The sequence below is a fragment of the Oceanobacillus alkalisoli genome, assembly GCF_022213125.1.
GTDB lineage: Bacteria > Bacillota > Bacilli > Bacillales > Amphibacillaceae > Oceanobacillus > Oceanobacillus alkalisoli.
Genome location: NZ_JAKNRA010000002.1, coordinates 1 through 57,671 on the forward strand (window position 1 = coordinate 1; position 57,671 = coordinate 57,671).

Annotated in this window: 64 protein-coding genes, 1 other RNA gene and 1 pseudogene (1 of these 66 running past the window's edge); 14 read left to right on the plus strand and 52 right to left on the minus strand. The window is 39.1% G+C overall.

The genetic code is table 11. The features are described from left to right. Positions 1–128: 128 nt before the first annotated feature. The 6 genes and pseudogenes from L3V42_RS04545 to L3V42_RS04570 all read left to right on the plus strand — a co-directional run. Positions 129–761, plus strand: a pseudogene (locus L3V42_RS04545) (ABC transporter permease); the annotation flags it as partial. A 27-nt stretch (positions 762–788) separates the two neighbouring features. Further along, entirely contained in the window at positions 789–1,505 is a 717-nt protein-coding gene (locus L3V42_RS04550) for an ABC transporter ATP-binding protein (protein WP_238471453.1), read from the plus strand. Then, positions 1,480–3,078, plus strand: a complete 1,599-nt coding sequence (locus tag L3V42_RS04555) for a hypothetical protein (protein ID WP_238471454.1) — start codon at positions 1,480–1,482, stop codon at positions 3,076–3,078. The genes L3V42_RS04550 and L3V42_RS04555 overlap by 26 nt, the downstream gene beginning before the upstream one ends. A gap of 52 nt (positions 3,079–3,130) precedes the next feature. Further along, entirely contained in the window at positions 3,131–3,406 is a 276-nt protein-coding gene (locus L3V42_RS04560) for a transposase (protein ID WP_235761438.1), read from the plus strand. Positions 3,407–4,113: 707 nt separating this feature from the next. After that, positions 4,114–4,752 (plus strand): 4'-phosphopantetheinyl transferase superfamily protein, encoded by a 639-nt coding sequence (locus L3V42_RS04565; RefSeq protein ID WP_238471455.1) that lies wholly within the window; start codon positions 4,114–4,116, stop codon positions 4,750–4,752. Continuing rightward, entirely contained in the window at positions 4,745–5,212 is a 468-nt protein-coding gene (locus tag L3V42_RS04570; protein ID WP_238471456.1) for a thioesterase II family protein, read from the plus strand. The genes L3V42_RS04565 and L3V42_RS04570 overlap by 8 nt, the downstream gene beginning before the upstream one ends. Positions 5,213–5,475: 263 nt before the next feature. On the opposite strand, the gene L3V42_RS04575 is transcribed toward L3V42_RS04570, so the two are convergent. The 4 genes from L3V42_RS04575 to vrrA all read right to left on the minus strand — a co-directional run bounded on the left by L3V42_RS04575 (position 5,476) and on the right by vrrA (position 7,590). Next, positions 5,476–5,715: a ferredoxin family protein gene (locus L3V42_RS04575; RefSeq protein WP_235760687.1), complete on the minus strand. Its 240-nt coding sequence runs from the start codon at positions 5,713–5,715 to the stop codon at positions 5,476–5,478. Between the two features lie 112 nt (positions 5,716–5,827). After that, positions 5,828–6,031, minus strand: coding sequence for a DUF6501 family protein (locus L3V42_RS04580; protein WP_235760688.1), 204 nt, complete (start codon positions 6,029–6,031; stop codon positions 5,828–5,830). 52 nt (positions 6,032–6,083) lie between these two features. After that, positions 6,084–7,046 carry a peptide-methionine (R)-S-oxide reductase MsrB gene (msrB, locus tag L3V42_RS04585; protein ID WP_235760689.1) on the minus strand — a complete coding sequence of 321 codons (963 nt, stop codon included), beginning with the start codon at positions 7,044–7,046 and terminating at the stop codon, positions 6,084–6,086. Between the two features lie 82 nt (positions 7,047–7,128). Further along, positions 7,129–7,590 (minus strand): VrrA/YqfQ family protein, encoded by a 462-nt coding sequence (gene vrrA, locus L3V42_RS04590; RefSeq protein ID WP_235760690.1) that lies wholly within the window; start codon positions 7,588–7,590, stop codon positions 7,129–7,131. A 276-nt stretch (positions 7,591–7,866) separates the two neighbouring features. On the opposite strand from vrrA, the gene L3V42_RS04595 reads away from it, so the two are divergent. After that, entirely contained in the window at positions 7,867–8,199 is a 333-nt protein-coding gene (locus L3V42_RS04595) for a YolD-like family protein (protein WP_238471457.1), read from the plus strand. Between the two features lie 22 nt (positions 8,200–8,221). On the opposite strand, the gene L3V42_RS04600 is transcribed toward L3V42_RS04595, so the two are convergent. The 7 genes from L3V42_RS04600 to L3V42_RS04630 form a co-directional block, all read right to left on the minus strand. After that, positions 8,222–8,434, minus strand: a complete 213-nt coding sequence (locus tag L3V42_RS04600; protein ID WP_235760692.1) for a YozE family protein — start codon at positions 8,432–8,434, stop codon at positions 8,222–8,224. 26 nt (positions 8,435–8,460) lie between these two features. Continuing rightward, a complete protein-coding gene (tatC, locus tag L3V42_RS04605; protein ID WP_235760693.1) occupies positions 8,461–9,225 on the minus strand; it encodes a twin-arginine translocase subunit TatC in 765 nt (254 codons plus the stop codon). A 101-nt stretch (positions 9,226–9,326) separates the two neighbouring features. Further along, on the minus strand, positions 9,327–9,497 hold the full coding sequence (locus tag L3V42_RS04610; RefSeq protein WP_235760694.1) for a twin-arginine translocase TatA/TatE family subunit: 171 nt from the start codon (positions 9,495–9,497) through the stop codon (positions 9,327–9,329). A 15-nt stretch (positions 9,498–9,512) separates the two neighbouring features. Further along, the gene (locus L3V42_RS04615) at positions 9,513–9,716 is read right to left on the minus strand and encodes a twin-arginine translocase TatA/TatE family subunit (RefSeq protein WP_235760695.1); all 204 of its coding nucleotides are present in this window, start codon (positions 9,714–9,716) and stop codon (positions 9,513–9,515) included. A 75-nt stretch (positions 9,717–9,791) separates the two neighbouring features. Then, entirely contained in the window at positions 9,792–10,292 is a 501-nt protein-coding gene (locus tag L3V42_RS04620) for a dihydrofolate reductase (protein WP_235760696.1), read from the minus strand. A gap of 17 nt (positions 10,293–10,309) precedes the next feature. Beyond that, positions 10,310–11,266 carry a thymidylate synthase gene (locus L3V42_RS04625; RefSeq protein ID WP_238471458.1) on the minus strand — a complete coding sequence of 319 codons (957 nt, stop codon included), beginning with the start codon at positions 11,264–11,266 and terminating at the stop codon, positions 10,310–10,312. A gap of 32 nt (positions 11,267–11,298) precedes the next feature. Then, complete coding sequence (locus L3V42_RS04630; protein WP_235760698.1) at positions 11,299–11,916, minus strand: HD domain-containing protein; 618 nt, start codon at positions 11,914–11,916, stop codon at positions 11,299–11,301. A 313-nt stretch (positions 11,917–12,229) separates the two neighbouring features. Here L3V42_RS04630 and L3V42_RS04635 point away from each other — a divergent pair, with 313 nt between their 5' ends. The 4 genes from L3V42_RS04635 (at position 12,230) to L3V42_RS04650 (ending at position 15,145) form a co-directional block, all read left to right on the plus strand. After that, on the plus strand, positions 12,230–12,430 hold the full coding sequence (locus L3V42_RS04635; RefSeq protein WP_156855848.1) for a cold-shock protein: 201 nt from the start codon (positions 12,230–12,232) through the stop codon (positions 12,428–12,430). Positions 12,431–12,770: 340 nt separating this feature from the next. Further along, a complete protein-coding gene (locus L3V42_RS04640) occupies positions 12,771–12,914 on the plus strand; it encodes a cytochrome c oxidase subunit 2A (protein WP_235760699.1) in 144 nt (47 codons plus the stop codon). Positions 12,915–12,935: 21 nt separating this feature from the next. Beyond that, positions 12,936–13,439 (plus strand): cupredoxin domain-containing protein, encoded by a 504-nt coding sequence (locus tag L3V42_RS04645; RefSeq protein ID WP_235760700.1) that lies wholly within the window; start codon positions 12,936–12,938, stop codon positions 13,437–13,439. A 95-nt stretch (positions 13,440–13,534) separates the two neighbouring features. Next, positions 13,535–15,145, plus strand: a complete 1,611-nt coding sequence (locus tag L3V42_RS04650) for a b(o/a)3-type cytochrome-c oxidase subunit 1 (protein ID WP_235761078.1) — start codon at positions 13,535–13,537, stop codon at positions 15,143–15,145. Between the two features lie 77 nt (positions 15,146–15,222). On the opposite strand, the gene L3V42_RS04655 is transcribed toward L3V42_RS04650, so the two are convergent. From L3V42_RS04655 to L3V42_RS04690, 8 genes are all read right to left on the minus strand, one after another. After that, positions 15,223–16,719 carry a carboxypeptidase M32 gene (locus L3V42_RS04655; protein WP_238471459.1) on the minus strand — a complete coding sequence of 499 codons (1,497 nt, stop codon included), beginning with the start codon at positions 16,717–16,719 and terminating at the stop codon, positions 15,223–15,225. 3 nt (positions 16,720–16,722) lie between these two features. Beyond that, positions 16,723–17,859, minus strand: a complete 1,137-nt coding sequence (locus L3V42_RS04660) for a THUMP domain-containing class I SAM-dependent RNA methyltransferase (RefSeq protein ID WP_235760702.1) — start codon at positions 17,857–17,859, stop codon at positions 16,723–16,725. A gap of 431 nt (positions 17,860–18,290) precedes the next feature. Continuing rightward, positions 18,291–18,672: RNase P RNA component class B (rnpB, locus tag L3V42_RS04665), an RNA gene on the minus strand. Between the two features lie 67 nt (positions 18,673–18,739). Continuing rightward, complete coding sequence (gene gpsB / locus L3V42_RS04670) at positions 18,740–19,054, minus strand: cell division regulator GpsB (RefSeq protein WP_235760703.1); 315 nt, start codon at positions 19,052–19,054, stop codon at positions 18,740–18,742. 595 nt (positions 19,055–19,649) lie between these two features. Beyond that, on the minus strand, positions 19,650–20,708 hold the full coding sequence (locus tag L3V42_RS04675; protein ID WP_238471460.1) for an N-acetylmuramoyl-L-alanine amidase: 1,059 nt from the start codon (positions 20,706–20,708) through the stop codon (positions 19,650–19,652). 225 nt (positions 20,709–20,933) lie between these two features. Further along, positions 20,934–21,335, minus strand: a complete 402-nt coding sequence (locus L3V42_RS04680) for a cytidine deaminase (protein WP_235760754.1) — start codon at positions 21,333–21,335, stop codon at positions 20,934–20,936. Between the two features lie 13 nt (positions 21,336–21,348). Beyond that, entirely contained in the window at positions 21,349–21,714 is a 366-nt protein-coding gene (locus tag L3V42_RS04685; RefSeq protein WP_235760755.1) for a YppE family protein, read from the minus strand. Positions 21,715–21,758: 44 nt separating this feature from the next. Then, the gene (locus L3V42_RS04690; protein WP_235760756.1) at positions 21,759–21,968 is read right to left on the minus strand and encodes a hypothetical protein; all 210 of its coding nucleotides are present in this window, start codon (positions 21,966–21,968) and stop codon (positions 21,759–21,761) included. Between the two features lie 305 nt (positions 21,969–22,273). On the opposite strand from L3V42_RS04690, the gene recU reads away from it, so the two are divergent. Together recU and L3V42_RS04700 are read left to right on the plus strand one after the other, a co-directional pair. Further along, positions 22,274–22,870, plus strand: coding sequence for a Holliday junction resolvase RecU (recU, locus tag L3V42_RS04695; RefSeq protein WP_235760757.1), 597 nt, complete (start codon positions 22,274–22,276; stop codon positions 22,868–22,870). Positions 22,871–22,896: 26 nt separating this feature from the next. Continuing rightward, a complete protein-coding gene (locus L3V42_RS04700) occupies positions 22,897–25,656 on the plus strand; it encodes a PBP1A family penicillin-binding protein (protein WP_238471461.1) in 2,760 nt (919 codons plus the stop codon). Between the two features lie 74 nt (positions 25,657–25,730). Here the strand turns inward: L3V42_RS04700 and nth are convergent, their stop codons facing one another. The 12 genes from nth to L3V42_RS04760 all read right to left on the minus strand — a co-directional run bounded on the left by nth (position 25,731) and on the right by L3V42_RS04760 (position 39,195). After that, positions 25,731–26,393, minus strand: coding sequence for an endonuclease III (nth, locus tag L3V42_RS04705; protein WP_235760759.1), 663 nt, complete (start codon positions 26,391–26,393; stop codon positions 25,731–25,733). A 4-nt stretch (positions 26,394–26,397) separates the two neighbouring features. Then, the gene (locus L3V42_RS04710) at positions 26,398–27,087 is read right to left on the minus strand and encodes a DnaD domain-containing protein (RefSeq protein WP_235760760.1); all 690 of its coding nucleotides are present in this window, start codon (positions 27,085–27,087) and stop codon (positions 26,398–26,400) included. Positions 27,088–27,879: 792 nt separating this feature from the next. Beyond that, complete coding sequence (asnS, locus tag L3V42_RS04715; protein WP_235760761.1) at positions 27,880–29,172, minus strand: asparagine--tRNA ligase; 1,293 nt, start codon at positions 29,170–29,172, stop codon at positions 27,880–27,882. A 24-nt stretch (positions 29,173–29,196) separates the two neighbouring features. Beyond that, on the minus strand, positions 29,197–30,375 hold the full coding sequence (locus L3V42_RS04720; protein ID WP_238471462.1) for a pyridoxal phosphate-dependent aminotransferase: 1,179 nt from the start codon (positions 30,373–30,375) through the stop codon (positions 29,197–29,199). 13 nt (positions 30,376–30,388) lie between these two features. Beyond that, entirely contained in the window at positions 30,389–30,904 is a 516-nt protein-coding gene (locus L3V42_RS04725) for a cell wall elongation regulator TseB-like domain-containing protein (protein WP_235760763.1), read from the minus strand. A 234-nt stretch (positions 30,905–31,138) separates the two neighbouring features. Then, positions 31,139–33,946, minus strand: a complete 2,808-nt coding sequence (gene dinG, locus L3V42_RS04730; protein ID WP_238471463.1) for an ATP-dependent DNA helicase DinG — start codon at positions 33,944–33,946, stop codon at positions 31,139–31,141. Positions 33,947–34,322: 376 nt separating this feature from the next. Next, positions 34,323–35,312 carry a biotin--[acetyl-CoA-carboxylase] ligase gene (locus L3V42_RS04735; RefSeq protein WP_255783408.1) on the minus strand — a complete coding sequence of 330 codons (990 nt, stop codon included), beginning with the start codon at positions 35,310–35,312 and terminating at the stop codon, positions 34,323–34,325. Then, positions 35,279–36,478 (minus strand): CCA tRNA nucleotidyltransferase, encoded by a 1,200-nt coding sequence (locus L3V42_RS04740; RefSeq protein WP_238471465.1) that lies wholly within the window; start codon positions 36,476–36,478, stop codon positions 35,279–35,281. Before L3V42_RS04740 ends, L3V42_RS04735 begins: the two co-directional genes overlap by 34 nt. Before the next feature lie 18 nt (positions 36,479–36,496). After that, complete coding sequence (gene bshA, locus L3V42_RS04745; RefSeq protein ID WP_235760767.1) at positions 36,497–37,615, minus strand: N-acetyl-alpha-D-glucosaminyl L-malate synthase BshA; 1,119 nt, start codon at positions 37,613–37,615, stop codon at positions 36,497–36,499. A 3-nt stretch (positions 37,616–37,618) separates the two neighbouring features. Beyond that, positions 37,619–38,029, minus strand: a complete 411-nt coding sequence (locus tag L3V42_RS04750; RefSeq protein ID WP_235761082.1) for a methylglyoxal synthase — start codon at positions 38,027–38,029, stop codon at positions 37,619–37,621. Between the two features lie 21 nt (positions 38,030–38,050). Then, positions 38,051–38,845: a 4-hydroxy-tetrahydrodipicolinate reductase gene (gene dapB / locus L3V42_RS04755; RefSeq protein ID WP_235760768.1), complete on the minus strand. Its 795-nt coding sequence runs from the start codon at positions 38,843–38,845 to the stop codon at positions 38,051–38,053. A gap of 23 nt (positions 38,846–38,868) precedes the next feature. Continuing rightward, entirely contained in the window at positions 38,869–39,195 is a 327-nt protein-coding gene (locus L3V42_RS04760) for a nucleotide pyrophosphohydrolase (RefSeq protein WP_238471466.1), read from the minus strand. Positions 39,196–39,357: 162 nt separating this feature from the next. Between L3V42_RS04760 and L3V42_RS04765 the strand changes: the two genes are divergently transcribed. Further along, positions 39,358–40,224 carry a YitT family protein gene (locus tag L3V42_RS04765; protein ID WP_235761083.1) on the plus strand — a complete coding sequence of 289 codons (867 nt, stop codon included), beginning with the start codon at positions 39,358–39,360 and terminating at the stop codon, positions 40,222–40,224. Between the two features lie 35 nt (positions 40,225–40,259). Here the strand turns inward: L3V42_RS04765 and L3V42_RS04770 are convergent, their stop codons facing one another. The 21 genes from L3V42_RS04770 to L3V42_RS04870 all read right to left on the minus strand — a co-directional run. Continuing rightward, positions 40,260–40,934, minus strand: coding sequence for a zinc metallopeptidase (locus L3V42_RS04770; RefSeq protein WP_238471467.1), 675 nt, complete (start codon positions 40,932–40,934; stop codon positions 40,260–40,262). 52 nt (positions 40,935–40,986) lie between these two features. Next, on the minus strand, positions 40,987–41,241 hold the full coding sequence (locus tag L3V42_RS18640; RefSeq protein WP_438822734.1) for a sporulation protein YpjB: 255 nt from the start codon (positions 41,239–41,241) through the stop codon (positions 40,987–40,989). A 53-nt stretch (positions 41,242–41,294) separates the two neighbouring features. Further along, positions 41,295–41,873 (minus strand): lipoprotein heptaprenylglyceryl N-acetyltransferase LhaT, encoded by a 579-nt coding sequence (gene lhaT, locus L3V42_RS04780; protein ID WP_238471468.1) that lies wholly within the window; start codon positions 41,871–41,873, stop codon positions 41,295–41,297. Positions 41,874–42,425: 552 nt separating this feature from the next. Further along, positions 42,426–43,217 (minus strand): menaquinol-cytochrome c reductase cytochrome b/c subunit, encoded by a 792-nt coding sequence (locus L3V42_RS04785; RefSeq protein WP_235760772.1) that lies wholly within the window; start codon positions 43,215–43,217, stop codon positions 42,426–42,428. Positions 43,218–43,235: 18 nt separating this feature from the next. Then, entirely contained in the window at positions 43,236–43,910 is a 675-nt protein-coding gene (qcrB, locus tag L3V42_RS04790) for a menaquinol-cytochrome c reductase cytochrome b subunit (protein WP_235760773.1), read from the minus strand. 6 nt (positions 43,911–43,916) lie between these two features. Then, positions 43,917–44,432, minus strand: a complete 516-nt coding sequence (locus L3V42_RS04795; RefSeq protein WP_235760774.1) for a QcrA and Rieske domain-containing protein — start codon at positions 44,430–44,432, stop codon at positions 43,917–43,919. Between the two features lie 198 nt (positions 44,433–44,630). Then, on the minus strand, positions 44,631–45,089 hold the full coding sequence (locus L3V42_RS04800) for a YpiF family protein (protein ID WP_235760775.1): 459 nt from the start codon (positions 45,087–45,089) through the stop codon (positions 44,631–44,633). A 234-nt stretch (positions 45,090–45,323) separates the two neighbouring features. Then, positions 45,324–45,557 carry a hypothetical protein gene (locus tag L3V42_RS04805; protein ID WP_235760776.1) on the minus strand — a complete coding sequence of 78 codons (234 nt, stop codon included), beginning with the start codon at positions 45,555–45,557 and terminating at the stop codon, positions 45,324–45,326. A gap of 149 nt (positions 45,558–45,706) precedes the next feature. Then, a complete protein-coding gene (locus L3V42_RS04810) occupies positions 45,707–46,276 on the minus strand; it encodes a ReoY family proteolytic degradation factor (protein ID WP_235760777.1) in 570 nt (189 codons plus the stop codon). A 14-nt stretch (positions 46,277–46,290) separates the two neighbouring features. Next, on the minus strand, positions 46,291–47,547 hold the full coding sequence (locus L3V42_RS04815) for a tetratricopeptide repeat protein (RefSeq protein ID WP_238471469.1): 1,257 nt from the start codon (positions 47,545–47,547) through the stop codon (positions 46,291–46,293). A gap of 113 nt (positions 47,548–47,660) precedes the next feature. After that, complete coding sequence (aroA, locus tag L3V42_RS04820; protein WP_235760779.1) at positions 47,661–48,953, minus strand: 3-phosphoshikimate 1-carboxyvinyltransferase; 1,293 nt, start codon at positions 48,951–48,953, stop codon at positions 47,661–47,663. 18 nt (positions 48,954–48,971) lie between these two features. Further along, positions 48,972–50,075, minus strand: coding sequence for a prephenate dehydrogenase (locus L3V42_RS04825; protein ID WP_238471470.1), 1,104 nt, complete (start codon positions 50,073–50,075; stop codon positions 48,972–48,974). A gap of 4 nt (positions 50,076–50,079) precedes the next feature. Beyond that, the gene (gene hisC / locus L3V42_RS04830) at positions 50,080–51,174 is read right to left on the minus strand and encodes a histidinol-phosphate transaminase (RefSeq protein WP_238471471.1); all 1,095 of its coding nucleotides are present in this window, start codon (positions 51,172–51,174) and stop codon (positions 50,080–50,082) included. A 3-nt stretch (positions 51,175–51,177) separates the two neighbouring features. Beyond that, complete coding sequence (aroH, locus tag L3V42_RS04835) at positions 51,178–51,555, minus strand: chorismate mutase (protein ID WP_235760782.1); 378 nt, start codon at positions 51,553–51,555, stop codon at positions 51,178–51,180. A gap of 2 nt (positions 51,556–51,557) precedes the next feature. Then, on the minus strand, positions 51,558–52,625 hold the full coding sequence (gene aroB, locus L3V42_RS04840; protein ID WP_238471472.1) for a 3-dehydroquinate synthase: 1,068 nt from the start codon (positions 52,623–52,625) through the stop codon (positions 51,558–51,560). Beyond that, positions 52,625–53,794 carry a chorismate synthase gene (aroC, locus tag L3V42_RS04845; protein WP_238471473.1) on the minus strand — a complete coding sequence of 390 codons (1,170 nt, stop codon included), beginning with the start codon at positions 53,792–53,794 and terminating at the stop codon, positions 52,625–52,627. Before aroC ends, aroB begins: the two co-directional genes overlap by 1 nt. A gap of 119 nt (positions 53,795–53,913) precedes the next feature. Continuing rightward, positions 53,914–54,693 (minus strand): CheR family methyltransferase, encoded by a 780-nt coding sequence (locus tag L3V42_RS04850; protein WP_235760785.1) that lies wholly within the window; start codon positions 54,691–54,693, stop codon positions 53,914–53,916. 696 nt (positions 54,694–55,389) lie between these two features. Then, a complete protein-coding gene (ndk, locus tag L3V42_RS04855; RefSeq protein WP_238471474.1) occupies positions 55,390–55,836 on the minus strand; it encodes a nucleoside-diphosphate kinase in 447 nt (148 codons plus the stop codon). Between the two features lie 77 nt (positions 55,837–55,913). Beyond that, positions 55,914–56,885 (minus strand): heptaprenyl diphosphate synthase component II, encoded by a 972-nt coding sequence (gene hepT / locus L3V42_RS04860; protein ID WP_235760787.1) that lies wholly within the window; start codon positions 56,883–56,885, stop codon positions 55,914–55,916. A 42-nt stretch (positions 56,886–56,927) separates the two neighbouring features. Further along, the gene (locus L3V42_RS04865; RefSeq protein WP_238471475.1) at positions 56,928–57,641 is read right to left on the minus strand and encodes a demethylmenaquinone methyltransferase; all 714 of its coding nucleotides are present in this window, start codon (positions 57,639–57,641) and stop codon (positions 56,928–56,930) included. Positions 57,642–57,643: 2 nt separating this feature from the next. After that, a protein-coding gene (locus L3V42_RS04870) for a heptaprenyl diphosphate synthase component 1 (RefSeq protein ID WP_235760789.1) crosses the window boundary here: on the minus strand, positions 57,644–57,671 show its final stretch. The gene runs 764 nt beyond the window's last position; only the last 28 of its 792 coding nucleotides appear in the window; the start codon falls outside the window, past its right edge; its stop codon occupies positions 57,644–57,646.

Sequence of the window (57,671 nt, forward strand, 5' to 3'; positions counted from 1 at the left end):
GAACCAAGACAGCATCAGAATGAAGTACAGACGTGCTTTGTTTCAAGAAACAGGTGTTGAATCTTAATTGGGGAAACCTGTTGAGTGTTAATTGTGAAAAACTGCTTAATTCTACTTGACGGTTACAACAGGGGATTTCTATAGATCCTAGTATGATGGCACAAAGCGGAGGTGAAGTTCTTGCTAGTACATTAGGGTCTCAATTTGATCAGTTAGGGGTTATGATTATCGTAATTTCGTTGATGGGAATTGTACAATCAGATAAAGCGAGTGGGATGTTAGCTTTTATTCTTACAAGGCCTGTCAAGGTTGGCTCATATCTTAGTGGGAAGGTCTTCTCACACTATGTATTTATCGCTTTTAGTGTAGCAGTAGGATATATTGTTTCATATATTTATACTCAATTTTTGTTTACGAGAATCCCCTTGGAAGATTTAAGTATAGCATTACTATTATACTTGCTATGGGTTTTGTTTATTGTTTCATTTACAACAATGATTAGTACTATTTTCAATAGTCAGGGAGTTATTGCTTTACTATCTATCGCCTTTCTATTGGGTTGTCGAGTGATCGTTGGTTTAAATCCATTTCTGGATACTATAAATCCAGCGAGCATGAGCACATACGGAATGGAACTATTAGTCGGAGGAGTATTGAATTCGAATGTTTTTTGGAGTGTTTTAATCACTTTGATTTTGTCAGCGTTAGCCATAAACATTTCAAATACTTGGATCTCTAGAAAAAAGTATCGAATTGATTAATTTAGTGAAAATGAAGAGGTGATGATTGTGTTAAGTATTTCAGAGCTCGAAAAAAGCTACCCAAACAAAAAGGTATTGAATGGCGTGAATTTACACATTCAGAAGGGAGAAATTTTAGGTTTCGTAGGGGGAAACGGAGCCGGAAAAACAACAACACTAAATATCATAACGGGTATTTTAGATTGTGATAAAGGAGCGGTTAGTATCAATGGCTTGACTAAAAAGTCGGGTCTAGAATACAAAAAGCAGTTCTTTTACATTCCAGATACAATCCATGTGTTTAACAATGTTCCGGGTTACGATTGGATACTTTTTTTGATGAGTTTATTTAATATCGAGGATAACGAAAAGTTGGATGAATATATAAAGGTATTTGATATGGAGGATTCGATTAAAAAGTCAATCGGAACTTATTCATATGGGATGTTGCACAAAATGTCTTTGATTGCGGCTTTTACAATCAATCCTCCAATTATAATTATGGATGAACCCATAAATGGGTTAGATCCAAGTGCCGTTGTCAGTTTTAAGGAAGAGATTAAAAAGTATGTTGAACGGGGTGGGACGATATTCTTTTCAACTCATCTATTAGATGTCGCAGAAAAAATTTGTGATACTATAGCTATTTTAAAAGACGGTAAAATTACTTTACATGATAAAGTGAAAAATATAATTGGTGATAGTTCATTAGAGTCTATCTTCATGGAGGCGCAAATTTATGAAAGAGACACTCAACCTTACTAAATTTTTTATTTCATCTTTTTATAAAAAACCAAAACAACAGATGTTGCAGGTTGTTTTATTAATAGCCCTATTCTATATGTTTTTCCAGCTTGCTGTCGTTGATATATCCATTTATCTCATTGCAGATACTCATCTGTTTATGTTTTATAATTTAGCCATTTCAAGTATTCTCATCTATGCCCTAACTTGTTACCTGTCGACCATACAATTCTTTTCTTTCAAAGAATTTCCAGCATTAGCGTCTCATCCCATATCGTACAAAAAAATTTCAACAGCTAAATTGATTAGCAGTATATTGGTACCTCTAATCCTGTCATTAATCATCCAGGTACCAGCGCTCATACTGTTAATCATTGATCTGAAGATGATAGAAATCGCTAAGTTGATTATTCTTATGCCAATCATTAATGGATTCATCATCTTATCGTTGTTATTTGTGTTATCATTTGTAAGTACGTTTTACTATAAATATAAAAATAAAACATCTTATTTAATGACAAATTTTATATTGATGTCGTTATTTCCCATTGCATCTATAGCACTATATGCATCATTTTCAAAAAATAAAAACATAGTTGAATTATTTGAAATCACGGGTTTGGAATCAATGGCTGGCTTGATCAATTTGATTCATTCGATACTCCATTATCTCTTTGAAAATGTTATGGAAATTCCATTACTCAGGGAAATCATTGAACAATTTACATCGAATGACATCTCGATTCCATTTATATTGATTACTATTTTCTTAATTCTAATAAGTACTCTATTTTACTTTGTCACTATTTATAATACATCCATTAACTACTACAAAAATGGTATACATGAGAGTGCTGTTCAAACGAACTTGAAAGGATCGAGTGTTCATATTACTGAAAATCAGTGGACTAACTATTTGCAAAGAGAGGTATGGGTTATAAAGTCAGAGGCTTACTTTAAAATGCAGGTTATTTTAGGAATATTACTGCCACCGGTTATTTCATTGATTTTCTTAATCCTGATTCAATATGATGTTTTTCCAGCAACTCTAAATATAACAGAAGAAGGGGTTCTTGATAAATACTTTTCGTATCTGGTTTTATTTCTTTGTTGCATTAACAATATTAGTGGGACGCCTTACTCTAGGGAGGGGAAATACCATGACTTATTAAAATATAACCCGTTTAATTCAAGCTACGTGTACCTTTCTAAAGTGATCATCGCGTCAACAATGAGTTTAATAGCCGTTCTCTTAAGCTTTATTTTATTTGCGGTATTTGGCTATTGGAGACTTGAAACTGTTGTTATGCTAATGATTATAGCCGGTTTAGTGTTCTGCTACAACTTGTTAACACCGCTTTTTGATAGTAAAAAACCATTAACTGATTGGGTCAATCCGTCTGAAGCGGCTAAATCGAATCCGAATGTATTAATTAGTTTACTTTATGGACTGCCACTCTTAATTATTATTGCCATTCTGCATGTTGGCTTCATTTGGCTTAACATACATTCTTTATTAGTCTCTTTTATCATACTACTGGTTGTTCTAGTGACAATATATATACTGGTAAAAAAATTAAGAGTAACACTATAAAATTACTAACATATGTAAATTGTTGAATAAATTGTAAAAGGAGAGTACATTTATGGGACACCATGATAAGGATTTTAAAATGTATGCTGCTCGATTAGTAGTAGAAGAAGGAAAAAAGCCTAAACAATTAGCAGAGGAGTTTGATGTTTCTATACAAACCTTACGAAACTGGGTCAATACTTATAAGGAGGAGAGAGATGAAAAGCTTTCGGACGTAGGTAAGGGCACCTCATGCCTAGACGATGAAAAAGATAAAATTATTCAAGAATTGAGGGAGGAAAATGAAATCCTTAAAAAGGCAATGTATGTCTTTACCAAAAATGGTTAATATAGAAAGTTACCGTTGTTTACTTTAATATCACCAGAAAGTGCCTTTTTCGGTTCCTCTTATCAGTTAATAAAAGGCAATTTGCCTATTATAGTCTAGTATATAAAAGCTTTATTTCTATTTAGTTGATTGAAACAAATATTGGATTACCACGGTAAGTAATCAGCTGCAGTGAAATTCAACAAAATAATAATCAAAAATTACTTAAGCTAAAATTTATCATTTATATCAAGTCAGATAGTCCACCCGAAGAGGAACTATCTGACTTTTTTTGTTCTAAAGTATCAAATGTGCAAGAGGAAGACATACTGACCCATCGTCTTATCTGAAAAATTATTTCACTTGATGTTCCCTAAAGCTGAGTTGGAGGGTGTATAAAATGCGTAATCTCCTGATTAGAAAATATGTACGAACAGTCTTCTAATTTTTTCAGGCGAAAAGATGACGTTAATTTCTAAAAATTCATTATTTTGAGTGGACGTTCTATTTATGCTGTGTTAATATATTATCAATAGTGATAATATTAATTGGAAAAACACCTTAAAATATATAAAATGTAAAATAATTTTAATTTATGGTAAAATTCTTCATTTTATATAGACATTTTTTAAGTGCTATGTTAATGTATTATCGAAAATGATAATAAATTGAATTAATTTTGTAAAGTGAGACTAAAAATTTAATAGGGGTAGGTGAATTGATTTCAAATGATGGAATATTATGGGAATGGTATAGAAACTTTTAAAACCTTCGTTAAGTTTTCAGATGTAAGCTCCATTCATATTGAAAATGCGACAAGATTATTTAATCAACGAGAATGGAGTGACTTAAATATATATCGGACGAAACGAAGAATAGAAGCTAGTAAGAGTTTGTACCTTGCAAAAGAATCAATCATGGAATTTTTAGGCTTTGGGATACGAGAAATTAGGAACATTTCTCTTTTAAAAGGGGTTTTTGGACAACCGGTCATTGTAAATAACAATAATTCTTCAATTAACATTGGAATCTCCATCACACATACGGAAAAGACAATAGGAGTATTACTTTTTGATCAACGACATCCAATGGGGATTGACGTGGAAAATAAAACAAGCACTGACTCTGAATTTTTAGAGCCATATTTTACAGATTTTGAAAAAAAAATGATTAAAAATAGTGGGGGAACCTTGAGTAAAGAGATTTTATTTAGCGCAAAGGAAAGCTTATCAAAAATATTAAAAACAGGGCTCACTTCACCACTTCAAATTTACGAAATTTCAAAATACTACAAACAAGGAGATGCAATATATTTATTTTACAAAAATTTCGTTCAATATAAAACAACTGTGCAGCAGTATGGATAGTTTAATAGATAAAATATTAAGGGGTATGATTGCTGAATATGGTGTGAATACATTAAAAAACTTTTCGTTTTTTGGACATAGTATGGGGGCAATCGTTGCTTATGAAATTGCTGTGAATTTATTGGAGAGGTACGGAACGAAAGTAAATTATTTGTTCCTATCCAGTAAGTCATCTCCCGATCATAAAATGGATAAAGTTAAAGGTCCCAAAACACTGATAGACCAACTTAAGGAAATTGGAGGAATAAACGAAGAAATTCTAGAAACTGATGATTTTATGAATATTTTTTTGCCAATCATCAAATCTGATTTTGATGTGCTAGAAGGCTACCATATAAAAAGTTTCGAACGGAAGAAATTAGACAGCAAAGCTGTACTATTATTAGGTTCAAAAGATATCGTTAAGAAAGACAGTGTTGTAAGTTGGAGTCAGTACATTAAATACATTAAATTTCATTAAACCAACAAAGTAGAAGAGTGGATAAGAAATCTCGTCTCATTAGCACATAGTTTTATATGAAAGTGCTTTTTTTATCTCCTAGTTAACATAATACTTATTATGAGAACCTATAGTAAAAACACACTTTATTATCTCAATAACAAAGTATACTCTTGATAGTGAGATATTTTAATAAAAATCAGGAAATATAACATAATAAAAAAGCCGCGCTATAATATGCACGACTTATTTATTGTGTAAAATTATTTTAAAATGCTCTTTTCTTATCTGTCCTCAAAGAATTGACGATTGAGTGTAATATATTCAGTTTCCGATTCTGGAACTTCATCTTCAATGAAAATCGCTTCTACAGGACAAACTGCTTCACAAGCTCCACAATCTATACAAATATCAGGATCGATATAAAACATATCTTTGCCTTCTTCAATACAATCAACTGGACAAACCTCAACACATTCGCCAGCTTTTTCAGTTTTACACGGTGATGTAATGACAAATGCCAAATCGAACGCCTCCTTTGCTGCTAAATCATTTTCCAAGCTAATTATACATGAACCTTTCCCAACGAACAAAGGTTATTAGCTTTTCTTAAAAAACTCTGAACCAGTCCAGGATTTAAATTTCTTTAAAATAATCTTTTAAAAATCCACCAACACGCTCACTATTGTCAATGATGAAATAAAATTCATCTGTTTCATTAATTACATCATAAACTTTGCCTGCAGTTAACTTATTATTGACAACGAATTTAGCTGCATCTGTATGCACACATTCAATTTGTTTAATTGCTGTTCTTTTTTCCCAATCTAAGTGAATCATTATTTGCTCCTTTTTAGTTTACATAATAAATTTATTGTAAACATTTTGGTTTTTAATCATTGAACAAGTGTAAATATTGTTCGTACCCTTCTTCTTTCATCTTCTCTTTCGGGATGAAGCGCATCGCTGCTGAATTAATGCAATATCTTAATCCACCAGCCTCAACTGGCCCATCATCAAAGACATGTCCTAAATGGGAATCTGCTGACCCACTTCTAACTTCTGTACGGATCATGCCGTGGGATGTATCCATGTTTTCTTTGATTTCATATTGATCAATCGGTCGTGTAAAGCTTGGCCAACCACAATTCGCATCGTATTGATCCCTTGATGAGAATAATGGCTTTCCAGATATGATATCTACATATATTCCATCTTCAAAGTTATTCCAGTACTTATTCTTAAATGGCAACTCTGTGCCGTTTTCTTGGGTTACGTGGTACTGTAACGGCGTTAATTTTTTCTTTAAATCTTCTTTATCATACGTTTCTTTCCAATTGTTATTAATAAAGTCTTCTCTCCCTGAACCTTTTTTGTATAAGCGATAGTGGAATGATTGTTTCTTATAATAATCCTGGTGTTCTTCTTCTGCTGGATAGAATGTCTTAGCCGGAAGAATTTTCGTTACAACCGGCTTGGAGAACCTGCCGCTTGCATCAAGAGCTTGTTTCGATTCTTCAGCAATCGCCTTTTGTTCTTCATTTTGATAAAAGATTGCTGTCTGATATGATTCTCCCCTGTCATTAAATTGTCCGCCTGGATCTGTCGGGTCAATCTGTTGCCAGAACGTTTCTACGAGTTCTTTGTATGGCATAATAGCTGGGTCAAATGTAATTTCGACTGCTTCAACATGTCCAGTTGTATCGGCGCTGACTTGCTCATAGGTAGGATTTTCCACATCGCCACCTGTATATCCAGAAATGACACGTTCAATCCCCGGACGGCTGTCAAAGGGTTCAACCATACACCAAAAACAGCCGCCGGCAAACGTAGCTTTTTCTAATGAATTAGACATGAATTATTCCTCCAGTGCTCTAGTGTGATACTATCTATTTTTCCGCTTTTTTACTTAAAATGCAAGTATACTGCATGTTTTTTTATATATAAAGCTTTGGAGTAGATAAACCGCTATTCTTTTTTTTCGTTGTTTTCACTTTACTTGTTGCAATATTTTTTTCCTTTTCCGGATTCCTTTCTATATTTGCCTCCTCTTTCTTTTCTTCTTCCGGAAGATCATCTATGCTTTTGAAAGCTTTGACCATACGATACATAGCTGGTAAGTTTTTTAACATTGGTCCATATTCTTTAATCATCGGTGTCGTCGTTTCTACGACTCTTAAAACTTGCTGTATATTACTCAGTATACCCGAAAAACCACTAATTCCTTTACTGATTTGAGGATTGTGTAATAAATTTCCCGAAGTTATTTTTTGTAAGCTTACTGGAAAGCGGCTACGTGGCATTGGAGATTGTTGAGGAGTTCCGAACATAAAGGAATTCATTCCTTGTGGTTGCTGCCTATAAGGATAATTTTGCCGTCTTTGAATTGGTCCGAGCATTTACTCACCCCTGCCTTCTATGCTTGCTTTTATAATGTACGTAACAACTGATTAAAAAGTGTAGGCAATATATTATTTCCCGGGCAAGCGCAGGAATCAGCAAAAAACTGCATCAATAGTGGTTTTTATATGAGCTTCTTGTCGATTTTTGTCTGATTTATTTAAAACAAACGTTTGATTTAATTTATTAACCTCATTTCTTATCCCTGATTTATCTTCTATTCACTATTGACAACAAACAAATGTTCGTGCATAATTTTTAAAGAGGTGAGATGAATGATAAATGATCGTGGCTCGATTAAATGGACAACGATGATGCTCCCGGAGCATGCTGAACTACTCAGAGAATTATGGAACGAGGATAATAAAATCAAAAAGCCGCTCCTTGATCCCCAGGAAATGGAGTTAATGGAGCAGCATTTACAGACTGCTTATCTAGACAAATTACGAACAGAATTTACGATATACAGCCCTTCTGCTTTACAGACAGTAACTGGAACAATTACGAAACTAGAGCAACAGACAAAACAAATCCATATAAAAAAAGAGGATGGTACGCGCCTTCCCCTCCCCCTTCAACTCATTGTAAATATCACAATAAAAAAATGAGGCTAGTATTCCTTAGCCTCATTTATCTATTATGATAGGAATCCCAAACCTCATCAAACGTACGTAATGCATCTGGAAAAGGGCTATTCCATTCCAGATAATCACTTATTTCGTTATAATCATCTGAGTGCTTTGGGAAATCATGATCACGGAAAACCCCCTCGGCTAGCTTACATTTTTCATCTGGAACTTTCATTCCCCGAAAAGTCATCAGATGCTGATAAAATGTCTTCAAGAAAACACCTCCATCTATTCTTTTCATCAGGTTGATGGTTCCTCTTCTTCCATAAATTCCTTATGTTTTTTTAACTTTCTCTTATATACTACCTTAGATAACTGTACGCCTATTTCATACAAAAGAATTAGCGGCACAGCCACAATGATCTGTAAAACAAAGTCTGGAGGTGTGATTAATACACCAATTACAATTAAGCCGAAGTATGCATACTTTCTATTTTTAATCATGAATGCTGGCGTAAGTATACCGAGACTCGTTAAAAACATAACAATAATCGGTAATTCGAACAACACAGCGAAAGGTATTGTAACACGAAATAGAAATGTAAAATAGCGATCGACAGTAAACATAATATTAAACATCCCATCATTCAACGATAACAGGAATGGCATAATCAGTTCCACGAAAATAAAATAACCAAAGACTAGTCCGCCGATAAATAAAAGAAAAACTGCAGGTATGTAACCGAGTGTTGCTTTTCTTTCATGTGGAAGTAGGCCCGGTTTAACAAAAGCCCATATTTGATAAGTAAGAAGCGGAATCGTTCCTACAATCGCTACCAATCCTGCCATGGAGAAGTAAATCCAAATAATTTCCGTTGGACTAATCGCAGTTAATTCCATGTCTATATCATTGACGAAAAACCAATAAATATCTTTAATATAAATAAATCCAACTATGAATAAACCGATAAATAATAAAGCTGTAACAATTAATCGGTTGCGGAGCTCAGAGAGATGATCAACAAGATTCATCTCTTTTCCTTCCATTTGATTTCCTTTAGCCATTTAAGACCCACCTCTAATCGAAAAAGCACACAAAAGAAGATGTAAGGTAAAGTAAGAACTTACATCTTCTTTTTTAATATTTTACTTGGACTGTTAATGTATTATTGTTTACTTTTATCCTCATCTTCCGTTAATCCCTTTGTTGCATTCTTAAATTCTTTTAATGAATTGCCAAACGCTTTACCAATTTCTGGGAGTTTATTTGGACCAAACACAATAAGAGCAACAATTACAATTAAAATTAAACCTGGAATTCCAATATTACTTAGCATGTTCTCTCACTCCATTTATTTACTGTCATCGTTCACAATAGATTTAACTTCTTTTACTTCATCCGTAACATCACTAGTTAAATCATTCGCCGATTTTTTAAATTCACGTAGTGTGTCACCAGCAGCTTTACCAATTTCCGGAAGTTTGTTTGGGCCAAAAACAATAAGCGCAACAACTAGAATAAGAATCAATCCAGGAAATCCTATGTTTGCCAGCATATCTATCATCTCCGTATTATAAATATCCCTGATGCTAATCATAAGTATATAGCATTAGAAGGCTCTGTACAAGTTCTACTCCTTATTCTTTTTTCTTTCATAAACAAGATAATAATAGTCATAGGGATTCGATTCATCCTTCTTCCCTCTCGTTTTCTCGGTCAACTCCCATTCATCCAATGAGAACGACGGAAAGAATGTATCCCCTTCAAAATCTTCATCAATCCATGTAATGTACAGCATGTCGGCAAAAGGAAGCACTTGCTTAAAAATATCCCCGCCACCAATCACAAAATATTCTTCTTGTGGATTGTCATCATTCCGTGTTTTGATAGGTTCCAAGTCATGGATTACTTCTACTTCTTCCGGAAATTCATGGTTCCCTCTTGTAAGAATAACATGCTTCCGATTCGGCAGAACGCGTCCGATCGAATCAAATGTTTTTCTCCCCATAATGATTGTATGACCTGTCGTTGTTTCTTTAAAATAACGCAGATCATCCGGTAAATGCCAAGGTAAATCATTGTTGGACCCTATTACATGATTACGGTCCATTGCTACGAGTAAGGAAATCATCCTCAAAACTCCCCTTTCTATACAGCTATCGGAGCTCTAATAGCTGGATGCGGATTGTAGTCGATTAATTCAAAATCGGATAGCTCGAAATCAAATATTGATTGCTTGTCCGTATTCAATTTCAATTTCGGTAACGGCCGTCTCTCCCTTTGCAGTTGGGTTTTCACTTGTTCCAGATGATTGGAGTAAATATGTGCATCCCCAATCGTATGGATGAATTCTCCTACTTCTAGATCGCATTCATGGGCAATCAGATGTGTCAAAAGTGCATAACTTGCAATATTAAATGGCACGCCTAAGAAAGTGTCTCCACTGCGCTGATATAATTGGCAAGACAATTTGCCATCTGCCACATAAAACTGGAATAAGGTGTGGCACGGCGGTAAAGCCATGAATGGGATGTCTTCCGGATTCCAAGCAGACACGATATGTCTCCGTGAATCCGGATTATTGCGAATCGAATCCACGACATTCTTCAGCTGATCAATCACTTCTCCTGCTTTTGTTTCCCAGTGACGCCACTGCTTTCCATAAACAAAGCCTAAGTCACCATATTTGTTCGCAAATGTATCATCATTTAAAATTTTATCCTTAAATATTGCCATCTGTTTCTTGTATTCCAGATTGAACGTCTCATCCTGCAGACTGCGACGACCGAAATCCGTCATATCCGGTCCATCATATTCGTCACTGGCTACCCATTTTTCAAAAGCCCACTCGTTCCAAATATTATTATTGTTTTCTAAGAGATAGCGAATGTTCGTATCCCCTTTAATAAACCAAAGCAATTCGGAAGCAATTAAATTAAAGTTTACTTTCTTCGTAGTAAGTAATGGGAATCCTTCACTTAGATCAAAACGCATTTGGTGGCCGAAAACAGAGTACGTACCTGTTCCGGTCCGGTCTGCTTTTTTATTTCCTTCATCTAAAATCAAACGGCATAAATCAAGATATGCCTGTTCTCCTTGTACCATGTCGATAACCTCCTAGCGTGATTATTACCCTTCTACCTTCCGTCTGTTTTGTCTGTTCCCCACTCTTTATGAAATTGATCCAGAAATAAAAGCATCCAGCGATGACGCTCCTCTGCAATCTGTTTTGCGTAAGAAGTATGGAGCCTATCTTTTATTTTCAATAACTTATCATGAAAATGTTGGATGGACGTATGAGAATCGCCTTGCTTATAGATCAATTGATTGTTCGCACCACCATACTGGAAAGTCCGTGCAATCCCGATTGCACCAATAGCATCCAGCCGGTCAGCATCCTGTACAATCTTTCCAGTCCAAGTAGACGGTGTTTTACCCGTTTTAAAAGAAATGGTTGAAATCACATGATTAATCTCATTTTTCGTTCGTATCGGGATGGAGATACAATCTAAAAATACATTCATTTCATTGATCGCTTGATGAGGATCAGGAAATAGTTTACGGTCCCCAACATCGTGTAGCCATCCGGCAGCTTCACATAAGCAGAGATCACCGTCTTCTTTTTTCGCAATTTCCTTAGCCAGTACAGCAACACGTCGCATATGTTCATAATCATGTCCTGTCGGATCGTCATGGAATAGCTGATATGTAAATTCACGAATTTCTTTTAATTGCCGCTGTTGGATTTCGTCCATCCTCCTTCCTCCTCTTTTCTATATTACTTTATTTTGTTTAGGAATGCATTCGATTCATTCGTTTTATCCGTAAACCTATATTTATAAAACATTCAGAAAAAAATACAGAGAATTTCTTGACTAGTCTAATTAAATGGGTTATCATGGTGTCAACAAAGCAGAAGTACGGATTCATTAAACACAAGGGCAGCTTCCAAAGAAGTGGGTGTAATTGTAATCCTACTCTCTAGAAAGCTGTCTCTTTTAATGTTTTTTGTCCTCTACTTTGTACTATAACCACGTTTTATCGTGAAAGGTTTTAGGAGGAGTTTACATGCAAAACGGAGTAGTAAAATGGTTCAACGCAGAGAAAGGATTTGGATTCATTCAATTGGAAGAAGGTAATGATGTATTCGTACATTATTCAGCTATCCAAGAAGAAGGTTTCAAAACACTAGAAGAAGGTCAAGAAGTTTCCTTTGAAATTGTAGAAGGCGAACGTGGCCCACAAGCAGCTAACGTAACAAAATTATAAAAATTCGCAAGCAGTATTCGTAAACAGAATACTGCTTTTTTTGTTTTCTGGAACCCTGATCACCTATCAGGGTTCTTTTTTTCCTTTCTTATACCACACTCCATCATCCGTTTCCATTAACATAATTTTCCTCTATTGTCTAATTAATTGTAAGCGTCGCCTCATTTTTTCACAAAGTGTTCAAATACTTTTATAACGAAAAGGTTAGTAAAATCACTGTTTCAATGAGTATGCGAAGTATTGAACAAATTGTGAAAAGTGTCTGAGTGCGATAAATTCTATTTTCAATTTGTGTATGATGAAAATAGCAGTACAGAGAACTTCTAGGAGGGATGAAGGAATGACTACTGAAAAGAAAAAACAGTTAGAATCCAGTCCAGAAAACGAACCAAATCTAAAGGGAACTCTAATCTCCGTTTCAGTTGTGGGGATTTTTATCTTAGTAACTTGGTTTGGGGTATTTATGCTATTCCTATCCAGGTAAAGAAAAATGGGAGTGATACAAATGCATTTACACAAGTATGAAAAATATTGGCTTGGGCTCGGAACAATTGGTCTTATCGCGTTCTTATTAATTCTAGGCTTTGGAGCCTTCTATCTTGGGACACACCCGCAAAGCCATGGAGAGTTGATCGATCCGGAGAACTTGGAGATGAATGAAGCTTTCCGAGAAGAAAATCTTGGTTTGACAGAGGTCGATGAGGGCAGATACGTACTGAATGTTGTTGCTTCTGCTTTCAACTATAATCTTGGTACAGATGAATCAGGCACACCTGTCAACCATATTGAACTACCTGCCGGTTCAAAAGTGCTCGTACAGGCTACAAGTCCTGATGTCGTGCATGGTCTGAATTTCGCCGGTACAAATATTAATATGATGGTTGAGCCTGGTTATGTAAGTGCTCTTGAGGTACAGCTTGATAATCCTGGTGAGTATACCCTTGTATGTAATGAATACTGTGGTGTTGGGCATCACTTGATGTACGGTACATTGGAGGTGGTTGAGTAATGGAAACAGCAACAGCACCAGCTAAAATAACGAATGTATTTACGAACAGAGGAACAAAGGAACTTAGCTTACCGAAAAATGAACGCAGACTCGTCATGTCCTATATGTATGTCGCTTTTATTTCTTTATTTATCGGTGGATTAATGGGACTGTTACAAGTGCTTGTCCGCTCCGGCAGCTTTGAATTACCTTGGGGAATTAATTATTACACCATATTAACTGTTCATGGGGTTATTCTAGGTCTTGTACTTACTAGCTTTTTCATCATTGGTTTTCAAAATGCATTAATGGGTAAAACAGTAGGATATTCAAAAAAACAATTGAATTGGGCATGGATTGGCTTCGCGGTCATGACGATTGGAATGATAAGTGCCGCAATTACCGTCTTATTGGGTAAAGCAAACGTATTATATACGTTCTATGCACCACTGCAAGCACATCCAGTGTTTTACATCGGGATCACCCTTGTAGTTGTAGGAAGCTGGATTAATGCGTTTGTCAATTTCCGTCAGTTCTATGTATGGAAGAAAAATCATCCAGATGAAAAATCACCACTGCTTGCCTTTATGGTTGTCATCAACATGCTTATGTGGTGTATTGCAACGATTGGTGTTGCTAGTGCAATGCTTGCCCAATTTATTCCCTGGTCATTGGGCTACAAAAACACAATAAACGTATTGCTGAGCCGTACTTTGTTCTGGTACTTCGGTCATCCGCTCGTCTATTTCTGGCTATTACCGGCATATATGGCCTGGTATGCAATTATTCCTAAAATTATCGGCGGAAAAATCTTCAGTGATACATTGGCAAGATTCTCATTCATTCTATTCCTGTTCTTTTCTATTCCAGTTGGTCTGCATCACCAGCTAACAGAACCTGGACTCGACTCAACATGGAAGTTCATTCAAGTTATTTTAACCTTCATGGTTGTTATTCCGAGTTTGATGACGGCTTTCTCGCTGTTTGCAACGTTCGAAATTACTGGCCGGAAAAAAGGTTATGGCGGATTGTTTGGCTGGCTTAAACACTTACCATGGAAAGACGTAAGATTCCTGGCACCATTTATCGGCATGTTAGCATTTATACCCGGTGGGGCTGGCGGAATTGTTAATGCTTCTTACCAAATAAACACGCTTGTCCATAATACGATATGGGTTACAGGACATTTCCATTTAACTGCAGCAACGACGGTAATATTAACATTTTTCGGGATTGCTTATTGGCTCATCCCTCACCTGACTGGACGGAAGTTAACAAAATCGGTTAACCGGCTTGGTATCATTCAAACGATTCTTTGGACAGTCGGTATGCTGATTATGTCGACATCTATGCATATTCAAGGTTTAATTGGCGGGCCACGACGTTCCGATTACTCCGATTATGGTGGAACTGCACAGGCTGCAGAATGGGGAGCTTATCAAATGGCTCAAGCAGTCGGTGGTACAATTCTCTTCATTGCAATTATATTAATGGTGTACATTTTCATTAAAATGGTTTTCTTCTCGCCTAAAGGAGAAGAAGAATTCCCGATTGCTCAGGAAGAAGATCATGCAGAGTTCACTCCAAAATGGACAGAAAACTGGAAGCTATGGATTTCAATTACGATTGTATTGATTCTTTTCGCATACACGGTTCCAGTGATGGACGTTATTCAAAACGCGCCTCCAGGATCAGCGCCGTTCGACTGGCCGATTGGAAATAGCTAATCAGAAAAAAGGACAAAGATTCGCAAACGAATCCTTGTCCTTTTTTACTCTTCATTTAAAATACACCTTAAATAGATTTAGAAATTATAAATCCGGCTGTATTTTTCTGTCAGGTAGTTAACTAAGTGCGCCGGATTTAGTGATTCGTTCGTGATGTCCTGAAGCAGTTCCAATGGTTTTTTCATTTTACCGTATTGGTGAATATTTTCTTTCAGCCAATTCGTAATTGGTGATAGATCGCCAGACTGCACAATCGAATCGACATCCAGCTGCTGGTTCAACGTATTGTAAAATTGAGCGGCATACATATAACCTAATGCATAAGATGGGAAATAGCCGAAGTCTCCGCTTGACCAATGGATATCTTGTAAGACCCCTTCCGCGTCATTGGCGGGCTCAATTCCAAGATAATCAACCATTTTCTCATTCCAAAGATCCGGAAGATCCTTCACTTCGATTTCCCCATTAATCAATGCCTTTTCCAGTTCATAACGGACCATAATATGGAGTGCATACGTAAGCTCATCTGCTTCAATGCGGATTAATGTTGGTTTTACTTCGTTGACTGCTTGGTAGAATTGGTCAATGTCCAGATCATTGAAAAAGTCTGGTGCAAAGGATTTAAATTTCTCATAGTTCGCCTGCCAAAATCCATTGCTTCTGCCGATCAAGTTCTCCCAGAATAAAGATTGGGACTCATGAATTCCCATGGATGTTCCAGTTGCAAGTGGTGTGCGAGCAAGCTTCTGATTGATGTTTTGCTCATATAAAGCGTGGCCACCTTCATGAATAATTCCAAACACTGCCATGCGGAAATCATTTTCATCATATCGCGTCGTAATTCGAACGTCTTGCAGATTTAACGTAATCTCAAAAGGATGAATCGTGTCATCGAGTCTCCCCGCTTCAAAATCATAGTTCATCTGCTTTAATACTTCAATCGAGAAGTTGCGCTGTTGCTCTTTCGAAAAATAGCCAAGTACAAGCGATGAATCAACATGCGCCTTGCTACTATTCACTTTTTGCCGTAATTCAGTCAATGAATCACGCAGTGCAGGGAATACTTTATCAAGTGTTTTTACCGTCATTCCCGGTTCATACTGGTCCAATAAAGCATCATAAATATGGTCTTCGTATCCCCAATAATTAGCGAATTTTTTATTGAATTCCACTAATCTTTCCAGATACGGCTGGAATAATTGAAAATTTTCTTTCTCCCTAGCCTCTTGCCATGCAGCCTCAGCTTGTCCTTGTAACGTGACATATTCTTTGTACTCGGCCCCGGGAATCTTTCGGTTTCGCTCATAATCCAGCTCGCATTCTTCAACTGCTTTTTGAATGACTTCATCATTTGTCTTATGCTTTAGTTCGTCAATGAAATGTTTCATTTTATCAGATGTCTGCATTTCGTGAACTTTAGCAGAGAGAACTCCGATTGCTTCTGAACGGGTTTCCACACCTTTTTTCGGTATTTTCGTCCGCAAATCCCAATGTGCAAGTGAAATTAATTCATGATAGGCATCAATTTCTTGTAAAAATTCCAGAAAATCTTTTTCTGAATTGCTTTTCGGCATGATTTATTCCCCCTTTATTTTTTTACCAAAATATTGATAATAGTTCGTTTGAATAAAACCATTAAATAACTTTCTCTTCTTCGTTGCCTGCTGACCATATTGTTTTTCAAATGTCTCAAATGCTGTGATGATATAGACACTCCAAGATGGATGATCCTTCATTACCTGACCGAGATCTTTATACATCTGAATGACTTCATCCCGTTCATTCAACCGTTCACCATATGGTGGGTTACTTACCACATATCCATTTTGTTTATGAATCGTAAGATCACTTACTTGCATTTGTTTCCATGTAATAAGATCGCTTAAACCTGCTTCCAAGGCATTTTCAGTTGCTGCTTCAATCATTTTATGACTAATATCAGAACCCATTACATCTAAAGGCTGATCGTAGTTAGCAAGGTCTTCTGCTTCCGTTAAAGCCACGTCCCAGAACTTACTTCTAATCCATGACCACTCTTCTGAGACAAACTCCCGGTTAAAGCCTGGCGCGATATTCTGACCGATCAGCGCCGCTTCAATTGGAATGGTTCCTGAACCACAGAAAGGATCAATAAACGGCTCATCCGGTCTCCAATTCGTTAATAAAACGAGAGCAGCAGCGAGTGTTTCTTTCAAAGGAGCCTCTCCTTGACCGACACGGTAACCACGTTTATGAAGTCCTGCTCCGGAAGTGTCCAGAGTTAAGACCGCAACGTCTTTCAACAAGGAAATCTCTATTTTAAATAATGCACCGGTCTCCGGCATTTTAGAAACCATTCCATATTTCAATTTCAATCGCTCTGCAATTGCTTTTTTCACGATTGCCTGACAATCCGGGACGCTATATAGTGTAGATTTCACTGATTTTCCACTTACAGGAAATTGTCCATCTTCTGCAATATAATCTTCCCAATTTAACGCTTTCGTTCCTTCGAATAATTCATCAAATGTTTTTGCTTCAAATTCACCTACGATAATTTTCACGCGGTCTGCTGTACGCAACCATAAATTACAGCGTGGAATTGCAGAAATGGGTGCTTCAAAGATTACTTTTCCATTTTCTACTTCAGCTTCATAACCGAGTTGTCTTACCTCCATCGCGACAATTGATTCAAGTCCCATCGCTGCTGTTGCAAGTAATTTCACCTTTTGCATACATGATAATTCCCTTCATTTACAGATTATTTTTAGTGTACCATATCAAGTAAAAAGAACAAAAGCGCAAGTGCCCGTTTAGCGACGTACAAACTGTGCCTCCCAGGATGGAAGGTAGTTCGATGTTGCCCCATACGTGAGTGAACTTAATCGAACTTCCACTTTTCTCTTTGAGTTGATGTTGACTTTGACCACAAGGGTATAAGGGCGACTAAGCCCCACAAAGACCGCTCGGCAAGTCTTCTTTATCGATTGGAGGAGTGTGAAGTTTGATAGTCGCTGGGCGCTGGAGCTGGACGTGGCTATTTCAGCAATTACCTTATTTATACAAAATTCAATTCTAATAATAGCTCTTAAAATAAAAAACCTATTTCAACTACAAAATGTAGCTGAAATAGGTTCCATCATTCATTACGGAAGACCGTTGAATACTCGATAAGCCATGTTCTGTCCCGCTGTACTGCAAACGGTGGTCTAAATCCCTCGTACATTGGGTGTAATCATCTATCTACAGACAAATGTCTGTCCCTCTTTCGGTTCAATTCCCTAATCGAGAGTGCCCCTACCAAAGTTTGGGTTGCTCACTCGCGGGGTTTACCTCGTTCCACCTGAATTGTTTCCAATCCAGCTTCGTCTCTGTGGCACTTTCAAGGAGTGTCTTCCATATCAAAGGACTTAGGAATTCCTCCTGCCGTTAACCAATTTATATTGGCTACCTTGACTTATCGTTTCGTCAAGCACGAACACTACAAGCATCTCAGCCTGTGTGAGCATGGACTTTCCTCTGCGAAATCGCAGCGATTACCTGAGTATTCAACTACCTGCTTTTCTAATTTTAGCATAAAATCAGCAGAAAGACAATATACGGCCATACTGCCAGCTATTCTGCAGAGTTGGAAACCTTCTTGCCGAATACCGCTTTTTCAAGATTGGACAAGCGCTTTAACACATCATAGTTCACCTGTGTATTCTGTTGGGGAGCTCGCGTTCTCGTATGTTGCTGCTCCATAGATGATTTCTTTATCCTGTCATTTTCTTGTCTTAATCGTTGGATTTCTTGTTGAAATGCATCATAATCTTGAATAATAACATCTAAAAATTCATCTACTTCCTTTTGGCTGTATCCACGAAATTCTACCTTAAAATCTTTTTCATAAATATCTTTTGCATTTAATTGGATCTGATCCGAACTCATCTCTATCACCTCTTATTTACGATTTTCCAGTTTCGATTATATGATATTGTTTGGTTATAGATTCACTACATTATATATCATAACATATCTGTTTATCAAAGGTTATTATTAAATAGGTATGTAGTCAAGTTGGGTCAACATTTAGAGTACTTTATGAGGTAGCAGAGTGCTTTTGAAGAATAAAGACAAGAGGGTGCCTATAACGGTTTTAAAGATGTATCATGTAAAGAAGAATGTAATACATGATGTGACAAGTTTATTTCGAAAAATTGTTGTGCAGAATTAATTGATAAAAAATAGCCTCTCAACTATTTTACAGCTGAGAGGTTTTTTAATTTTAGTAATAGCGGTTACAACAATGACAGTATTCTCTTCTACGTTTTTTGTCACGTTTGTAACAACAACAGTTTTCACGCTGCTTTTTACATGAATCGCAATGATCCTCATGTTTCTTTCTACATGGGTCAGAATAACACATAACTGATCTCTCCTTTCTTGTTTAGCATATGCACTTTGAAAGAAGAAGAGTGGACAAAGCTAATAGTAGGAAACACAATTTTCAAAGGCATCGACTCAGGTATAATAAATAACATATCTACAACCGTCTATTAACCTCGCCACGGACTTTTTCATACTCAGCTTGACTAATTCCTAGGGATTCCCGCCTCTCCGCGTGGCCATTCCCGTGTTTACCCGCAATAACCTCACGAGCCATCTGACTAATCGATTTTTCAGAAGGTGACAGCACACCAGCCAAACGTTTGTTTACTTCTTCTCTAACTTGGTTATATACAGCTTGGCTAATGCCTAACGATTTTCTTCTCGCATCATGGCCATTGCCGTGCTTCCCGCGAATCACTTCTTGAGCCATTTGCGCTACCGATTTGCTAGGACCGCTAGATTTAGGTGTAGAAGTTCCTCCTAATCTACGGTTAACCTCCATGCGAACTTTCTCATACTCCGATTGACTGATATCCAGTGACTCTCTCCTAGCTGCATGGCCGTTCCCGTGTTTGCCAGCAATAACTTCATCAGCCATTTGAGAAATTGTCTTCTCTTCCGGTTTGCTTGGAGTTCTTGGCTTACGAGGGAGTTTGCCATTAGTTGTCTCGGTGATAGCCTTAACAAGTTCTTTGGCGTACTTCTCCACCCCTTCGATCATTATCTTAGCATCGTGGGAGTTTGTACCGAAACCTAATTCAACCAAACGATAAGTGATGCCAGCATTTTTGGCACGGTTAACGTTTGCTAGTTCACTGCGTCCACTAATGCCGTGATGATTTCGGTGAGCATACCGTACACCGACGATTCGATCGATTGCATCCCGCAAAGCTAGATCCATTTTGTCGGGGCTATAATCACTGTGGATGATAACATGTCCGCCAGATGCGTTGGCTGTAGCTGCATCGAAGTGGATTTCTGTTACTTCAGTTGCATTGTACTTCTTAGCAAGAGCTGCGATATTTCCATAATCGTATACGTTATATTTGTCAAAAAAGACAACCTTATGATTTTTTGGCAGAAATCTTTTCATCGCTGGGAATAAATCTTCTGATACATACCTGTGTTCTCCTTTTGTAATGAATCCAGTTGCACCAAGGTCAAAGTCGCCGTTTCTTTTTCTTCCGTGTCCTGCGATCAGTAAATGAGTCATATAAATTCCTCCCATCCTATTTTATGCAAGAAAAAAGACAACTCTTGTAGAGCTGTCTCACTTTTCGTTAGTTCGCTTATACACTTTAACCCAAATTGCAGCGGCACTTACTAGGACACCCTGGATGATGATTACATGAACAACTAAAAAACACACCATCATAAACTAAGCTTGGTGTGTTTTGTGTTTTTCAACGTAATAACAAGGTGAATTACCTGGTCCATCTTATTCCGCATCCAAATCAGTCGGAGTAAAGGAAAATGGCAGCAGCTTTTCCATCGTAAATGTCTTTATATCTTGATTGAGATTGGTAAGATGAATTTCCATATCTTGCGAGAAGAACTCGCTCATCACTTGTCTGCAAGAGCCGCATGGTGGTACGGGACGATTCGTATCTGCGGCAACAGCCATTTCCTCAAATTCCGTTTCCCCTTCTGAGATCGCTTTAAATATTGCTACCCGCTCTGCACATAAGCTGACAGGATAAGCTGCATTTTCAATATTACAGCCTGTATAGACTTTGCCTGATTTCGTCCGCAATGCAGCTCCTACTGCGAATTTCGAATATGGAACATACGCAGTTTCCCTAATATTGATTGCTTGTTGGACTAATGATTGCTGATTCATGATTCTCCCCCACTTATTTGTTAGTATCCTCTAATTCCTCAAGTAATTGATCAAAGATATAGGTGATAGATTTATACAATTCCATATATCGCTTCGGCCGGGCATCTATAAAGTAGCTATGCATAAGCAAAAGCTCCATATTCTCTCTAGTTGACGCGACCTGCTGCGGGTGAACATTTACTTTCCGTTGCTTCACGATTCCTAGTGTTGCTTCTTCCCATTGTTCAAGTAGTTCATATACTGGATCTGTTTCTTCTTTTACCATATTAAAAAAATCTCTATCCCGGCGGTTTTTAGGTGGAGCAGTATTTTCAAATCTTTCTTTTAAACGATTGAGATGCGCTCTCAATTTTGCAGTTTGTGCTTTAACGGTTACCATGACTGACCACCTTATGTGTAAATATTTAAAGTTTCTTCCTTACTTTATCTATATTGTAATAAATTTTCGATTGTAGTTTCAACCATTTCCATTTCTTGTTGTTGCTCCTGGAACAGCTTTGAAATCTCATGGTTGGTTCTATTCTTTATTATAGCATCTAATTGTTCGAGTTGCTCAGCGATATCCATTAAGAATTGTTCAGCATCTTGCTTCCTTACTCCATCTACATATAATTGTTCCAATGCGATTGACATCCGCATCTCCTCCCTTTTCTATTAGCAATTCGTTCTTTGATGTTTAGTCTCCTGCTCTGTCGACAAAACTAGAAGTAAACGGTCAAAACTAGTTGTTTTTCTCATGCAAAATGGTAAAATGTTCACTTCAGGTTCGTTTCCAGACTCGTATTTTCATGGTATGATTTCTTTATCTATTTACCGAAAAAATGTTCCCTAATTATGTCTCTTTTTCATTTTTGTTATATAATGTATATGTACGATTACTTCCTGAGATTTAATGGAGTAAGGGAGGATGATCGGTTCAGTCAATAGGAGGAGAAATAATGAACTATCCAAATGGACAGAAAAGGCGTCCATTACAACGGGTAAATAGAGAAATGAAGAATCAAAAATACAGTAATCGGGGAATGACGCTGGAGGAAGATATCAATACAACAAACGAATATTATCTTGCACATAATCTAGCTGTTATCCATAAAAAACCAACCCCGGTTCAAGTCGTACGGGTGCATTACCCGCAGCGCAGTGCAGCTGTTATTACAGAAGCTTATTATAAACAAGCATCAACAACGGATTATAATGGATTATATCGCGGTAAATACATTGACTTTGAAGCAAAAGAGACGAAAAATAAAACGCGGTTTCCATTAGCTAACATTCATGAACATCAGATTGCTCATATGGAGCAGGTTGCAAGTCATGGGGGGATCAGTTTTATCATTATCCGCTTTTCAAGCCATGATGAAACATATTTATTTGAAACAGCGAAACTTCTTCCCCTTTGGTTCGACCAATTTAAGAAAGGGAAAAAATCAATTGCATATGAAACAATCCGAGATGAAGGTTATCTCATTCCCTTAAAATTTCAAGCAAGAGTGGACTATTTGTCTGTGATTGACAAGCTTTATTTCACAAAATAATAGTTCAAATGATGGAGGTTTTACTTATGACAGATAAGATGTCGCGAGCGGCAAGGAGAAATAAGAAAACAACGAAAAAGAAAACATCGGGAAAACGACCCATATGGAAGACAATTCTCTTTACGATTCTCTTTATTGGATTGGCAGCGGGAATTGTCGGTGGAGCAGTTGGGATATATTGGATAGCTACTGCACCGGATCTCGATCCTGACAAATTGAATGTTCCCCTATCTTCTACATTAAATGATAAATACGGGGAACCCTTTACCACGTTGGAATTAGAGAATCGGGAACAGGTCAAATATGAAGATTTACCTCAAGTACTAATTGACGCTGTAGTTGCTACAGAAGATGCTCGTTTCTTTGAACATAAGGGAATTGATTTACGAAGACTGGGCGGCGCTATTGTCGCTAACATTACGGATGGGTTCGGGTCGCAAGGTGCAAGTACTATTACCCATCAGGTAGTAGAGAACTTTTTTCTATCCAATGAAAAGCAAATTAAATTAAAGGTGCAGGAACAGTGGCTCGCACTGCAACTTGAAAGAAAATATTCTAAAGAAGAAATTTTAGAAATGTATTTAAATAAAATTTTCTATGGAAATAATTCTTATGGCGTTGTAGCAGCAGCGAAATCCTATTTCGGTGTGGAAGATTTAAATGATCTAACCTTGGCACAAGCGGCGATTTTAGCTGGATTACCACAACGGCCTACTGCATATAACCCATTCCGTGATCCAGAGCTTACAGCTTATCGGATGAATACGGTGCTTGATCTAATGGTACGCCATGGCAAGGTTACAGAAGAAGAAGCAAACGAGGCACGTGAAGTTGATATTGTTGCAATGCTCGCAGAACCTGAGGAAAGCTCTACGAAATACGGTGCGTTTATCGATAAAGTGGCCGATGAAATCAGTGAGAAATTAGAAGGCATCAATATTTATACAGATGGTTTAAAAATCAATACAACGCTTGATACAAATGCCCAGGAACGGGTTGAACTTCTATTAACAGATACGGAAGCTAACCCGCTGAATTATGGTAGTGATAATGTACAAGGTGCGATTGTTGTTACCGATACGAAAACAGGTGCTATACAAGCAATTGGCGGACGTCGTAATAGTACGGGCAGTCAAGAATTGAACTATGCGATAGATAAAAGGCCTAATTTGCAACCTGGTTCCACAATTAAACCAATCATGTCTTACGGACCGGCAATAGAGTATGACAAGATTTCTACGTATCACCAAATCAATGACGATGCGCCATACCAAGGACCAGGAATGGAAAAACCGATTAACAATATCACCCGTACTTACTCTGGTTGGGTTAGCGCTCGGACAGCATTAAGTCAATCCCTGAATGTTCCTGCGGTGAAACTTTTTGAAGAAGTAGGTGCAGACCGGGCGAAGAGTTTTGGTGAACAGCTTGGACTGGATATGCCAGATAACCTTTATGCTTCCGATGCTATCGGCGGTGGTAGTTTAACTGTTACGCCGCTGGAAATGGCAAGTGCCTTCAGTGTGTTTGGTAACGGAGGAGTTTATACAGAACCATATGCTGTAGAATCAGTTGAATTCCCAGACGGAAGCACGGTTGAGCTTCGGCCGGATTCAGAACCAGCTATTGAAGACTACACGGCTTACATGATCACGGATATGTTGAAAACTGTCTTTACGGACGGAACATGGGCGTCTGGTAGCATGGGCGGTTTACCGGTAGCTGGTAAGACGGGAACAACGAACGTCGATGACGGTTCAGCGGGAGACCGCTGGTTTATAGGATATACGACCAACTACACTGTATCTACTTGGGTTGGTGAGAATATTGTAGATGGAAAACGAGTAGGACTTCCAGATTCGGTGGATTGGACGATCGCCCAGCAAATGTTCCGGGAAACGATGCTCCATGTGTCGGAAGGTATTGATACAGCCGATTTCCAACAACCAGATTCTGTTGTGAAATTAGCGATCGAACGTGGAACAAATCCACCAGAGCTCGCAAGTGATCACACACCTGCCGCTCAAAAGGTTACCGAGCTATTCGTTCGGGGGTCTGAACCGACAACAACATCGGAAAAATTTGATCAGCTTGATGCAGTTAGCGGGCTGAATGCAACCTATAATGAAGATGATCATTCAATCCACGTGGAATGGGATTATAACACGGATAGTGATGTCTCCTTTGCAGTGAGTGCGAGTGTTGATGGGGGCTCCATGCAGGAATTAGCGACAACAGAGGATATGTCCTTAGATATATCGGAAGTAGAAGCTGGGGCAAAATACACGATTCAAGTCGTAGCGATTAGCAACGAAAATAATTCCATAACAAGTGAGCCTGCATCCACATCGATTACGGTACCAGGTGGAGATGAGGAGGAAGAGGAAGAAAATATACCTCCAGTCTCTAGTCTAAGCGCAACGTATGTGGAAGACCAAGGAATAATCGATGTTTCATGGAATTATGATGGTCCTCCCGCTGCTTTCGAAGTGACTGTCAACGGTGGACAAACGCAAACCGTACAGTCTCAAGGCATTGAGATAAGTGGTACATTCTCCCCTGGAGAAACCTATTCAATCAGTGTAACTCCAATTGGGCAAGAAGGTGACGTACGCGGCGATAGTCAATCAACATCTGTCAGCATACCACAAGCAGAAGAGCCAGAAGAACCAGAGGAAGAACCAGTAGAAGAGGCACCAGAACCAGAAGAAGATGAGGATGAAGGTGAAGAAGCACCACCTGAAGAGGATGAAACTCCCGATGAGGAAGAACAATCCGACGAATAACAAGAAAGCAAAGAAGGAAAAAAGGAAAGCTTATCTGCATAGCGACAGATAAGCTTTCCTTTATTTTTTGCTCTCTATTTCTTCTTTATTTCAAGCTTTCGCATCCGTTTTTTACCTTCTCGACAAAGATCAAGAAGTGGGCATTCCGGACAATTTGGATTTCTCGCTTTACAGTGGTACCTTCCAAAAAAGATTAATCGGTGATGTGTCTCTGACCATTCTTCCCGCGGTATCTTCCGCATCAAGGTCTCTTCCACTTCCAGTACAGAATCCTTCCAGCGGCATATCCCTAATCGCTTGGACACCCGTTCCACATGAGTATCAACCGCGATCGCTGGCTCATTAAAAGCGATGGAAGCAACGACATTCGCTGTCTTTCTGCCGACCCCTGCCAGCTTCATGAGCTCTTCCTTTGTTTCAGGAACCTTCCCTCCATGTTTATCGATCAAAACGTGGCAAAGCTTTTGGATGTTCTTTGCCTTTGTACGATAAAGTCCGATTGAACGAATATCCTGCTGGAGTTCTTCCAGTGGTACCGCAATATAATCTTCAGGCGTTTTATATTTCTTAAATAAGTCTGCCGTAACTTTATTCACTAATTTATCCGTACATTGTGCGGATAATACAACGGCAATCAATAATTCGAAAGGGTTCGAGTGAACCAACTCGCCCTCCGCATCAGGGAACATTTCTGCAATCGTATCTAATACATGTCTAATCTCTTTTAAATTCAGCATCTAACTAGTCTTCCCCTTCCAGCCAGTTATAGTAGATCGATGTATCTCTTTTTACTGTTTGAGCAGGCTGCTGGTTCACTTGCTGATGACTGTGAAACTTCCTGCTTGCATTTCTTGCTTGTTCAACAGAATGGATTCCTTTCTTCTTCCACTCCCGCAAGATACGATCAATATATTTAAAGTTTAATTTACCCATAAGTACTGATTCTCGAAGCCCTGCTTTAATTAATGCCGGACTGATTTCGTCTTCATCCAACCACGAGTTAATCATTTCGATTTCAAATGGAGAAATCGGCCGACCGAATTCCTGTTCAAACAAAATAAAAATCGTACCCGTTGTATTTTCTTCTTGCTCTTGTTCTTTTTCTTCATGATAAAGTTTTTCTAGTAACGGCTGAACAGAGTAGGCTTCTGAAATTTGACCTTTCTCATTTTCTCTTGGCTCAATCGTTAATAAATCCTTTTGAATAAGCTTCATTAAGATGTCGGAGCAATGTTTCTCACTTATTGTCAATGGATCAGCCAGTTCAGCGGGAGTTGGGAAATTGTTCTTCTCTTTGAAAAAGTAAATGAGTTGTAGAACAAGCACAAGCTCAGTTTCATTTAAACCAAGCTTCGTGTAGTTTGTCAGCAATCTGCCGGGGATATGTAATTGATCGTGTAATATTTCTTCCAGTGGGTTCGTTTCAAACATGTTAGGTACCTCCTTATTAGAAAGCTTCGTTGTTGACACCAAGGATTTCGGTGACAATCAAAGCTCGCACTTATGCAGTAAGAAAGGACTTATATTTATCCACCTGCCAAGTAAACATGCGAATTCCGATTCTTCATCACTCAACTTTGCGGACTTAAACAACTAAGCATTCTTTTTAAAACTTAACATATCTTCTGATTGCTTTCATACAGCGTAAGTGATTTGCACGTTCTCATGGTTTGCTTTCTAATCGCCGTTCAGTTGCCCGGTGGACGGATGCGCATCCTTAGGCACTGCTAGAGCTCCTCGGGCTGAGCACTAAGGGGTCTCCAGGCTCGTGCTGTTCCCGCAGGAGTCACCGTCCACCGGGCAACTGAACTGGTGAAGATGATTATGATAAATAGAAATTATCCCATCATTACAGCAGTGTGAAGAAGATTGTATTTATAGAATAATAAATAGTGTTCTAAATTAGGCTTTTCCTGGTAGCAGTCCAGACACCTCGAGACTCCTGCGGGAGGCCGGCTAAAAACGGTCACGTCCTGTGACCAACACCGGCATTAGAACTTCCTGTTCGGAGGTAGGCCTGCGAGCCCCCTTAGTGCTCAGCGCGAGGAGGCTTACCGGCCGATCAGCAGGTGCAAGAGGTGTCTGGACTGCGGACCTCCAGTAGAAAGTTTCGGAGTTTGGCACACTTACGCTGTATGAAAGTTGCAGTTTAGTTTAGTAAATTAAACAATTGTAAATCCCTTGCTTTAGTTGCAAGGGATTTATCATTACATTTATTTAAGGTTACGGATATAATCTATTTAACAGACGCGGGAATGGAATTGTTTCGCGAATATGCTCCACACCCGTAAGCCATGCTACAGTACGCTCAAGACCAAGGCCGAACCCAGAATGTGGAATGCTTCCATATTTCCGCAATTCCAGATACCACGCATAGGCAGGGCCGGTTAATCCGTGTTCCTCGTAACGCTGTTTCATCAATTCGTAATCGTGAATACGTTCTGAGCCGCCAATCACTTCACCGTATCCTTCCGGTGCAATTAAATCAGCGCATAAAACAACATCATCACGCTCTGGGTGCGGCTGCATATAAAATGCTTTAATGTCTTTCGGATAGTTCACAATAAAGACAGGATTATCGAAGTTATCGGCAATTGCTGTTTCATGTGGCGCGCCGAAATCTTCACCCCATTCAATATCATCAAATCCTTTTTCTTTCAGCAAATCAATTGCTTCATCATACGTGATTCGCGGGAAAGGTGCTTGGATCTTTTCAAGCTTGGAAATGTCTCTTTCTAATACATCCAGCTCTAATGTACAGTTATTAAGTATGGATTGAATAAGGAACATGACGTAATTTTCTTGAATAACGAGGCTTTCTTCATGTTCGATAAATGCCATCTCTGGTTCGATCATCCAGAATTCAATTAAATGTCTCCGGGTTTTTGACTTTTCAGCACGGAATGTCGGTCCGAATGAAAAAACTTTTCCTAACGCCATCGCAGCGGCTTCCATATAAAGCTGTCCACTCTGGGATAAATAAGCATCCTCATCAAAATATTTCGTATGGAATAATTCGGTTGATCCTTCAGCTGAAGAAGCTGTCAGAATTGGCGGATCAACTTTAACGAAACCTTGATCATTGAAAAATTCATACGTTGCTCGGATGATTTCATTACGGACTTTCATGATTGCATGCTGCTTTTTCGAACGTAGCCATAAATGGCGATGGTCCATTAGAAATTCGGTTCCATGCTCTTTCGGAGTAATAGGATAATCTTCTGCTTCATGGATTACGTCAATATCCGTTACTTGCATCTCATATCCAAATGCAGAGCGTTTATCCTCGACAATTTTCCCTGTAATATAAATCGATGTTTCTTGTGTTAAGTTCTTCGCTGTCTGGAAAATCTCTTCCTTTACATCATTTTTTGCTACAACTGCTTGCATGAAGCCAGTACCATCACGTAATTGCAGAAAGGCGATCTTCCCGCTGGAACGTTTATTTGCAAGCCAAGCTCCAATTGTTACTTCTTTTTCATTATAATCAGGTGCTTGAGATATCGTAATCTTCATCTTGTTACCTCCATCAATCGATCTTTAGTGCGTTTCGACAAAGCGTTTAATCCGTTTTGCCGCTTCTGTTAAGTCATCCATTGATATACAATAGGATAGTCTCACGTTGTCTGGTGCACCAAATCCAGTGCCAGGCACCATGGCGACTTTTTCATCTTCTAAAATTGCTGTTACCCATTCGTCAACTGTGTCAAAGCCATTGTTTCGGACGGCTTCTATTACATTTGGGAATAAATAGAATGCCCCTTTTGGTTTTTCACACGTGATCCCCGGGATTTCACTTATTAAAGTGTAAAAGACATCCAGTCTTTCTGCAAATATATCTCTCATCTTCCGGATTTCACTTTCGTCTATGGAAAGTGCAGCAACAGATGCGTGCTGGGCAATAGAAACTGGATTAGATGTAGAATGAGAAGAAACATTGTTCATTGCTTTAATAATCTGCTTCTCTCCAGTTGCATAGCCAATTCTCCATCCTGTCATGGCGTATGTTTTTGAAACGCCATTTATGACGACCGTTTGTTTCTTTAATTCAGGACTTATCGAAGCAATTGATACATGCTCTTCTTCCGAGTATATAAGCTTTTCATAAATTTCATCGGAAACGATAAGGATATTATGTTTAAGCGCAATTTCGCCTAGCTTTTCGAGTTCTTCCTCCGAGTACATCATACCTGTTGGATTACTCGGAGAATTGATGATAATTGCTTTTGTTTTATTCGTAATTGCTTTTTCCAAATCTTCTGGATGTACTTTAAAATTATATTCTTCCTTTGTGTGAATAAAGACAGGAACACCTTCAGCAAGTTTCACTTGTTCTGGATAACTTACCCAATAAGGTGCAGGGATAAGCACTTCATCCCCTTTATTTAAAAGCACTTGGAACAATGCATAAAGGGCATGCTTTGCTCCCATCGTGACGATGATTTCTTCTTTTGAATAGGTGAGCTGATGATCTCTCTCCATTTTCTTTTGAATCGCCTCAATAAGCTGGGGGATTCCGCCAGTCGGTGTATATTTCGTAAACCCTGCTTGCATGGCTTGAATAGCCGCTTCCATAATTGGTTCAGGGGTATTAAAATCTGGTTCCCCAGCTCCTAACCCAATGACATCATGGCCTTTACTTTTTAATTCGTTCGCCTTAGCAGTAATAGCCAGTGTTGATGAGGGAGTGATCGTTTTAACTCGGTTCGCTAATTCCATTTGTACTTTCCTCCTAATTGAACTTTCTTAAATAACGTATTTCTTCATAATCGGACCCATCATAAATCGAGCGATAATCAAATACATATCGGTCATTCTCATCATAATAGACGAGTTCCCATAGTATTTCTTCATCCAGCAAGGCTGGTGTTATTTTTACTAATTGACAAGTCCTACAATCAGACTGCCACCTATCAATCATGGAAGATGGGGCTAGAACTTCTGTTGAATCGACTGTCGTCAGTGTTTTCTCGTTTCCTTCCAGCGGGTAAAAAATGATTTTTCCGTTGCCTTCTTCACTCTTCCCGTAAACGACATGGTACGCTGCTTCACCATTGAAGTTTTCAATTTTCGAAATCTCCGTTATTTCTGTTTGCTTTAGTAATTCCCGCTTTGTTGCTTCATGGCCTTCTGTACGTTCAGAGTTTAAATCCATGTATAAAAAGATACCATAAATAAACATAGAAATAAATAGAAGGAGAAAGGTAATCATGCTAAAAATCAGCCATTTTCGTCTTGTTTCAGCCATTTTTTACACCTCTTCCGACAAGTTCCCTAATTCTTCCCTGTGTTTAAAAAAATTTCTAGCCATAGAACGAATCCGGTGGTTCATACTATAGGTAGTAACGCTCTTGACTGGATTTCCAGACAAGACCCGTTGCAAAAATTTTCTCCCTCATACCAAACCGCACGTTTGCTACTGTATGTTTATACAGTAGCTTTTTTTGAGCGGGTAACCTGGAAGGGAGCTTCCGCCTTTGTTTTAAAACCATTTTCTTGCTTGTTCAATCAAGGTTTGGGTGGAGTCGTTCAGGATTAGTACTTCTGGTATGGATTCTGTAAAGTAGCGTCCGTACCGTGCTTTCACAATTCTCGAATCACAAATGAAAACGATTCCCCTATCACTGGATGAACGGATTAAGCGTCCAAATCCTTGTTTGAATTTTATAACGGCATTTGGTAAGGATAATTCCATGAATGCATTTCTTCCCTCTTCCTTCAATTCCTGTGATTTCGCCTCATAAACTGGATGGTCTGGTGGTTGGAACGGAAGACGGACAATCATCAAGCAGGATAAATCCTCACCAGGAATATCAACACCTTCCCAGAATGAGCTTGTACCGAGCAGTATCGAGCGTTCAAAGCTTTGGAAATTCTTCTTCAGTCTTGTTCTGCTCCCACTCGTAATTCCTTGCCCGATAAGCATGTATTTATCATCCGTCATAATTTCTTTCAAGAGTTTATAGGATTTCCGTAACATATCATAGGAAGTAAACAGCACGAGCATGCGTCCTTCTGTCACCTCTGCTAAAGAAAGAATAGCTTCACTTGTTGCATAAATATAATCATCCATATTTCCATACTTAATATCCGGAAAATCATTTGGAATCAAGAGCTGGACCTGGTCTTTAAAAGAGAATGGAGAACGGATTTGTTTCGTGATCAGTCTCTCTTTCGGAAGACCGAGCCTCTTTATGATAAAGTTGAATGAATTCTTCATTGTCAACGTGGCGCTCGTTAAGATGACACTGTCTTTCTTCGCGAATAACTCTTCACCTAGTAAGGTCGAGACGTTAGTCGGTTCACTGTATAAATAAACGGCCTGTTGATAGCCTCTCGTATCCATTTCGAGCCACTGGACGTGATGGATATCTTGGTCTACTAAAAACAACAGTTCCAAATGGTCAATATGGTCTTGTAAGTTTTCCATTACTTGAATAAATTCCTGTCGATCGTTCTTCACATAGTCTTCCTCATCCTCAAGACTCTTATCAATAAGCGATAAGAAATAGATAAGATCACGATAATAAAAGATCAGACGATTCACCATTTCGGTTATTATTTCCCAGTTGGAAGCATGTACTGTCTCCTTACTAAATCGGAACTGGATTCTTCCCACATCACTTAATGATTTATCTTTTTTGCGTTGTTTGGTCACGTAAGCATGTAAATATTGATAGAGATCATCAATTTCGTTTTTTGTATTTGTTATTAATTCATCCCATTTTTCAAGGGAGAATTTATCTTCCGTTTCTTCGTACTTACCAACTATATAATTGAAAAACTTTGTGTCCTCCGAACGACCAATTTGATTTAATGTATAATGCATTGTAATATTATCCAGTTTCAATCCGTAATGATAGGCTGCTGTATCTTCTAAATGATGAGCTTCATCGATGATCACCTTATCATACACAGGAAGAAATTGATAATCGTTAAACATATCGGTACATAAGAGAGCGTGATTCGTTATAATTAAATCTGCACGCCCGGCCCTTCTTCTTGCACGTGTGTAAAACGAATACCGGAACCAGGGTGACGTGACATCGAGCTTCCTTTCTGCATCTGCTGAAACGCGCTGGAAAAATGTATAACCGCTTGTCGGAAGTTGAATTTCATCAATATCGCCAGTCACAGTTTCCGTAAGCCATACAAGTAAAATTGCTTTCGTTAGCGTCGTATCATAGTTATCTCGCTCTAAATGACTTAATTCATATGCAAAGCGTTCCAGGCTTAAATAATGATTCCTCCCCTTTAACAATGCAGCTTCAAACGGAAAGTCCACGATTTTCTGCACGAGAGGAATCTCTTCTTCTAAAAGCTGTGTCTGCAGCTGTGTGGTATACGTGCTAATGATAATTCGTTTATTCTGTTTAACAGCCTCATATACTGCAGGAAGTAAATATGCAAGGGATTTCCCTGTACCAGTTTCAGCTTCCACTAAAGCATGTTCCTCACTCCGGAATGCATCATACACCGTTTCAGACATTTCCCGCTGACCGCTTCTTTTTTCATATTTCTCGAATTGTTTCTCGAGTGTACCTTCTTCCTCATAAATATGATCTAAATAATCACCGAAAGAAGTTGCTAACACCATTTCCTCTTTAACCGTGTCCTCGATCATTTTAAATGCGAGTCCATTATATGTAGCAAACTTCGCTTCATCAGCAAAGGCAAAACTATTCCGCTCCATTGCCTCATTCAACATATTAGCAAGGTTTGACTTAAACATGGGTTCTAATTTTGCCAGATTGGCAAGTGTCTCATACGGAAGCTGAAATAACTTCTCCTTTAACTTCAAGAATAATTTAGCGGTGACGTAAGCATCCGATAAAGCCCGATGTGGTTCATCGTGATAAATACCAAGGTAATCTGTAATCTGCGATAATTTATAGCTTGGAGCTTTCGGATAAAGGATACGGGATAGTTCGACGGTGTCAATGACAGGATTCCTTAGGGGTGTCCTTCCACTGTGCACTAATTCTGCATTTAAAAAACCCATGTCAAAGGGAACGTTATGTGCAATGAGATAACTATCCTCAAATAACTCCATTATTTTGTCCGCTTTTTCGTTAAAATATGGTGCATCTTTAACATCATCATTTGTTATATTCGTCAGATTGGTTATAAAGGGAGGTATTTTTTTATTTGGGTTTAGGAAAGTATCTCTTTTATCGACAATTTCATCATCATTAATAATTACCATTCCAATCTCGATGATTTTATCGTCATTATCAGGCGAATGCCCAGTTGTTTCTAAGTCAATCACAACAAATTTTTTCAATTCCACACCTCCGTCCTCTCTATTATATACGTCATTTCGTCCAAAAGAAAACTCTTATCCCTTTATTGATAAGAGTTTTCTTCCTCCATCTATCACGTTTAACTATTAGAGGTTGTTCAAAAGTCGTAAAAATGACACTTCGTGAAAGGGAGGTTCTACTAAGACCGTCCACGTCCTGTGCACAACGTAGAACTCACCACTTCCTGTGGAAGCTCGTTGGCTCGCTTTTTCTCTCCTCACACACCTACGAACGTACATTCCGGTGCCGGGAGCTTCGCCGCCTCGAATTTCGACGCACAGGATGTGCTAGTGTCGGCGTTGCAACAGGACGTTGCTTATTTAGCCGACCTCGGTCCTTTTTATCCTCCTTTTGAACACACTATTATTTAAACCATTCGATTTCACCGGAATATATTTTCTCCACTTCCCCATTATCATGTAAAATAAGGAGGGCGCCGTCTTCAGCAATCCCGTGGAAAATCGCTTTTTTCTCTTCTCTCAGGTTTTTAATTTTTATTTTTTCTCCCATTTTAAAACCATAACTTTCCCATTTTTTCTTTACATCAGAAAAGCCATTAGCCAAATATCTGTCAAAAGCAGCTTCAAATTCTTTTAAAAATTGTTGAATGAGTTCTTGAATGGACCACTGTTTTCCTGTTTCCAAATAAAGTGAAGTCGCTTTGGCTGCTAGTGACTTTGGTATATCGCCTGCTGTATGGTTGATATTTAAACCGATGCCGATAACGATGTATTGAATTTGGTCCTGTTCTGCTTGCATCTCTGTTAAAATTCCTGCTGTTTTCTTTTTATTGATCAAAAGGTCATTTGGCCATTTAATCATCGATTCTACACTTGCATAGTCTTTTAACACGTCAGCTAATACAGTTGCAGTTAGCAACGTTAGCTGAGGAGCCTCTTGCGGAAGAATTTTAGGACGCAGTAAGATGCTTAGCCACATGCCTTTATTCCCTGCAGAATGCCATTCCCGGTTCATTCTTCCCCGCCCTGCTGTTTGTTCATCGAGAATAGCTACCGTTCCATGCCTTGCCCCTTCTACAGCCGCTTGATGAATTAATTGCTGGGTAGAAGCAGCGGAGGATTTATGAATGATCGTCTGACCAAGCCACTCTGTTTCCAGACCCCATTTGATCGTATTATCACTGACTTTATCTGGATGTTTCAGGATACGGTATCCCTTTCTTGGAACACCTTCAATGACATACCCGTCCTTTTCCAATGCTTTCATGTGTTTCCAGACACTATTGCGAGAAATATGCAATAGCTCGGAAATATCCTGACCCGATATATAGGTTTCTTCGTTTTCCGACAGAATTTGAATTAATCTATTTCTCGTTGAATCCACTCTAACCATTCCTTTACGTCACGATACTGATTATTTACCTTGCCAGTAATTACAGCCTTTTCCGCTTCTCCAAGCAAATGCTTCACCCATACTCCTGGTTTCTTGTCAGGGAAAAGTGTTAAAAGATCATTTCCGTTGATTGCTAACTCGTCTCTTGATTGAATCGGCAATTTCTGCTTTAACCGCCTTAATTCCGTAACAGATAGCTTATCATGTAATAGCAGGTCAACTAATCTGGTAAAAGCTCTGAAGCGCTCCTCTTTAAGCTGGTATATTACAGTCTCATTTAAGCCATTTCGCTTATATCGCTCGATATCCTCGGTTAATTGTATTGCAAGTCGCTTCGTTCGATTAGAGCATTTCCATTCCTTTGTCCACTCATGGATCGGAATTTCTGGCTTTTGATAATGAAAGAAAGCAATAACCTCAGCAAAACTTAGGAGAGGTCTCATATTATGCGGAATTACCCCGATTAAACTAGGATCATCTTTAAAAATCGGTAAAACAGTATGAACCGCTGTCTTTACTAAATAATTCACTCCAATTGAAACATGTTTTCCTGCAAAGAACCGTTCCATTTCATTCGTAATTCTTTCAACGGAAATATCGCGTATTGCTGATTTACAAGCAACCATCGCTGTAAACGTTTCTTCCTCAATTTGGAAGCCGAGCTGACTAGAAAAGCGGAGGGCACGGATGATGCGCAAGGCATCTTCCCCGAAACGCTCCTTGCCATTACCGACCGTTCGAATGATTTGTTGTTCCAAATCGCTTTTACCGGAAAATAAATCAGTAATTCGGCCGGTTTTATCCATCGCGAGAGCATTGATTGTAAAATCACGTCGCTCTAAGTCTTTTTCAATGTTATGGATAAATTCAACATGATCTGGACGTCTGCTGTCCGAATAGCTCCCTTCTGTACGGAAGGTAGTTACTTCATATGATTCTTTCTCGTGCCTTACGATAACTGTACCGTGTTCAATTCCCACGGGGATGACGCTCGGAAAAATTGCTTGAACCATATCCGGTGTGGCAGAGGTAGTGATGTCAATGTCTTTAATCGGCCGTTCGAGTAAAAGATCCCGCACACAGCCTCCAACAAAATAAGCCTTATGACCTTCAGCTTCAAGGGTCTCTAATATGGGCTTTGCTTGCTTGAATATTTCTTTTAACATGCCTTCACCAAATTTCCTTTACTTTAGTAGTTCTTCATATAAATTAATATATTGATCGACAATGATGTTCGATTGGAATTTCTGTTTAACAACATGCATAACGTGTTCACGAAGTGTTTGCTGATATTCCGAGTCTGTTAGAATTTCTAAAGCATATTCTGCTGCTTGCTTTGTGTCGCCTCTATCTACCAGATATCCGGTTTCTCCATGTGTGATTACTTCTGGAATCCCGCCGATATTCGTTCCAATCCCTGGAACTCCACATGCCATTGCTTCCAGGAGAACAAGACCAAAGCTTTCTTTTTCTGAAAGTAAAAGTGTTAAGTCACTAATTGCCAGCAGTTCATTTACATTATTTTGCTTTCCTAAGAACAGAATATCGTTCTCCAACTCTAATTCTTTCACTAAGTTTTTTGTTGCAGAATACTCCGGACCGTCGCCAACAAGCAGCAACTTACTAGGAATTTCCTGTCGAATCCGATAAAACGTATCAACGACATCCGGCAACCGCTTCACTTTCCGGAAGTTCGATATATGGATAATAACTTTTTCTTCATCTTTTATATTGTACTGTTCCTTCAAATAGTGCGCTTGGAATGGATAGTATTCGGATTCATTTACAAAATTATGGATGACAGATATCGGATAGTCCGTTTCAATCATTTCTTCCGTCTGCTTCCTTAAACTATGGGATACGCTCGTTACCGCATCAGATTGTTCAATCCCGTATTTGATCATTTTTTTAAATGCAGCCTCAATCCCAAGGACCGTTATATCTGTCCCGTGCAGAGTCGTTACGACCTTTACCTTATGTTCGGCCATTTCTCTCGCAAGGATCGCACAAATGGCATGTGGTATCGCATAATGAACGTGTAAGATATCAAGTTTCTCCTGATCGATGACCTCTGCCATTTTGGAAGCAAGGGATAAATCATAGGGCGGGTATTGAAAAACTGGATAATGATTTACTTCCACTTGATGATAAAAAATTTTCGGATACAATTTATCTAACCGGAACGGAAGGCTTGACGTAATAAAATGGATTTCATGGCCATTTTCAGCTAAAAGCTTTCCTAATTCCGTTGCAATAACTCCCGAACCACCGACGGAAGGATAGCAAGTTATCCCTATCTTCATGGATTATTCTTTATCCTTTTTTCGAACGATTTCCCGCCATTTAAAATCTCCGCGTTCCAGACCATGAATAAAGATTTCCGCACCTGCAATATTTGTAGCAAGCGGGATTTGGTATACATCGCATAAGCGCATTAAAGCCGTTACATCAGGTTCATGTGGTTGAGCTGTTAACGGATCGCGGAAAAATATTACCATATCCATTTCATTATCCGCAATAAGCGCACCAATTTGCTGGTCACCGCCAAGCGGGCCTGATTTAAATCTATGTACATTCAATTTAGTAGCTTCCTTGATTAACTTACCTGTAGTCCCGGTGGCACAGAGTTCATGCTCTTTCAATAGATGTTCATAAGCAATCGTAAAGCGTATCATATCTTCTTTCTTTTTATCGTGGGCGATTAGAGCAATTTTCATCATAGCTTGACCTCTTTTCTTTTATAATATATTTTCCAACCCGTAAACGAGTCTTTCTAACTCCATTACTTTGTAAATAGATGTTTTAATTCCATCCATGAAGGAATCTCGACTCATGGAATCGTGTTTAATTGTGAATAATTGACCCGGTCCACCGAAGATTACTTCCTGGTGTGCCACTAGTCCTGGTAGTCTTACGCTATGGATATGCATGCCATCTAATTCAGCACCGCGTGCTCCATCGAGTTCTTCTCTTTCATCGGGATGGCCTTGCATTTTCTTTTCTCGTGTTTTTTGAATCATCTCGGCTGTTTTAACCGCCGTTCCAGATGGAGCATCTATCTTCTGATCATGGTGCTTCTCGATGATTTCCACATCCGGGAAATATTGAGCCGCCATCTGCGAGAACTTCATCATTAATACCGCACCGATAGCAAAGTTTGGTGCAATGATACAACCAGATTTATATTCATCCGAGAGCTCTTTTAACTCCTGAATACGCTCCTCTGTAAATCCGGAAGTACCGATCACAGAACGTACCCGGTGTTCAATAGCGAGTTTTGTATGCTTATAACCAGACGCAGGACTTGTAAGATCAATGAAGACGTCTGCATCTATTTTCTGAAAGCATTCCGCCAGGTCTTCAAAAATCGGAACATGTGCATCTGATTCCTCTATAATATCGTTTAAAAATTTGCCTTCGTTTTTTCGATCAATTACAGCAACGAGATTAAAATCGGCTACACGTTCAATCATTTGAATTGCTTCTTTCCCCATTTTACCACGTGGTCCTGCTAATATAATATTTATTGCCACTTCTGTTCCACCTCTCCTGTTGTTTATTTCCTCGTCCATCTATCTTTATCTCGGGTTTCAATTTTCGACATGGAGCGGTCAAAACTCTCGGATAAATCAATGTCAAGTGAATTTGCAAAGCTTGTGATTACAAATAAAACATCGCCAAGTTCTTCCTCAATCGTTTTTTCTTTTTCGGTCGTTTTTTTAGGCTTCTCCCCGTAATGATGATTTACCTCTCGGGCAAGCTCACCGACTTCTTCCGTCAGTCTAGCAATCATTGCAAGTGGAGAAAAATAGCCTTCTTTAAATTGGCCGATATAATCATCGACACGCTTTTGAATTTCTTTTGTTGTAAATTCTTTTTGCATTCGTTAACGATCTCCTTTTTTCTCCATGTTTGCCTACCTTTTATGTTAGCTAACCTTACGTAATTTGACAAATATTTTCTTTGAAAAGTCATGAAATTAATTCCTCGGGGTAAAATGATACTAATTCGGAACAGATTCGCACATACTTAGGAGATGTTAATGATGCTATTTGGATTGCGGTTGAAAAGTATTTTCTTTATTTTAATCGGTGCAGCGATTTATTCGTTTGGAATTGTACATTTTAATATGCAAAATAACTTAGGTGAAGGCGGCTTTACCGGGATCACGCTGCTCCTTTACTTTTTATGGAGATTTGATCCGGCAATCACGAATATTTTATTAAACATCCCAGTTTTTCTCATCGGCTGGAAACTTCTCGGGAGAAATACCTTCATTTACACCATTATCGGTACCTTCGCAGTATCTGTATTCTTAGCTATCTTTCAATCCTATCAATTTGCAATCCCTTTGGAAAATGATATGACTTTAGTTGCGATATTTGCCGGAGTATTTATCGGGGTCGGTTTAGGGGTTATCTTTCGTTATGGCGGCACAACGGGAGGGGTAGATATTATTGCACGGTTAGCAAATAAATATCTTGGATGGAGCATGGGAAATACGATGTTCTTATTCGATTTTATTGTCATTTCTTCTTCTGTACTTCTTATTTTAGATCTTGTTCAAGGTATGTACACTTTAGTTGCGGTCTATATCGGAGCACGGGTACTTGATGTTATTCAAGAAGGTGCTTATCTTGCTAAAGGAGCGACAATTGTTTCAAACAAAAGTAAAGCGATATACAGTGAAATTCAGAAGATGGATCGGGGAGTTACGGTTCTATCAGGGCGTGGCAGCTATACAGGTGAAAAACTTGAAGTACTTTACTGTGTCGTCCCTCGAAATGAAATCGTCCGTCTAAAAAGCGTTATTTTAAAGATTGACCCATCCGCCTTCGTCTCAATCAGTACGGTTCAAGATGTGCAGGGAGAAGGATTCACGCTTGATGAGAACAAGAAACCACTGCAATAAAAAAGAGACCAGCACATTGCCAATCTCTTTTCCATCTAGTCTCTGCTATTCAAAAATATCAATATAAAACGTGCAAGCTCTAATAAGGCGACTAGAGCAGCTGCGACATACGTCAGTGCAGCAGCATTCAATACTTTCTTCGTCTCTCGTTCTTCATCATTCCGAATGATCCCAGTCGAGACAAGCTGTGTCATTGCACGACTAGAAGCATCAAACTCTACAGGCAGTGTAACGAGCTGGAATAGAACAGCTGCGCCCATGAAGATGATTCCGAAAAGGAATAGCTCCGTCATTCTGAAGAAAATACCTGCAAGAATTAAAATGAAGGAGATGTTTGAACCGAAGTTAGCAACCGGAACAAGTGCACTTCTGAAACGCATGAATGCATATTCTTCCTGGTCTTGAATGGCGTGTCCAACTTCATGTGCCGCAATCGCCGAAGATGCCATGGAGCGGCCTCCATATATACCTTCTGAAAGTCGAACAACCTTGGAACGGGGATCATAGTGGTCAGACAAGGTACCTTTTGTCTGTTCAATGTTTACATGATATAATCCATTATCATCCAGAATCTTTCTTGCTACCTCAGCACCGGTCATCTGGGAAGATGTCGATTTCTTCGAGTATTTATTATATGTTGATTTCACTCTGCCTTGCGCCCATAATGGTATGATTAGTATAAGCGCGATATAAATTAAATAGCTACCCATCTATTTCCCTCCAATCTACGTCGATAAGTCAATTTTAGTCAGGAATCCTATTTCAGTCAACTATTTTGTCGCGCCCTTCCTTCTTCGCCGCCTTTTCTTTTTCTCCTTTATACTTTCTCCAACTCACATAAGATAATGTAATCAGAATGAAACCACCGACAATTAATAAAGCAGGGAAAAGTGGGAGCAATTCCACATTCGCATACACCCATTGCGGGAAACTCACCTTTTGTATGTTCAGTAACAGGGACGGAAACGCAACAGCAACAGTCGAATAAATCAAGGTAATACTGGATGTCATTCCCATTTTAGTCACCTCACCTAATCCATTTATATGATGAGGGAACCCTATTTATCACCTTAGGATAATTTATTATGCTTCCTAACCGTTAAGCCGTATGCAAGCATTAAACAAGCGATACTGAGCCAGAATGTGAAATAACCGATCCTCTCCATATATTGTGTTAATGAAGAATAAATTGGCATCATCTCGAACACGTAATCAATCACATCATTATGTAAGGTCCAGATTCCAGCTACGACAAGATGTCTCATTTTAATCTTATAAAATGGCGCATAAAGCACAGCCTGAATCGCCATCCCCGCATGAGAAAACATTAGCATATACCCTGCTGCACTTAATGAACCATCAATGATCAGCGTAAGTATATTCATTACAACTGCCCAAGTACCGTATTTAACGAGGGTGACAAGCCCCAACGCTTCTACATAAGGGACGTTTCTGCCAAACAGGAAAAACAAAAGAAAAATCGTAAAAAATAAGCTTGCTGTCGGACTATCCGGGACAAAAATTAAAAATATATCGGGTGTGATTGATAATTGTGGAAGATACCAGATATACCCGTAGATTGTACCGAATAGGTTTACTATAAAAAGCATGAAAATAAATATTTTATTAGAAAGAATATACTTAATCATCTGCCGACCTCTCAATTCTTTTAAAATTAACTATAATTCACCTAACTGAATGAATTTCATCATTACCAAAGTCGGCTTTTCCATCATCATATGTTGTTGGGAACGAACCAACTCAACTACATATGGTGGTGGTGAAGCATTAAATACGTATTCTGAAATTCATTAAACTATCCATCCGAAAAAACAATGCAGATCGCTTGCACTCAGCGTAAGTGTGCCTAACTCCGAAACTCTCTTCTGGAGGTCCGCAGTCTAGACACCTCTCGCACCTGCTGAGCGGCTGGTGAGCCTCCTCGCAGGCAAGCCTGCTGCGGGGTCTCACCAGTCCTACCTCCGAACAGGAAGCTCTAATGCCGGCATTGGTCACAGGACGTGACCGTTCTTAGCCGGCCTCCCGCAGGAGTCTCGAGGTGTCTGGACTGCTACCATGAAGAACCTAATTGGATAATTTAACTATAAGCCCTATTGTTCCTTGTAAGCAAGTATTAAAAGCATTTTAAAAAAACACCTTCACCATCGAAATGGCAAAGGTGTTTTTCATGCTGAATAATATTATTCGATTGATTCGTTTACGGATAAGATAAATTCTGTTAATTGTTCTAATTCTTCATCTGTACCAGTAAATTGATCTGGAGGCATTGCTCCAGTTCCGTTTACGGAGATATCAGCAATTTCTTCCGCAGTATAGTCAAAATCAGGACCATACAATGCAGGAGCTGCCGTACCTTCCAGTTCAGCACCATGACACGCTAAACAGCTTGTTTCATATGCAGCATAGCCCGGATGCTCTGTATCAATCACAACATCTGCTTCTTCAGATGGCGGAACAGGCTTGTTCGCTTCCGCACGACCTTCCCAGTCAACAGCTGCAGAAGAAGAATAAGTTAACCAAATAACAGAAACTAAACCTAGCAACATCATTCCGACTGCAATTGGTCGTTGATGTGGTCTGCGTCCTGGACCATTATCCAAGAACGGCGCTAGAAGTAATGCACCGAATGCTAAACCAGGAATTCCAAGCATTCCGAGAATAATGTACGTTCCGCTAGCGAATTCATATTTCAATAGTTCATACAGAAACAGGAAATACCAGTCTGGCAAAGGAATATAGGCAGCATCTGTTGGATCTGCCAACCCTTCAAGTGGTGATGGATGTGCTAATGTTAAAATTAGGAATCCAATAAGGAATACTGCACCTGCCAACCATTCTTTTAATAAAAAGTTGGGCCAAAAAGCTTCTGTTCTGCCAGGGTACTCTGAATAGTCTTTCGGAATTCGTGAGACTGTGGGTCCTTGTTTGATCCGCGAGTCTCCAACGAATTTCATGCCTTTCCCTCTTTGCATAATGCTTTCCCCTCCTTTTTATAGTGGTCCGGATATACCTTGTCTTCTAATCATGATAAAGTGTACAGCTAGTAGTGCAAATAATGCAGCTGGCAAGAAGAATACATGAATGGCGAAGAATCTAGTCAATGTTTGCGCACCTACAATCGAGGCGTCACCAGCTAATAGAATCTTCAATTGATCACCGATAAACGGAACCTGCTGAGCCATTTCAAGACCTACTTGAGTAGCGAAAAACGCTTTGTTGTCCCACGGTAACAAGTAACCTGTGAATCCTAGCCCAAGGATGACGAAGAAGAGCAGAACCCCAACCATCCAGTTAAGTTCACGAGGCTTCTTGTATGCACCTTGGAAAAACACACGTAAAGTATGTAATAAAAGCATCACAACTGTTACACTGGCACCCCAGTGATGCATACCTCGAACAATTTGAGCATGTGCAACTTCAGTTTGTAAGTAATAAACGGATCGCCACGCATTTTCAATATCCGGCACATAATACATCGTTAAAAACATACCAGACAATATCTGAATAACGACTACGAAGAATGTCAATCCTCCAAAACAATAGACGAATGCTGAGAAGTGATGGGCAGGGTTAACATGCTCAGGAACTTCATGGTCAGCGATGTCACGCCAAATTGGTTGAAGGTCGATGCGTTCGTCGATCCAATCGTATATTTTCTGTAGCATCTTTAATTAAGCCTCCCTGTGTGGTTTTGGATCCCCTAAGAATAGCATTCCATCCTTAATTTCCATTTCATATTCATCCAATGGCGCTAGTGGTGGTGTACCTGGTACGTTTACCCCATCTTTATAGTAGCGTCCATCATGACACGGGCAGAAGAATTCGTTCGGATACTGATCGCTTCCTTCCCAAGATACAACACAACCTAAGTGTTTACATACTGGGGAAAAGGCTATAACTTCATCACTATCATTTTTATAAACCCACGCAGAACGGTTTACTTGTGACTCATACCAACCATCTACTTGGTCGACGCTCCAGTCAACACGTTGCGGATCTGATGTAATATCATCAACAGCCAGTCCAACGTTAGCCAAATCCCCACCACCTGCCGCTTTCAACACAGGATCAATTGCCATTCTTACTGGAGAAATGAGCAGACCAGCTGCCATAAATCCACCTACTCCCATTAATGTGTAGTTCAAAAATTGTCTACGGGATACTTGCTGCTTTTTCTCTTCACTCATGATTTTCCCCCCTCTTTTCATTAGTTACGGACATTTTGAAAATTAATTTAGATTACTAGGACAATACCATGATAGCGTAATCTTGCACTTGGGTCAATATATAAACTAGAGTCAAAAGATAATATTCCTATTTAACAGTCATTTTTACACATGTTTCAACTAAAATGATGAAGTGGTGCTACAGATTAAGTGTTAAAATTACCAGTAGGAACGAACAATTTCTGATAACTGGGAAACTTGATCCCGGATCATCTCTTGCATTTCTTTTGAATGAATGTCTCCTGTTTGAACACCAGGTATCCATAGCAGATCACCAACAAGTTCTTTTTCATGCTTTTTCCAGGATGAATCAAAGGTGAGTAAAATGGAGTGCTTGAACGGTTGATTCTTTGTTTCACTGATCCACTGATTCAGTCGCTCTACTTCAATTGCCTTATCTCCATCTTTTAAATAGAGATAGCTCGGAATTAACAATACTCTGCCACTTAACTCTTGCTCGATTTCATTTGCAAATATCGTAATCACTTCTTGCTGAAAGGCGTTTTTCCCTAAATCAGCATCATTTGTCAACTGAAAAGGAACTAATGGTACCAGAATGGTGTCGATATATTCTTTCGCTTGCACATATTTTTCCAAATCATCTTTTCTCCACTTCATTGCAATTAATCAGCCTCTCTGTTCTATCAATTTTCTTATACTTCTAATTCTAAGCTTACCATGAACCTCCATCCACTTAAAGATGAACATCTCTTGAAGTTGGAGGTTTCTTATCTTAAAGAAAAAGATTTCCCGTGCGCATCGGTTAGGAGACGCTCCACCTAATGGTGGTGTGTGTTCTTTATCTCATAATAAGCAACACATCAATACATGTGGGCGGGAACACGCCATTTACTACTCATTGTATTTATGTGCCACTGCTTGGATACTTTGACTGTGAAGGGGGACCGTTTTCTTGATTGCTTGTTGTAAGTGGGTTCGATTGATCCACTTACCGGTTTGGAGATGATAGTTTTTAGCACCTTCTAAACAAGCATTCCACACATCAGCAGACAGACGATTGCATGCAAACAAGTGATCGATTGCTTCCTTCGATGCATGAAAAGAAACACGCTTTCCACGATACATGATACTCACCCCTCACCGGAACTTATGTTCTGTTATACCCGAAAAGAAAATAATTATCAATAATTTCAGGCAAAATAAATGGTTCATCTTTTACCTACGCTAGGCTAAGGGGAGGGAAGCTTTAAAATCCTGATGAATCAACCTATTCATTAAGAAACTGGTTGATTCATCAGGATTTTCTCGATTTTCTTTAGTTCTTCAGAATGTCTGATAAATTTTTCATAATTTCTTTCATCGAGCGATTCATCAATTTTCTTTAATAATCTGTCTTTCTTCTGTGCTTGAAGTGTATAGTTAATCACCCGCTCTGCTTCCTGCTTGTCTTCCTCTGTAATATAATTTTCATCCGATAAAAATGGATTTTCCTCTAGGACGAATGCATACTGCGGACTTTGCTTCCATTGATGGAAATTCAATTGAACATAGAGGGGCTCATCATCGTTTAAACGGATATCATGAAAAGCTTTTTCCGGATCGGACGTAATTAATCGTTCCCGGTGAAAACGAAATGCTGGCCCGTTTGAACATGAAGTTGAGATTATAATACTGCGCGGGCAAGCCTTTGCATGACGAACGAAATGTAAATTCCGCAGTAGCTTGTTATTGCTCGCTAAATAAGTTAAAATCCAATTGCTTTCTCTAACCTTCATTTCATATTGGTTCAGGAACCAATAAATAAATGCTTTCTTCTCATGCGGATGAATGACAGTGTTAGTCATATGAATCCTCCTCATTAATCTTGAGCGTGTAACCGGGATAAATATTCCTCAATCGTATAATCATCAGGAACGTGTTGTAAATATTTACGAAACACGGTAATTGCTTCAGATACCAGTCCTTCTTCAGTAAGGAAGTAACCATACTCTTTCAGAAAATCCGTGTCATCATTCAAGCTCGTATACGCATCCTGATAAGCATGCAAAGCTTCTTTATATTGTTCTTCTTCGTTATGAGCTCTTGCCAGTTCCCAATCATATAAAGGTTCAAGTGATCCGATTGATTTCACACTCTCGAGCAGGTCGATAATATCTGTATGCCTGTCCCCTTCCTTTAAAAATTCTAGGAAAAAGAGGATTGCTTCCTTATAGTCCGGGTCAATCGCAATTGCTTCTCTTATATATTCTTCACTTGCCGAATCATTATTCAGCTGGCGCGCAATTGTGCCTGCAAGAAAATATAACTGTTTATTGAATGTATCTTGTTTCAATCCTTTTTCCACTACCTCAAATGCTTCTTGAACCATTCCTTCATTTTGTAATGCTTTAGCCAAATTTTCATAAACGGAATGGTAGTAAGGATCTAACTCAACTACTTCTTGCCAGGCGGTGACTGCTATATCATTTCTTCCTGCTTGGCTTGCGGTAACACCATATTTGAAATATTTATCTGGAGTCTGTTCTTGTCCATCTTTAAAAAAACCAAGTGCTTTTTCATATTCGCCGATTCCTGCATAGGATTCCGCGAGCCGGTCCAGCACAGAAACATCAGCAAACATATTATGCTCTTTGGCAACTTTTTCATAATACGTAACAGCTTTCTTGTACTCTCCGGTTGAAAAAGAAAGTTCTCCAAGAGCAAAATCAATAATGACCTCATTCGGCAGCTTTTGTTTAGCTGTCAACAGTTTTTGTTCTGCGACTTCAAATAAACCCTGCACTTGGTATAAATCGGCTAGTTGGATTAATACTTGAATATAGGCGGGATCCTCTTCTGGAATTTCTGCTAAGCGCGCAATTGCCTTTTCGTCATCTTCTTTTTCTATTGCAATATCAGCTAAGCTTAGGATCAAGTCACTCTCAACAGGATATTTCATCAAGAGTTCTGAAAGAATGAGTTCTGCTTCATCAAGAAATCCCCATTGTAAGTATAATTCGGCAATGGTATATTTTTCATCATCATTTGCTTTTGGAGCGTATTCCTCCAATAAACGCAATGCTTGTGGTATCTTATTTTGTTCGACTAATTCAACTGCTTGTAAGATGGTATCCATTTCTCCATCCTTTCTGTAAACATGCTTACTGTAATAATATCGAAAACACCTTCCTTATTCAATAAAAGAAACCAAAGAAAGCGGTAGTGATTTGGCTTTCTTTGGTTAGAGGGTTAGTTTGTCGTTATTTTTTTTAGATCTTCGAAAAAACTCGGATAAGAAATAGCAATAGATGAGATATCGTCGATAACGATGTCTTCTGTCGTAAAGAAGGAAGCGATAGCACCCATCATTGCCATGCGGTGATCATGATAAGCTGATATGTTTCCACCTGTCAATTCCTGGTTCCCTTCGATAATCATCCCGTCTTCAGTTGCTGTCACAGACGCTCCAAGTGTTGTTAGCACTTCGACAACAGCAGCAATGCGGTCTGTTTCTTTCACGCGAAGCTCTGCTGCGTCTTTAATAACCGTCCTGCCCTCCGCTTGGGTTGCGAGCAGAGCAATTATTGGAATTTCGTCAATTAATCGCGGGATAATATCACCGGATATTTCAATTCCTATCAAGCTGGAACTACTGATTTTAACATCACCAAGCAGTTCTCCGCCTATTCTCTTTTTATTACTAATCTCAATTTGTGCTCCCATTTGAGTTAACACGTCAATAATTCCTGTCCGGGTTGGATTCAGTCCAACCTTTTTTATGACAAGCGAGCTATCTCGTTTAGCTGCTGCAGCGGCTAAGAAAAATGCTGCAGAAGAAATATCTCCCGGAACATAAATGTCTACAGGCTTCAGGGCTTGTTTTCCATTCATACGGATGGTATTCCCCTGAACAGCAAGCTCTGCCCCAAATGCTTCAAGCATTGTTTCCGTATGGTTTCTCGTTTTGGCCTTTTCTGTTATTACTGTTTCACCGTTAGCAAAAAGGCCGGCAAATAGCAATGCAGATTTAACTTGGGCACTTTTGACTGGTAAAGTGTATTGAATTGCTTGTAATTCTTTCCCATTAATTGCTAATGGCAGCAGTTTGGCATCACTTCGACCGGATATTGCTGCATTCATAGCTGAAAGAGGCAGAACAACCCGGTCCATCGGCCGTTCCGATAACGAAGCATCTCCATAAATTGTTGTAAAGAGTGGTAAGCCGGATAATAAGCCAATCATGAGACGTGCAGTTGTCCCCGAGTTTCCAAAGTATAGGGGTACTTTTGGTTCTATCAGGTTTTCTGCTCCGCCACTGTTGATTACAATTGATTCACCTTGCTGCTCAATGTCTACTCCCATCTGCCTGAAAGCATCTACCGTCCGGAGACAGTCCTCTCCATCTAAAAAATGGTCAATTTTGGTCTGGCCTTTTGCCAATGATCCAAAAATTACCGCCCGATGAGATATTGACTTATCTCCTGGTACTTCGAGTTCGCCTATAAGAGCGGACGATTGAGGTGAAATTTTTTTCTCTGCCATCGAATCACGTCCTATGTATCAATTTTGGATCATCGTTTCATATCCATTCATTTCTAAATAATGCTTACTTTGTTTTTGTGCTTCCTTCGTGTAGAAACTGACACGGAGTACCCCTGTAATTCCTTCACGTATTTCAAGTATTTCAATGTTTTTAATACTAAGATCGTGTTCCGCAAGAATCTGTACGACAGATGCTAATGCCCCGGTCTGGTCTCGAATATCAACATAAACATCGTAAAAGGCAGGGATTGCACCAGCTGTTTTTGTTGGAATTCTATCGCGGTAATTTTTTGCGTCTTCCAAGTAATCGATCATTGCCCGCTTTTCATTATGGTCTACCAGTTCTTTTAAATGTATCATTTCTTCGATCCATTCCTGCAGCAAGACAGACATCTTTCTCCGATTATGGTAAAAGATATCTTGCCACATCACCGGGTTACTAGAAGCAATTCTTGTGATGTCTCGGAACCCCCCTGCGGCAAGCTTTGGCAGAAAGTCATGTGTTTTCTGCCATTTCTTTGCTCGATGCACAAGTGAAGAGGCGATTAAATGTGGGAAGTGTGAGATTACACCCGTCATCTCATCGTGTGCCTCTGGTTTCAACACGACAAATTTACTTTTCGTTGGGCTTAGCACTTCTTTTAAAGTAGTAACCATTTCCTTCGTGCTCCGGATAGATGGAGTAAGAACATAAATAGCATTTTCAAAAAGATGGGACCTGGCTGCCCCAATTCCTCGTTTATGGGAACCTGCCATCGGATGCCCGCCGATAAATGCTATATTTTCATTTGTTAACTGCTCGGCCGCTTCTATGATCGCATGTTTCACTGATGCAGTATCCGTCACGATCACTTGTTTATCAAATGTGATGGTATCAAGTTTCTGGGTTAATGCAATTGTCTCAGAAATGGGTGCTGCAAGTATAATAATATCGGCTTCTTGTGCAGCAAGAGTGAAATCTGTGTATGCTTTGTCAATAATTCCTTGTTCTAGTCCATATTGTAAGCTTTCTTCATTCAAATCATAGCCAAGAACGGTATGTTCTGGATTGATTTTCACTGCTTTTGCTAGTGAGCCACCGATAAGTCCGATACCTGCCACTAATATATTTCGGTTCTTCATTTTTTCACCTAATCTGCTCATCAAATTTCTGTAATAAATTTTGTAATGTTTGCATGTCTTCCTTGGTGCCGATTGTAACTCGAATGGAATTCGGATAACCGAGTAGTTCCCCCGGTCTAACAATAAACCCATTTTCAATTAAATATTGAAAGACGTCCAGCCCGCTTGCAGGTGTGGAAACGAGAATAAAATTTGTGTGGGATGGATAATAACTCCACTTTAGTTCATCAAGGAACTGATAAAATACTTCTTTTACCTCTATGTTTTTAGCTTTCGTTTCGTTAATAAACGCTTGATCTTCCAATGCAACTGTTGCCGCTCTTTGTGCTACTGATGTCGTATTGAAAGGACCGCGGACGACGTTCAAGTTGTGGATTAATTCGGGGCTACCAATTCCGTATCCGATACGTAAGCCAGCTAATCCATATGCTTTCGAGAAAGTCCGCAATGATATTAAATTGGAAAAAGATTTCGTATATGTAATAGAATCAAGTAAATATTCATCTCCCACAAATTCCCGGTATGCCTCATCTAATACGACCAATACGTCATTCGGACAACTTTTCATAAACTGGAGGAATTCGTCTTCTGCATTTATTGTGCCTGTTGGATTGTCTGGTGCGCATATCCAGACGACGGCGGTATCCTTGTCGATTGCTTTAAGAATTGCTTCAAGATCATGTGTCCCATCACTTGCAATCGGAATTTCCTTTACCGTACCACCTTCAATAAATGTATTATGTTTATATTGCGGGAATGAATTAGCCGCCATAACCGTGTTGCTTCCATCTTGGACGAATGCTCTGCAAATAATTTGGATAAGCTCTTCTGAACCACTACCGAAAATCAATTGATCTTCTTCCACTTCTAATCTTTTACTAAGAGCAGTTCGCAGTTCTGCTGTATGCCCATCCGGATAAATATTCAATTCTGGTAAATATTCAGCTAAATCGGCTTTTACTTTAGAAGAATAACCATATACATTCTCATTTGATGCGAGTTTAACAATTCTTTCAAGCCCATACTCTTCTTTGATCTCGTGCGTTTGCTTACCTTGTTGATATGCTGTCAATTGGCTAAGTATTTGTTTCTGCTTCACTTTCTATTGTCCTCTCTTCTCAACTAATTCTGGCCTGAGCGTAATAGCTTCATTATGGAATATATGTTTAACCTCTGCTTGATTTTGATTTGTATTCACGACCATCATAATACGAATACAATTTTTCAAACTGTTCTCTACTTCGATCTCAGCCATACACATAACCGGTACATACGTCCATCCAGAGAACTCTCGAAGTGCCCGGGCTGGAAATACAGCATCAATATCTTTTGTCGCGGAAATAAAGACATGTGAGACATTTTCCGGAGTGACATCATTTGCTTCAATCATTTCCTGCAAAACGAGTTTCGTATGATAAATAATTTCGTCAGCTGTATTCTCTGTTACTGTAGTTGCACCTCGTATTCCTCTTGATACCATATTTACACCAGCCTTTTTCTAAATGTATCTAGATGATTCTGTAATGTCTCATCAGTCAGTTCTTCCTTGTTTAATTTACCAGGCTCTTTTAAAAGCACCATATTAATGCGTTGTTTCGTCGCTTTCTTGTCCGTTTTCATATGGTTGATAATTTTTTCCGTGTCAACAGTGAATGCAGCGAGGGGATAGTTGTTATCCGTTAACCATTTCTTTAATTTATCAAACGGCAAATTGCAGTCATATTCCCTTTCACTGACATGGATTGCAAATAATAATCCAATGGCAACTGCCTCTCCGTGCGTAATATTTCCATAGCCTAATTCTGCCTCAAGCGCGTGGGCGAGCGTATGTCCGAGGTTAAGATAGCTGCGGACACCATGTTCGCGCTCATCCGCTTCCACGATTTCCTGCTTTACTTTGATACCTGCCATTAAATATGTCTGTAACTTCTCTTGTTCAAGGGAAGCAAGCTTTGTTGCAAGCATATCTTGAAATAATTCATCACTGGATATTAAAGCTTCTTTTATAAGTTCCGCGTAACCGGAACGCTTCTCTCGTTCTGATAAACTAGTTAATGTTTCCATATCGTAATAAACACCGACTGGGGGATAAAATGCTCCAATGAGATTTTTCCCAAGGGGGTGGTTGATTGCAACCTTCCCTCCAATACTACTATCATGGGCTAGGATTGTTGTCGGGATTTGAATATAATCAATTCCGCGCATAAATGTCGCTGCAACAAACCCGGCTAAATCTCCAACAACACCGCCACCTAACGCAATGATTAATGCGTTGCGATCCAAGCCAATTTCAATCGCCTTTGTCTGAACTTCATAATAAACATCGATATGCTTAGATTCCTCACCAGCTGGAATGATAAAATGAGAAAAATCATAGTCTGATAATCCTTTTCTTACATCGTCCAAGTATAACTTTTCAACCGTATCATCTGTAATGATGAAGATTTTAGAATAGGATTTATTAAAATATTTATGTAACTCAAAACGTATTCCATTGCCTACAAAAATAGAATACGAGCCATTGCTATGCTGAACGGAAAGTTCTTGCATTAAAACCACCTGATTTCTTCACGGTACTTATCCAGCGCTTCTTTCAGTTGCGGGAATTGATCATGCGGGAATTGCTCTGTTATTGCCTTTGCAACTTCAAATGCGACTACATGCTCCATTACAACGGAAGCAGCTGGGACAGCACATGGGTCCGACCGTTCAATCGTTGCTGTAATCTCTTCTTTTGTATCGATATCAACACTTTGTAAAGGCTTCTTCATTAAAGTAGGGATTGGTTTCATTACTCCTCTTACGACGAGAGGCATTCCAGTGGACATTCCACCTTCAAATCCACCTAACCGGTTGGATGTACGATGGTAGCCAAGCTCTTCATTCCAGGCGATTTCATCATGGTTCTCACTTCCATAAATTTTAGCTGCATCAAAACCAATACCAAATTCTACTCCTTTAAAGGCATTAATACCAACTACACTTCCGGCAATCCGTGAATCAAGCTTACGGTCGTAATGCACATATGAGCCGACACCTGCTGGGACTCCTTCGACATATACTTCACAAACTCCACCTAAGGTGTCTCCCTCACTTTTAGCATGGTCAATTTTTTCCATCATTTCTTTTTCTGCAGAAGGATCAAGCACCATGACAGGAGATTTTCGCGAGATTTCCTGCCTTTCTTTCATTGACATTCCTTCTTGATCTTCGGCAACAATTCCGCCTATTTCTTTTACATACCCGGCAACTTCTATCCCAAGCTCTTTAAGCAGCTTCTTTGCTACAGCTCCTGCAGCTACACGGGCTGCCGTTTCCCTAGCGGAAGAACGTTCAAGGATGTTGCGAATATCACGGTGACCATATTTTAATGCACCGTTTAAATCAGCATGTCCTGGTCTAGGGCGTGTGACTACACGGCGAAGTTTCGTATCTTCTGGAATTGGATCTTCCCCCATAATATCTGTCCAATGCTTGAAATCATCATTACGGATAACGAGTGAAATAGGAGAACCTAATGTATAACCGTGTCTGATTCCACCCATAATTTCAACGAGGTCCGTTTCTATTTGCATCCGCTTGCCACGACCATAACCTTGCTGTCTGCGCAATAAGGATTCGTTGATATCATCTTTCGTTATCGGAAGCTTTGAAGGGATGCCTTCAAGAATTGTAGTTAGTTGTTTACCATGTGATTCTCCTGCAGTTAAATATCTCAATGTAGCATTCTCCTTTTTTCCCATTCAATTTAGTTTTCTAAGGTCACTGATTAGATTTCTAATTACTATAACATATTCAGACATCTTTTTGGTCATAAATTATGTAAATATGAATAAATTTAAGATTTTGTCTTTTGGTAGAAGAAAGTGTCTAATAATTGCAAACTATATTTTTCAGGTGTAAAAATCTGTTCCGTACTGCCGACAAATAGTACACCATTCTCACGCAGTGTATTACTGAATCCGTTATAAATTTTATCCTTTGCTTCATCTGTGAAGTAAATGAGCACATTCCGGCAGACGATTAGATCATAATTCGAAGGATAACGGTCGGCAAGTAAGTTATGCTTCTTGAAAGTAATGTTTTGCTCTAAAGCAGAATCTAATCGATACATCCCTTTTTCATATGTAAAATACTTTTGCTTTAAAATTGTAGGGACTTCTTTTAAAGCTTGTTCCGTGTATACTGCTTCCTTCGCTTTCTTCAAGGCTTCCTCGTCGATGTCGGTTGCTAATATATCTACTTTAACAGTAGGGAAATATTCTTTGAATAGAATTGCTAAGCTATATGGCTCCTCACCTGTTGAGCATGCTGCACTCCAAATGGTAATGCGTGATTTATTATGGATTAATTCTGGAACAACCCGGTCTTTTAAAACGTCCCAACGTTTTTTGTTCCGAAAAAATTCCGACACATTAATTGTTAAGCGATCAATGAATTCTTTCATCAGTTCATTGTCTTTGTTCATCGCTTCGAAGTAATGGATATAGCTGGTAAACCCGCGTTTGTTTCTTAAAGTTGTAATTCTGCGTTTCATTTGTGTTTCTTTATATAAACTGAGGTCGATGTCATGTCTTCTATTCACACGCTCAATGAACTCTGTGTAATCATCAATCATCATACCCCTCCTTTAAAAATTAATATTTCTCTTGTCAGTTCCATAACCCCTTATTACTTTCATACAGCGCAAGTGATTTGCAGGCTCTCTAGAGTGGTTCTCTAATCGCCGTTCAGTTGCCCGGTGGACGGATGCGCATCCTCGGGCACGGCCTCAGCCTCGACGCAAAGGACGTGCTAATGCAGACGTTGCCATAGGACGTGGCGTTCTTAGTCTGCCTCGGAAGAAGGGCACTTCCTGCTCAGGTCTTCGGACACGTGCTATTCCCGCAGGAGTCACCGTCCACCGGGCAACTGAACTGGTTAGATAATTCTCTGAATAGAAATTGTTCCGTCACGATAGGAATTATATCTCTGGAACATTAAACAGTGATCCATATTTGGCCTTTCCTGGGAGCAGTCCAGACGCCTCGAGACTCCTGCGGGAGGATAGGCCTGGCGAGACCCCTTAGTGCTCAGCGCGAGGAGGCTTGCCGGCCGCTCAGCAGGTGCGAGAGGTGTCTGGACTGCGGACCTCCAGTAGAAAGTTTCGGGGTTAGGCACACTCACGCTGTATGTAGGCGATTCAGCGGGTTTTCTTGTTAGGATTTTAGTAGGTTCCCAGTTGTTTTAGGCTTGGATAGTTGTGTCAGTAATAGAGTTGTCTTCAAATTGTTCTTAAAAACCTCCGTTTGGTAACGGAGGTTGATTGGTTGGATTAGTAAATCCAGGTTGTATCTGCTTTATCGTACGTAATTAATTCGCTTTCATCAAAGAATAGTTTGACTTCACGCTCTCCGCTTTCTGGAGAATCTGAACCGTGGATGATGTTTTTCCCGACTGTGATTCCGTAATCGCCGCGAATTGTGCTTGGCGCTGCTTCACTTGGGTTTGTTTTACCCATCATATTACGCGCTGTCGCAATTACATTCTCACCTTCCCACACCATTGCAAAAACAGGTCCAGAGGTAATGAATTCAACTAATTCACCAAAGAAAGGCTTCTCCTTATGTTCCCAGTAGTGTTGCTCTGCTAATTCGTTTGAGACTTGCATTAACTTTGCCCCTGCAAGTTTGAATCCTTTTTTCTCAAAACGCTGGACAATCTCCCCAATTAAATTGCGTTGTACTCCATCTGGCTTCACCATTAAAAATGTCTTTTCCATACAAGCACCCCTTTAGTATATGATTATGTAACCGCTAAAATTATACATAATTATAAGGAAAATAACAATTATTTTCCTTATGTCCTACGTTTTCCAATATATTTTGCAATAGATTGCAAGGTTTGTTTTGATTTGCTGGCAGGTAAACCTTCTAAGGTTCCTAAAGCTTTCCGTAAATATAAATCACTTAATTGGTAAGATTTCTTTATTGCATCCGTTTGTTTCAATTGCTCAATGACAGCTTTCATATCTTCAGAATGAACATTTTCCGGTTCCCTAAATACTTCCCTCGTATAGGAGTAGAATTTTTCATTATTCATTCCGTATAATACAGGAAGCGTAATATTTCCCTGCAGAAGATCATTTCCGGCAGGTTTACCAAGCTGCTTGGATGTTTCCGTGAAGTCCAATATGTCATCGATAATTTGATAGGACATTCCAATATAGTAACCATAGCGATACATCCGCTTAATATCTTTATCTGGCAGACCAGAGAGGATAGCACCAAGTTCACAACTTGTTGCTATTAACAATGCGGTTTTTCTTTTGATTCGCCGTAAATAATCCCGGAGTGTCTGATCCCAATTAAATTTATCTTTAATCTGCTCCATTTCACCGATTGCAACCTCGACAAGAGATTTAGAAAGGGCTTTATGGACTTTTGGATTATTAATCGTCGTTACTTCTTCTAAAGCTCTTGCAAGAATATAATCCCCTGTGTACATCGCTACCCGGTTAGAGTAAGTATGTTTAATTGTAGGCTTTCCCCTTCTTAGGGTAGCTTCATCAATCACATCATCATGCACGAGTGTTGCCATATGTATTAATTCAAGCGCAATTGCTGCCTTGCTGATACTCTCGGCGTCATAATGACCGAGTTGTCCCGCAAGAAGAACAAATACAGGACGAATTCTTTTTCCTCCCGCATTCAATAAATCTGTCGAGGCTTGACGTAACACTGGGTGATCCGCTTGAATCGATTGATTTAAAGATGCCTCGATTAATTCGAGTTCTTTTTTTAAGTATCCGTATGTTTTAGGAAGTTTCATATGTGTCACCTATACTTTTAAATTGCAACTTAGCTGGTATATTTAGCGAATCTGCTTCGTTCCCATATGCATTGCCGCTACGCCGAGTGTATAACTCCTTACTTCGACAAAAGAAAAACCTGCTTCCTGAAAGAGTTCTTTTAGCTTATTTTTATCAGGGAAATGTTTTGTTGATTCGTTCAGCCAGGAATATTCATCATAACTTTCCGCAAGAAGTTTACCGAAAAGCGGCATGATGAAACGGAAGTAAAAGAAATATAATTGCCTGAAGCCAATAATCTCCGGCTGAGACGTTTCTAAACAAACTACTTTACCATTCGGTTTAACGACCCGATACATTTCTTTTAATGCGGTCAAATAATCAGGGACATTACGTAAACCAAATCCGATTGTAACATAATCAAATGTATTATCTGGAAAAGGTAGATCCATTGCATTCCCATGAACAAGACTAAGCTGTGATAAATTTAATGCATCACGTTTTTCTTCGGCAATAGAGAGCATGTTTTTGCTGAAATCTAAACCGACGACCTCTCCTTCGTCACCGACCGCATTAGCAAGGGATATAGCCCAGTCTCCTGTGCCAGAGCAGACATCTAATGCTTTTGCACCATTTTCTACGTGCATTCGTTCCATGACATCTTTCCGCCATAATTTATGTTGTTGAAAAGAAATTACAGAGTTCATGGAATCATAATTTTGGTATATTTTTTCGAATACGTGATGAACACGTTCTTCTTTCGATTGTTTTTGCATCTTTACCCTTCTTCCACATTCGAAGTATTC

Excerpts from the sequence above, each read along its gene's own strand:
- L3V42_RS04555 (WP_238471454.1), top strand. The coding sequence starts at position 1,480 with ATGAAAGAGACACTCAACCTTACTAAATTTTTTATTTCATCTTTTTAT.
- L3V42_RS04560 (WP_235761438.1), top strand. The coding sequence starts at position 3,131 with ATGGGACACCATGATAAGGATTTTAAAATGTATGCTGCTCGATTAGTA.
- L3V42_RS04565 (WP_238471455.1), top strand. The coding sequence starts at position 4,114 with ATGATGGAATATTATGGGAATGGTATAGAAACTTTTAAAACCTTCGTT.
- L3V42_RS04570 (WP_238471456.1), top strand. The coding sequence starts at position 4,745 with ATGGATAGTTTAATAGATAAAATATTAAGGGGTATGATTGCTGAATAT.
- L3V42_RS04580 (WP_235760688.1), bottom strand. The coding sequence starts at position 6,031 with ATGATTCACTTAGATTGGGAAAAAAGAACAGCAATTAAACAAATTGAA.
- msrB (WP_235760689.1), bottom strand. The coding sequence starts at position 7,046 with ATGTCTAATTCATTAGAAAAAGCTACGTTTGCCGGCGGCTGTTTTTGG.
- vrrA (WP_235760690.1), bottom strand. The coding sequence starts at position 7,590 with ATGCTCGGACCAATTCAAAGACGGCAAAATTATCCTTATAGGCAGCAA.
- L3V42_RS04595 (WP_238471457.1), top strand. The coding sequence starts at position 7,867 with ATGATAAATGATCGTGGCTCGATTAAATGGACAACGATGATGCTCCCG.
- tatC (WP_235760693.1), bottom strand. The coding sequence starts at position 9,225 with ATGGCTAAAGGAAATCAAATGGAAGGAAAAGAGATGAATCTTGTTGAT.
- L3V42_RS04610 (WP_235760694.1), bottom strand. The coding sequence starts at position 9,497 with ATGCTAAGTAATATTGGAATTCCAGGTTTAATTTTAATTGTAATTGTT.
- L3V42_RS04615 (WP_235760695.1), bottom strand. The coding sequence starts at position 9,716 with ATGCTGGCAAACATAGGATTTCCTGGATTGATTCTTATTCTAGTTGTT.
- L3V42_RS04620 (WP_235760696.1), bottom strand. The coding sequence starts at position 10,292 with ATGATTTCCTTACTCGTAGCAATGGACCGTAATCATGTAATAGGGTCC.
- L3V42_RS04625 (WP_238471458.1), bottom strand. The coding sequence starts at position 11,266 with ATGGTACAAGGAGAACAGGCATATCTTGATTTATGCCGTTTGATTTTA.
- L3V42_RS04630 (WP_235760698.1), bottom strand. The coding sequence starts at position 11,916 with ATGGACGAAATCCAACAGCGGCAATTAAAAGAAATTCGTGAATTTACA.
- L3V42_RS04635 (WP_156855848.1), top strand. The coding sequence starts at position 12,230 with ATGCAAAACGGAGTAGTAAAATGGTTCAACGCAGAGAAAGGATTTGGA.
- L3V42_RS04640 (WP_235760699.1), top strand. The coding sequence starts at position 12,771 with ATGACTACTGAAAAGAAAAAACAGTTAGAATCCAGTCCAGAAAACGAA.
- L3V42_RS04645 (WP_235760700.1), top strand. The coding sequence starts at position 12,936 with ATGCATTTACACAAGTATGAAAAATATTGGCTTGGGCTCGGAACAATT.
- L3V42_RS04650 (WP_235761078.1), top strand. The coding sequence starts at position 13,535 with ATGTCCTATATGTATGTCGCTTTTATTTCTTTATTTATCGGTGGATTA.
- L3V42_RS04655 (WP_238471459.1), bottom strand. The coding sequence starts at position 16,719 with ATGCCGAAAAGCAATTCAGAAAAAGATTTTCTGGAATTTTTACAAGAA.
- L3V42_RS04660 (WP_235760702.1), bottom strand. The coding sequence starts at position 17,859 with ATGCAAAAGGTGAAATTACTTGCAACAGCAGCGATGGGACTTGAATCA.
- gpsB (WP_235760703.1), bottom strand. The coding sequence starts at position 19,054 with ATGAGTTCGGATCAGATCCAATTAAATGCAAAAGATATTTATGAAAAA.
- L3V42_RS04675 (WP_238471460.1), bottom strand. The coding sequence starts at position 20,708 with ATGACTCATTTACTGATCGCAGGACACGGAAGAAAAAGAAACGGCGAC.
- L3V42_RS04680 (WP_235760754.1), bottom strand. The coding sequence starts at position 21,335 with ATGAATCAGCAATCATTAGTCCAACAAGCAATCAATATTAGGGAAACT.
- L3V42_RS04685 (WP_235760755.1), bottom strand. The coding sequence starts at position 21,714 with ATGGTAACCGTTAAAGCACAAACTGCAAAATTGAGAGCGCATCTCAAT.
- L3V42_RS04690 (WP_235760756.1), bottom strand. The coding sequence starts at position 21,968 with ATGTCAATCGCATTGGAACAATTATATGTAGATGGAGTAAGGAAGCAA.
- recU (WP_235760757.1), top strand. The coding sequence starts at position 22,274 with ATGAACTATCCAAATGGACAGAAAAGGCGTCCATTACAACGGGTAAAT.
- L3V42_RS04700 (WP_238471461.1), top strand. The coding sequence starts at position 22,897 with ATGACAGATAAGATGTCGCGAGCGGCAAGGAGAAATAAGAAAACAACG.
- nth (WP_235760759.1), bottom strand. The coding sequence starts at position 26,393 with ATGCTGAATTTAAAAGAGATTAGACATGTATTAGATACGATTGCAGAA.
- L3V42_RS04710 (WP_235760760.1), bottom strand. The coding sequence starts at position 27,087 with ATGTTTGAAACGAACCCACTGGAAGAAATATTACACGATCAATTACAT.
- asnS (WP_235760761.1), bottom strand. The coding sequence starts at position 29,172 with ATGAAGATTACGATATCTCAAGCACCTGATTATAATGAAAAAGAAGTA.
- L3V42_RS04720 (WP_238471462.1), bottom strand. The coding sequence starts at position 30,375 with ATGGAATTAGCGAACCGAGTTAAAACGATCACTCCCTCATCAACACTG.
- L3V42_RS04725 (WP_235760763.1), bottom strand. The coding sequence starts at position 30,904 with ATGGCTGAAACAAGACGAAAATGGCTGATTTTTAGCATGATTACCTTT.
- L3V42_RS04735 (WP_255783408.1), bottom strand. The coding sequence starts at position 35,312 with ATGGTTAGAGTGGATTCAACGAGAAATAGATTAATTCAAATTCTGTCG.
- L3V42_RS04740 (WP_238471465.1), bottom strand. The coding sequence starts at position 36,478 with ATGTTAAAAGAAATATTCAAGCAAGCAAAGCCCATATTAGAGACCCTT.
- bshA (WP_235760767.1), bottom strand. The coding sequence starts at position 37,615 with ATGAAGATAGGGATAACTTGCTATCCTTCCGTCGGTGGTTCGGGAGTT.
- L3V42_RS04750 (WP_235761082.1), bottom strand. The coding sequence starts at position 38,029 with ATGAAAATTGCTCTAATCGCCCACGATAAAAAGAAAGAAGATATGATA.
- L3V42_RS04760 (WP_238471466.1), bottom strand. The coding sequence starts at position 39,195 with ATGCAAAAAGAATTTACAACAAAAGAAATTCAAAAGCGTGTCGATGAT.
- L3V42_RS04765 (WP_235761083.1), top strand. The coding sequence starts at position 39,358 with ATGCTATTTGGATTGCGGTTGAAAAGTATTTTCTTTATTTTAATCGGT.
- L3V42_RS04770 (WP_238471467.1), bottom strand. The coding sequence starts at position 40,934 with ATGGGTAGCTATTTAATTTATATCGCGCTTATACTAATCATACCATTA.
- L3V42_RS18640 (WP_438822734.1), bottom strand. The coding sequence starts at position 41,241 with ATGGGAATGACATCCAGTATTACCTTGATTTATTCGACTGTTGCTGTT.
- lhaT (WP_238471468.1), bottom strand. The coding sequence starts at position 41,873 with ATGATTAAGTATATTCTTTCTAATAAAATATTTATTTTCATGCTTTTT.
- L3V42_RS04785 (WP_235760772.1), bottom strand. The coding sequence starts at position 43,217 with ATGCAAAGAGGGAAAGGCATGAAATTCGTTGGAGACTCGCGGATCAAA.
- qcrB (WP_235760773.1), bottom strand. The coding sequence starts at position 43,910 with ATGCTACAGAAAATATACGATTGGATCGACGAACGCATCGACCTTCAA.
- L3V42_RS04795 (WP_235760774.1), bottom strand. The coding sequence starts at position 44,432 with ATGAGTGAAGAGAAAAAGCAGCAAGTATCCCGTAGACAATTTTTGAAC.
- L3V42_RS04800 (WP_235760775.1), bottom strand. The coding sequence starts at position 45,089 with ATGAAGTGGAGAAAAGATGATTTGGAAAAATATGTGCAAGCGAAAGAA.
- L3V42_RS04805 (WP_235760776.1), bottom strand. The coding sequence starts at position 45,557 with ATGTATCGTGGAAAGCGTGTTTCTTTTCATGCATCGAAGGAAGCAATC.
- L3V42_RS04810 (WP_235760777.1), bottom strand. The coding sequence starts at position 46,276 with ATGACTAACACTGTCATTCATCCGCATGAGAAGAAAGCATTTATTTAT.
- L3V42_RS04815 (WP_238471469.1), bottom strand. The coding sequence starts at position 47,547 with ATGGATACCATCTTACAAGCAGTTGAATTAGTCGAACAAAATAAGATA.
- aroA (WP_235760779.1), bottom strand. The coding sequence starts at position 48,953 with ATGGCAGAGAAAAAAATTTCACCTCAATCGTCCGCTCTTATAGGCGAA.
- L3V42_RS04825 (WP_238471470.1), bottom strand. The coding sequence starts at position 50,075 with ATGAAGAACCGAAATATATTAGTGGCAGGTATCGGACTTATCGGTGGC.
- aroH (WP_235760782.1), bottom strand. The coding sequence starts at position 51,555 with ATGGTATCAAGAGGAATACGAGGTGCAACTACAGTAACAGAGAATACA.
- aroB (WP_238471472.1), bottom strand. The coding sequence starts at position 52,625 with ATGCAAGAACTTTCCGTTCAGCATAGCAATGGCTCGTATTCTATTTTT.
- L3V42_RS04850 (WP_235760785.1), bottom strand. The coding sequence starts at position 54,693 with ATGATTGATGATTACACAGAGTTCATTGAGCGTGTGAATAGAAGACAT.
- ndk (WP_238471474.1), bottom strand. The coding sequence starts at position 55,836 with ATGGAAAAGACATTTTTAATGGTGAAGCCAGATGGAGTACAACGCAAT.
- hepT (WP_235760787.1), bottom strand. The coding sequence starts at position 56,885 with ATGAAACTTCCTAAAACATACGGATACTTAAAAAAAGAACTCGAATTA.
- L3V42_RS04865 (WP_238471475.1), bottom strand. The coding sequence starts at position 57,641 with ATGCAAAAACAATCGAAAGAAGAACGTGTTCATCACGTATTCGAAAAA.